Source organism: Winslowiella toletana, from assembly GCF_032164335.1.
Classification (GTDB): Bacteria; Pseudomonadota; Gammaproteobacteria; order Enterobacterales; family Enterobacteriaceae; genus Erwinia; species Erwinia toletana_A.
Window position 1 is genome coordinate 1,667,637 of the sequence record NZ_CP134152.1, and the last position, 56,693, is coordinate 1,724,329.

Below are 56,693 nucleotides of genomic sequence, written 5' to 3' on the forward strand. Positions count from 1 at the left end.
CTTCTCCGGCGCTGTCGCTGCGTCTGATGCTGAATATGGCCTGCACCCTGTTTCGCCTGACCCCGGAAGAGGCGCTGGCGGGCGTCACGCTGCATGGCGCCAAAGCGCTGGGACTGGAGAAAACCCACGGATCGCTGGAGTGCGGTAAAGTCGCTAATTTCGTTCACTGGCCGCTGACGCGTCCGGCAGAACTGGTTTACTGGCTCGGTGGTCAGTTGCCTTGTCAGGTTATTTATCGAGGAGAAGCGCAATGAAAGCCTTTCAGTTCTCAGCCGGGACGCTGCCGCTGCTGATCAGTATTCCTCATGCCGGTACCGCACTGACGCCGGAAGTGAAAGCGGGCCTGAGCGACGCCGCCAGGGGTTTACCTGATACCGACTGGCATCTGGCGCAGCTGTATGATTTTGTTCAGCCGCTGGGTGCCAGCGTGCTGACAGGCAACTATTCGCGCTTTGTTATCGATCTGAATCGACCGGCTGACGATCGGCCGCTGTATGCTACTGCCACTACCGGGCTGTATCCCGAAACGCTGTTTGACGGTACGCCAATCTTTAAGCCGGGCATGACCCCCACTGCGGATCAGCGCCGAGACTATTTAGCCACCCTCTGGCAACCGTACCACGACAAACTTCAGCAGGAGCTGGCGCGGCTTAAGCAGCAGCATGGCTACGCGCTGCTCTTCGATGCCCACTCGATAGCTTCGGTGATCCCGCGACTGTTTGACGGTCGGTTACCGGACCTGAATTTGGGCACCAACAACGGTAACAGCAGCACCCCGGCGATTGATGCGGCGCTGATTCACTGTTTTTCCGCCCAGTCGCGCTTCAGCTGGGTAGACAACGGGCGCTTTAAAGGTGGCTATATCACCCGCGCATATGGCAAACCCGAACAGCAGCAGTTTGCGGTACAGCTGGAGTTGGCGCAGTGTAACTATATGGATGAACAGCCGCCGTTCGCCTGGCGCGGTGAGCGAGCGGCAGCATTACAGCCGCTGTTGCAGCAGCTGATTATGACTCTGCTTGAGCAGGGGGCGATTGCTGCTGATTAGCGTGGGCGGGCATCCGGCCTGACCAGATCAAAGCGCTGATCTTCGCTGATGGCGTAATAGGCCGATGGGCCACCAGCGCGCAGGATCGGCTGCGCTCTGGCGGTCTGATAGATGCCGTTTTCCAGCAGATCGCTGTCGATATGGATCGCCACCACTTCGCCTAAAACCAACCAGCTCGGCAGCTTTTCACCGTCGGCAGCCTGCAGCTGAATACACTGCGTCAGCTTGCATTCAAAGTTGACCGGGCTCTCTGCCACCATGCTGACATTAACCTGCGTGGCCGCCACCGGCGTCAGGCCGGAGAAAGCAAACTCATCTTCCCCCTGCGGCAGTGAGGCGGAGCTTTCATTCATTGCCACCGCCAGTGGCCGTGTCGCCAGATTCCAGACAAATTCACCGGTTTCACTAATATTTTTTACGCTGTCTTTCCAGCCGCTGCTGGCAAAACCAATAATCGGTGGATGGTAATTAAAACAGTTAAAGAAACTGTAGGGTGCCAGATTGCGCTGACCGTCAGTATTAGCGGAGCTGATCCAGCCAATTGGACGTGGTCCGATAATCGCATTCAGCGGATCGTGTGGCAGCCCGTGGCCGAGACGGGGTTGATACGAGTGGCGTTGACGGGACATAGCGTTACCTGTTGTTGTCATGTTTTGCTTATCTTAACGCGTCTGGTGCAGAGAAAAAAACACGGCAATGGTTTACGCTTTTTTGCAAAGCGAGTATCTTACGCGCCCACTATACCCCTGGTATCTGAAGTGGCTGCAACGTCTGTTTAAACGCAGGGTTGCACTTGCCGCGACTCCAGCGACGTTGGGTAACCTTTGAGAGATGCCGATGAAAAAGCCTGCCGAAAAAAACGTTCTTCACCCGCGTAACCGTCACCGTGGACGCTACGACTTTGCTGCACTGAAACAGTGCCACCCGGCGCTGGAACCGTTGGTTCAGGTCAATCAGTATGGCGATGAGTCGGTCGACTTTTCCGACCCCAATGCGGTGAAAGTGCTGAACCAGGCGCTGCTGCATCACTTTTATCAGATAGAACACTGGTCCATTCCTGACGGTTTTCTCTGTCCGCCAGTGCCGGGACGAGCGGACTATCTGCATCATCTCGCCGACTTACTGGCGGAAGATCATCAGCAGGTGGTGCCGCGTAATCTCAATCTGCTGGATATCGGTTGTGGTGCCAACTGCATTTATCCGCTGATTGGCTATCGCGAATATGACTGGCGTTTCACCGGAACCGAAGTCAACGAGCAGGCCATGAAAGCCGCCAACGCGATTATCGATGCCAATCCGGGGCTGAATCGTGGCATTCGCCTGCGTCGCCAGAAGGATGCTGATGCTATTTTTCGCGGCATTATTCATAAAAATGAGATTTTCCACGCCACGATATGTAACCCACCGTTCCACGCTTCAGCCAGCGATGCGCGTCAGGGCAGCCAGCGGAAACTGCGTAATCTGGGGCTGGACCGCAACGCGCCGCTGAATTTCGGTGGTCAGCAGGATGAGCTGTGGTGTGAGGGGGGCGAAAAAGCCTTTATCACTCGTATGATTAACGAAAGCGTCGACTTTTCCCGCCAGTGCGTGTGGTTTACCTCTCTGGTGTCGCGAAAAGAGAACCTGCCTGATTTACGTCGGGCGCTGGAAGATGTTGAAGCGGTGCAGGTCCGGATTATCGATATGGCGCAGGGGCAGAAGCAGAGCCGGTTTATCGCCTGGAGCTTTTTCGATAAACCGGCCCGTAGCCGCATGCTCAGCAAGTAACCCTTATTCGGGAGCGGCTAATGCCTGAGCGCCCGCCGCTCCCTGCACATCATTACCGGTTTGCAGCACCTGCACCGTCTGGCGCGGCGCTTTAATCCCGGCCGCATCGAAATGCTTTTTCACCATATCATCCAGTGCAAAGCGTACCGTCCACTGCTTCAGCGGCTGAGTGGTAAAGGACACGCGTACGGTAAACGACTGATTGGTCAGCCCGACCAGCCCGGCGAACGCCGGTTCGCCAATCACCATGCCACGGATCTCTTTGTTCTCCATCAGCTCTTGCACCGCCTGTTGTAGGGTGGCATTGACTTTCTCACTCTCTTCGTTGCGATCTACATCATAATTGGCGACAAATGAGCCGATACCGCGGACAAAGTTGGCGAAAGTGGTGATCGATGACCACGGAATAATATGATATGCACCGGTATCCTGGCGCACGCCAACGGAGCGAATTGACATGCGTTCGACGCTGCCGGTAATCGGTCCGATAGTCACCAGATCGCCGGTATTCATGCCATTTTCAAACTGAATAAATACCCCGGTAATAATATCCTTCACCAGCGTTTGCGAGCCGAACGATACCGCCAGACCAAGTGCCCCGGCTCCGGCCAACAGAGGCGCAATATTCACGCCAATTTCCGACAGTAAAATCATAATGGTAATGGTGCTGATCACGACCGCCAGCGCATTACGAAACAGCGTCAGTAGGGTGCGGGTTCGCGCACCGGGCATAGGGCGACCATGTGAGTCGGAGGCGAGACGGCTTTCTATCAGGCTGGCTAACAGCGTCCAGCCTACCGCTGAGAACAGCAGAATCACCAGTACGCGGATGATAATGTCCACCGTTTTTTCACCGGCACCCACCGTCAGCCAGTGCCACAGGTCGAACAGATGCCACGCATTAAGCAGCAGTAATCCGACGGCAAATACTGTCAGAATACGCGCCAGCTTCAGCAGCGTTGAGCACCACGCATTAACTCGTTTCTGCAATTCCGGATACTCGCGTTGCAGTTCGGGTGACAGCGTGATGCTTTTGGCAATCCAGCGCGACAGAATGCCGGAAATCAGCGCGCCGATGCCGATAATCGCCAGGCTGCGCACCGACGCCGACATCATAAACTTCAGGCTGTCCCCCGGATTAAACATTGAGAGGAAAAACAGCACGATAAAATAGGCGCTCGCCAGCCAGTGCCAGACCAGTGCAAACGCGCGAATAAACAGCGCGAAAAAGCGCATTGAACGATCGGCCAGCGCCGTCAGTTCATACTGAATATTACGGCGATTATGAAAAATCAGGTACTGTGCCCACAGGGTGATCAGGCTCATCACCACCACGTTAACCAGCGCTCCAATCTGCACATTTATCTGATTACTGACAATCGGCACGATAACCAGTAAGCCGTAGCCAATCAGCCCGCTTAACCAGCTAAGGCGAGTATTCCAGTAGCGGGCGCGGTTATCGGCAATGCGGAACGGGCGCAAATCGGCAATACGTGGGCAGAAGATCAGCCGTAATATCGCCTTAAAGAATTCGATCAGCGCAAAGGCATTCAGAAACAGCCCTTGCTGACGGGCGATGGTGCGGTTGCCGTCATTCAGGTAGTCGCTCATGATCTGGCCGGTAAACAGCGCCAGCGCCAGCAGCGCTAAGTCAATGATAAACGCCGCAAAAATCATCGCAGGCAGATGTAACCAGTTGGAACGATCGCGGTTCTTGAGGCGTCCCCACTTTCCCATGCGGCGATACAGTGGCCGCGCCAGCCAGCAAATCAGCCAGTAAAAGGCAAACAGCGCCACCGCCAGCATCAGAAAGTGGCTGACGGCGTTAAAAAAGGTCTGTTGATTAAAGGCGCGGTGCGGGGCGGAGACGATATTGTGATGCAGTTCGGTAAACTGCGTGGCGAATGCGCCACCGTAGTGGCGGCTGACGTCACTCAGCCCTTGCAGTACGGTCTTCTCTTCCGGTTCTGTGTCGGGCGGTGTCAGAACCGGTTCACTGTGTTCTGCCGGGGTGGCGGCGGCATTGCGCAGCTGTTCAATCAATTCCTGACGCGTCTGATCGTTTTGCAGAATATTAGCCAGTGCGGCGTACGCGGCTTTTTTATCCTCAGCGCCTGGCTCCTCTGCCGTGTTGTTGGTGGCGGATTGCGATTGCTGGGCGGCAACCACGGCGGCAGGCAGGGTAACCGCCAGAGCTGAACCAGAATAACCGCACAGCAGCATGCAAATCAGCAACCACTGGCAGAGGGTTTGTCGCGATTGAACCACAGCCAACATCGTATTCTCCTGTAACGGCGCAATAAGAGCGTTGACCAGCAAGTATAGCGGAGCTGAGGATGGCGAAAGGTAAAGGCGGAGGTTTTGGGAGTAAGCCCAGACAGAAGCAGGGCGACATTGCTGCCGCCCGGAATATCAGGATACGTGCTGTAAGAACTCGCGCAGGCGCGCGCTTGGCGGGTTGGTGATCAGGGTATCCGGGTCACCATCTTCCGCAATGCGGCCTTTGTCGATAAAGATCAGTCGCGATGCCACTTTCTGTGCGAACCCGACCTCATGGGTGACAATAACCATCGTCATCCCTTCTTCAGCCAGATCCTGCATCACTTTCAGGACTTCGTGGCGCAACTCCGGATCAAGCGCTGAAGTTGGCTCATCAAACAGCATCATTTTCGGCTTCACCGCCAGCGCGCGGGCGATGGCCACACGCTGCTGCTGGCCGCCGGACAGCTCGGAAGGGAAATGGTGAGCACGCTCGGCAAGGCCGACCTTGCTTAACAGCTCCTTCGCCAGTTTGTGTGCCGCATCTTTCTTCATACCACGGACGCGAATCGGACCGAAAGCCACATTATCCAGCGCTGACATCTGCGGGAACAGATGGAACTGCTGGAACACCATTCCGGCTTCCTGACGAATCAGGCGCTCATCGACTTTTGGATCGTTCACTTTCAGACCATCAACAATCAGCTCACCGCTGGTGATCTCTTCCAGTTTGTTGATGCAGCGCAGCAGGGTAGATTTACCGGAGCCGCTTGGGCCGATAATCACCACGACTTCACCCTGATTGATCTTCAGATCGATGTTGTGCAGAACCTGAGTCTGACCAAAGTGCTTGGAGACATTTTTAAATTCAATCACAGGATTTTCATCCTTTTTTCAATGCGACGCAGAACGAAACTGAGTGCCAGAGTAATAAACAGATAGATAACCGCGACCGCGCTCCAGATCTCCAGCGCACGGAAGTTACCCGCAATAATTTCCTGCCCCTGACGCGTCAGTTCAGCGACACCGATAACGATAAACAGTGAGGTATCTTTGATGCTGACAATCCACTGGTTGCCTAATGGCGGCAGCATACGACGCAGCGCCAGCGGCATAATGACATAACGCAGCGTTTCACGACGCGACAGGCCAAGTGCCAGTCCGGCTTCGCGGAAGCCATTATGGATTGACAGTACCGCACCACGGGTGATTTCAGCGATATAGGCCCCAGAGTTGATCATGATGGTGACCACTGCGGCGCTAAAGGGATCGATACGCAAATCGGTAAATGCCATCGGCAGGGCGAAGTAAATAAACATCACCTGCACTACAATTGGCGTACCGCGAATCAATTCAATAAATACCAGCGCGATATTACGGGAAAACCAGCCGCCATAGGCGCGGGCAAATCCGGCAATCAGGCCGATAATCAGGCCGCCAACCAGACCGAGGACCGAGATCCACAAGGTCATTTTGGCGCCTTCAAGCAGGATAGGAAGAGCAGGCCAGATGGCGCTCCAGTCGAACTGCATGATGCTTTCTCCCGAACTAAAACAATTTTTGTTGAATGGAAAAACGCAGAGACGCAATGCCGTCACTGACGTAAATGGCGCGGCAAAACTTAATAGCGGCATAAATGCCCGGCAGATTAATATTTTGCATGCAATTTAACGAGCGGCGTTGTTGCCGCACGTTAAGTTGCCGGACGCTAACCGATTATATTATTTTGGTTCGCTGCCGAACCATTTTTTATAGATAGTATTATAAGTGCCGTTATCGCGCAGGGTTTTCAGCGCGCCGTTAACCTTCTCACGCAGTTCGTCGCTGCCTTTCGGGAAAGCAATACCGTACTGCTGTGCTTCAATCGAATCTCCTACCGCTTTGAACTTGCCTTTACCGGCGGTATTGATGAAGTACAGAATATTTGGTGTATCGTGCAGGACGGCATCCGCACGGTTGGTACCCAGTTCCATATAAGCATTGTCGATATTCGGGAACTGACGCAGGGCTTTGGTTTTGATGTTCTGTTTCGCGTAATCGACGGAACCGGTGCCGCTCTTCACCGCCACCACTTTACCGTCCAGATCATCAATGCCTTTCACCTCATTGTTGTTCTCTCTTACCATTACCAGCAGGCCGCTTTTGTAGTAACCGTCAGAGAAATCAATCGCCTTTTTGCGCTCGTCGGTGATGGTGATGCCCGCCAGTGCCAGGTCGATATTGCGTGTTTGCAGGGCAGGGATGATGCCGCTGAAGTCCATAGGCTTCAGGGTGTATTCGACGTTCAGCTGTTTCGCGATGGCGTCCCACAAATCGATATCGAAACCGACATATTTATCGCCTTGTTTAAACTCAAACGGAACGAAGGCGGTATCGGTAGCGACAATCAGTTTCTTTTCAGCCGCTGTGGAAGAAACAGCAAATGCCAGCGCCAGCGCGGCAACGGAAACCTTAAAAATCGACTTCATCATTTTATCCTTATCATTGAATCGGGGGGGCCCCGCTTTTTGATGCCTGCTGCCATATGAAAAATCTATGCCAACTTTTCATTATGATTGAAAACAGTGGCTTAATTCATCGGCCAAACAGGAATTCTTTAGCTTTACGTGCTGCGCACCAAAATGGGGCACCGTCCTGGTGCGCCTTGATCATAACGGTGCAGCAGCACACAGGCAATCAGAGCATTAAATAGGGGGATTAATGAACAGGATAGTTAGAAATATGTTATCGGGCTCATACTTCTGGGTGAATAATTGAAGTTTAGCGCAGCTGACTGTCTTTGCTGCCGCGTCGGTTGTACAGTGCGGCGCTGCTTTTTTCATCATGCTGCTGCTGACAGGTTACGCAATATTGCACGCCGGGCAGGGCGATACGCCGTGCTTCAGGAATCGGTTCATCACACTCCTGACAAAACTCGGCGCTGACGCCATTGTGCAGGTGCTGTCGTGCACGCTGAATCGCGTCATCAATGGTGGAATCAATTTGCTGCTGAACAGCATCATCAGACGCCCATCCGCTTGCCATATTTTTCTCCCCACAATAAAAAAAAGCGCATGACGAGGTCATCCGCTTTCCGGGTCAGATTAAGCCGGCGAACGCGTCGCCGGATAAATCAGTTATTCAATATTAGACTCGATAAACCACAGGAATTTGTCGAGGTCACGCGATGCCGCAGTAAAGATGTCGGCACTGTCTTCATCTGCCACTTCACCAATCGCTTTACGCAGATCGTTGGCTACCACACCGTAACGGTCAGCCAGTGCTTTCAGGTGATCCTGAACGCTGTGAATGTTCAGCGGATAGCTTTTCAGTGGCGTTCTGTCGTTAACAATCTGAGTGGTACCCAGCGCCACGCCGCCCAGCTGAACGACACGTTCTGCAATGGTATCCTGGTGGTCGGTAATTGCGGTGCGGAATCCGTCCAGCATTTCATGCACGCCAATAAAGTTAGCGCCACGCATGTTCCAGTGAGCCTGTTTGGTGATCAGGGACAGGTCAATCAGCTCGGTAACCAGACGATTGAGCACCTCGATTGTGGCTTTTTTGTCATTCTCTGCCACGTCATTACGGGTGTAAATCAGATCGGAAGATTTTGTTTTAACCAGTTTAGCGGTACTCATCATTAATATCCTCTTAATGTCGGTTGTCCTGAATAGTACGGAAATAAGTATAGCACCTGTTTTTTACTCTGCAGGAAAGTTGCTGCCTATTAGTCAGATAGCGACCACCTGTTGAGTAATCGTTGAGTAATAAAGCCGCCGCCACAGCAGTAAAATATAAATGCTAATGGTATTGATAATATTTATTATTAAGTTGTCGGTTTTATCTTGCTGATTTGTTGAGGTTTAATTTATAAATGACGAGAAAAGACCACAAAGTGCGTTATTTAATGCAGAAGAATGACAGAATGTAACTGTAACGATTATTTAACTTTAAATTTAAAATAAATAACACAATCAGCATAACGACTGATTATTCAGCCTCATACTGAGGCTGAACGAGGAATATTCTCAATCCTGAGATCGCGGCATATCCTCTATAGACGTAATCTGGACTTCTTTAGGCCGCATGGTGAGCGTTGCACCGGCGGAAGCCGCGATGATTGCCAGCAGCGCCAGCCATTGCACCAGCGTCAGTCGTTCACCGAGAAACAGCATGCCGGAAAAGGCAGCCATTGCCGGTTCAAGACTCATCATGGTGCCAAAGGTTCTGGCTGGCAAACGCGTTAAGGCGATCATCTCCAGTGAATAGGGCAGTGCGGTCGACAGCACCGCTATCGCCAACGCCAGCGGAATCAGCGACAGTTGCCAGATACCGCTGTCGGCGAAACTCAGCCCGAGCGGCACAAAAATCACTGATGCGATCACCGAGCCCATCGCCACCGTAGCCGGGCCATGTTCCGCCCCAGCCTTCTGACCGGAAAGAATATATAACGCCCAGCAGACGCCGGCACCTACCGCCAGCGCGGCACCCTGTGCATCGACGCTGGAGATATCATGGCCGAGCGGCAGCAAAAACCACAGGCCGACAATCGCCAGCAGCACCCAGATAAAATCCAGCAGCCGACGTGAACCGATCAGGGCAAGAAATAACGGTCCGGTAAATTCCAGCGCCACTGCAATACCCAGCGGCACGGTACGCAGCGACAAATAAAACAGATAGTTCATTCCGCCGAGCGCCAGCCCGTAAATCAGCAAGGGCACGCGCTGTTCACGACTAAAGCGCAACCGCCAGGGCTTAAACACCAGGCATAAAATAATCGTGCCCAGCCCAAGTCGTAATGCGGTAATACCGGGCGCACCGACCTGAGGAAACAGCGTTTTAGCCAGTGAAGCGCCACCCTGAATAGAGGTCATGGCAATAATTAAAACCAATATCGGTAGCCATACCGGCGACTTTGCCGGTGAAAGTGCAGAGGACATGCAGCAAACCTGTCTGGGAAACCCTGAGGTTAAAGATTAATAAGTACGTCAGTGTAATGGAGACTGGGCAGAAAAAAATGCGCTGGCAGCGAAAAAAATGTCGTCGACGAGCGTCAAAAGCGGCAATTTAAGTAAAGAAGTGTCAGGATTAATTAAGAATTATCCCAATGAACCTTTTTTTACAATTGAGAATTAAACCGGTTATACTACCTGAAATGGTATATAAAATAGTAACATACAAAATGTCATTAACTTTCTGTTACACCATACCTGGTGTTAGACAACAATTTGCAGGCAGAGTTTCTTGCTGATTTTTGTTATATTTTAACTGTTGTCAGGAGAGAAGTACTTTCACATTTGAGGTGGTTATGAAAAAAATTGCATGTCTTTCAGCACTGGCTTGTGTACTGGCTGTATCCGCGGGTTCCGCAATGGCGCAGAGCACCATCACTGGTGGTTACGCACAGAGCGACTTCCAGGGTGTTGTTAATAAAGCCAACGGTTTCAACTTGAAGTATCGCTACGAAAACGGCAGCGATCCACTGGGCTGGATCGGTTCTTTCACCTGGACCGAAAAAAACCAGAACGTTGATACCCTGTACGCTAAATCCCAATACTACGGCCTGACTGCAGGTCCAGCTTACCGTCTGAACGACTGGGCAAGCATCTACGGTGTTGTTGGTGTTGGCTACGGTAAAACTAGCGTAACTGGCCCAGATCGCGAAAAAGGCGATGGCAGCGACTACGGTTTCTCCTACGGTGCTGGTCTGCAGTTCAACCCAATGGAAAACGTTGCACTGGATGTTGGTTACGAGCAGAGCCGTATCCGCAGTGTAGACGTTGGTACCTGGATCGTTGGTGCAGGTTACCGCTTCTAAGTTTGCTAATCCAGCCAGAAATATTCTGGCTTGATGATAAAAATCCGCCCTGGTGGCGGATTTTTTTATGGCAAAAATCGCTGAGTCCGGCCTCAGCGGGCAAACGCATCCTGACCAAGATACTGATAATTAACCTTCTTCAGCGCAAAATTAGTGACGTAAACCGGTGGTGCAGCATCTTTCGAAGCAAAACGGTAGCGGGCAATAATCTGTTTGCTGCTGATGCCAGTCCACTGCGAAAACAGCTGTAAAAAATCATTCGCCGAACGCGCTGCCTTGATGATCTGACGCTTAGTATCCTGACCTGAAGTGATAAACATCGGCACCTGGAAGTTTTGCTGATACTTGTCATCATGAGCGAGATACTCGTTTTTACTGCCTTTCTCTTTAAATGCCATGCCGTGATCTGAGAAGTAAAGCATCGAGTAACTCAGCCCGCTGTTATGTAACTGCTGCTGTAGCTGCTGTAAAAAGCGATCGGTCTGGGTGATGCTGTACAGATAGCACGACGTCTCCGTGGAGTGAACAAAGCTGGCAAACTTGCCCCTGGTACGATCGCAGGCCTTGGGGTGTGAACCAATAATATGGTAAATCAGCAAGCGGGGGGCATCGACCGGCTGTGTCAACGCCTGCGGCGTCAGTTTCAGCAAATCGTCATCGTCGGTGGACTTATCTGCTTCGAAATCCCCCTGTTTCAGGAAGTGTACGTGATCGGCACGACGCGCAATACTGGCAATCGGCGTGTCAAATTTGCCAATTTGTCCCTGATTGGAGAACCACCAGGTGTCAAAGCCGGCACGGTTAGCCAGCGTAACGATATTGTCCTGATACAGTGGTTGGCCGTCGACCACCCGGTTAAGCGTTAACCCCAGTGATTTTTGCGTTGAGGAAGCCGCCGCGGTGTAGTTAACAAAAAATTGGCCTTTCGCCTCACTGGCAAACGGGGTGTTATTCCAGCGCCCGCCGAATGCACCGAGCGCATCACGCCGCGCGCTTTCACCAATCACCATCACATACACCTGACGTGAAGGCTTTACGCCGGTCACCGTCCAGCTGTCCTGCAACGACGTCAGCTGATTCATGCGGTCGATCTCATCATCCACCGACATTTTGCTGACCACGCTGTCCTTAACAAAGCGCACCAGCGGATAACCAGCATCGCTGAGGCTGAAAGGATAGTCCGCCAGCTTATTCAGCACCGGTTGCGTCAGCCACGCCACCGCCGCAAATGCCAGGCAGGCTGAATCAGCATGCGACCAGCGGCGTGCCATGGCAGGCTTACGGCGCAGGGCGATAAAGCCGGTCAGCAGAATGGCGCAGGCGATAGCGTAATCCTGCGGTGGAAAGATCTGCATGATTTCGCTGGCTTCCGCGACATTGGTCGAATGTAACGCCAGCAGAGTATTAAAATTGGGCGGGCCGTAAGTCTGACCAAAGGGATAATAGCTACTGGCCACCAGCGTAGTGACGATAATCAGTGCTTTCAACAGGCGCGGCGCACGGCTGTGCAGCAACATCATCAGCGCGCTGAACGCGCAGGTATACAGCAGGCTCAGCGGATAGCCGAACGCCAGATTGATTAACAGTGAGAACAGCAGATACAGCCCAATATACGGGCTGAACAGCTCACGGGAACCGGTCACCGCCGCAGTTTTAATCAGAGTCAGATTCATTATTTATCTTATTGAGACGCAAAAAACGCATCTTCAGTGGGTGTCTGAAGACGTAGTCAGGCCTGGAACGACTCGTTTTGAATGGGATTAGGGACGGGTTTGGCGCGCCGTTTTTGCCAGCACTCTCACGAAAGGCATAGCAAGATAATCCTCGCTTTCAACAAAGGCAACCAGTAGCGAAGAAAGTTTCTGTGAACCGGGAAACAGTTTTTATACGGCAGAAGAGGGAAGAGGTTAAGAAGCCTGGTTGTCAGGCTTCTTGGGCGCGGTCAGCATCTCTAACAGCATCAGGCGCAGAGTAAATGGCGATCGACTAAACAACCGCAGTAATAATGGTGCTTTCATGGTGGTAACCTCCTGTGACGCCCAACCTGGCATCACCTTATTGCTCATTTGCATTGTGCTGACTCATATTCAATGGTTGCTTTATAGACAGGTATAGCACAGGCTATATCCCATAGCCAGTGCTATTTGTCGGAAAATTTGTGCTTCTTTGAGCTTCGTTTACAATGTGGCACCAACAGACCTGCAAGGGTGTTAATAGCGCAGGTTAAAAAGAAGAGGAAGTTGAATGAGTCGTCGCGCCAAACCCGCTGTTGCCAGTCTTAATGGGCCACTGAAAGATATCGAAGAACATGTCGAAGGATTTCGTCAGGTTCGTGAGGCGCATCGCCGCGAGCTGATTGATGACTATGTTGAGTTAATTTCCGATCTGATCCGCGAATTTGGAGAAGCGCGTCAGGTGGATATGGCGGCGCGCCTTGGCGTTTCCCAGCCAACAGTAGCGAAAATGCTGAAGCGTCTGGCGACGGGCGGGCTGGTGGTTCAGGTGCCTTATCGTGGGGTATTTTTGACCGAAGAAGGCGAGAAGCTGGCGGAAGAGAGCCGTGAGCGCCACCATATCGTCGAAACCTTTTTGCTGGCGCTGGGTATCAGCCCCGACACTGCACGCCGGGATGCAGAAGGTATCGAGCATCACGTCAGTGACGAAACGCTGGCAATTTTCCAGCAATTTTACCAGAACCGTGGCTAACTTCCGACCACTCTGACCTGCGAGTCATCATGGCAACACTGCTCAGGCCGTTTTTGCACGATCGCTTTCTTCATCTGTTAGTGGTACTGGGCGTCGTGTTAGCCTGCTTTGCTCCCTTTAGGCCAGCGGAGCTGCTCACGGCGGTCGACTGGAACACCATTATCACCCTGTGCGGTTTGCTGATGCTGACTAAAGGTATCGAACTCAGCGGCTATTTTGACGTGTTGGGCCGCCGTTTGATCCACCGTTTTCAGCACGAGCGCACGCTTGCACTGTTTATGGTCGCCGGTGCTGCGCTACTCTCCACCTTTCTGACCAATGATGTGGCACTGTTTATTCTGGTGCCGCTGACCCTGACGCTGAGAAAGTTTTCCAGCCTGCCGGTTTCGCGGCTGATTATCTTCGAAGCGCTGGCGGTTAACGCCGGTTCGCTGCTGACGCCAATCGGTAATCCGCAAAATATTCTGTTATGGAGCCACGGCCAGCTCGGTTTTGCCGCCTTTATTCTGCAAATGCTGCCGCTGGCGGCGTTGACCCTTGCCAGCCTGTTGCTGGTAACCTGGTTCAGTTTCAGCAAAAAAACGATACAGCGTCATACGCAGGATGAGGCCAGCGGCTGGCAGCGACCCCTGTTACTGATTTCAGTCGTGATGTATGGGGTGTTTATCGCGGCGCTGGAACTGCAACTGGCGCTATGGGCGCTGTTGTTAGTGCTGGTGGTGTTTTTCTGTATTGCCCGTCGGGTACTGCTGTCAATCGACTGGAGTTTACTGGCGGTATTTATCGCCATGTTCATTGACGTATTTTTTCTTACCCGCTTGCCGTTATTACAGGAACCTTTACAGCATATTTCCCAGCTGGGTGACGATGGTCGTTACCTGCTGGCAATTGGCCTGTCACAAATTATCAGTAATGTTCCGGCGACCATTCTGTTGCTGAATACCCTGCCGGCCAGCACGCTGTTTGCCTGGGCGGTGAATATTGGCGGTTTTGGCCTGTTACCCGGCTCGCTGGCGAATCTGATTGCGCTGCGTATGGCGAAAGATCGGCGTATCTGGTGGAATTTTCATCTGTTCTCAATTCCAATGCTGTTATGGACCATGGCGCTGGGCTGGGGGCTATTTTTGCTGATTCACACGCCCTGATTTCGGGCTAATCTGGAATTGTAAGTAAATCCTGGCATTTGTCAGTTTTCTTCCTATTGTTAATAGCAGTTTGGGTCTTCAAGGGTTCGGTTTGAGCCTGCGGTAAACTGTGAGAACTATGACAACTTCAGATAAATCTTCATCAGAACAGCACGCACGCCAGCAGGATGACGCCGATCAATCTGCTTCAGAGACACAAAACAGCGAGGAGCAACCGCGTAAGCGCCCCGGCAAAAAGCCGATCGTTATTCTGCTGATCGTGGTGGGGCTGATGGTGCTGGTGGCGCTGTGGTACTGGATTTCTACCCGCAATATCGAAACCACCGACGATGCCTTTACCGAAGGTAATGCGGTGACCATTGCGCCGAAAGCGGCTGGCTTCGTGGTGAAGCTGTTGGTGAGCGATAATCAGAGGGTGAAGAAGGGTGATTTACTGGTACAAATCGACCCAAGCGATGCCCGCGCCCAGCGTGAACAGGCGAAAGCGCAACTCGGTCTGGCTGTTGCTCAGCTGCATCAGGCGCAAGCCCAGCTGTCGCTATCGCGGGTGCAGTATCCGGCGCAGCGCGACCAGGCATTAGCTGACCAGGCAAAAGCGGAAGCCAGCTTAATCAATGCGCAGGCAGAGTATCGTCGCTTGCGCGGTGTTGACCCACGCGCGACCTCCCAGCGCAATATTGACAGCGCCAGCGTTCAGCTGCGCTCTGCTCAGGCGCAGCTACAGAGTGCCAAAGCGCAGGTGGAAGTTGCCTCGCAGGTACAACTGCAAATTCGTCAGCAGGAGACCAATGTCGAAGCGCGTCAGCAGCAGGTCGGGCAGGCGCAGGCACAGCTGGATACCGCTGAACTCAATCTCTCTTACACCGATGTCCGGGCGCCTTACGATGGCTTTGTCACCAAGCGCAATGTGCAACTGGGCAGCCTGGTGCAGGCCGGCACCTCGATGTTCTCGCTGGTCTCATCCGAAGTGTGGGTGACGGCAAACTTCAAAGAGTCGCAGCTGGAGCGTATGCGTCCGGGCAATAAAGTTGAAATCAGCGTTGATGCCTGGCCGGATATGAAGCTGGAAGGGCACATCGACAGTATTCAGATGGGTTCAGGATCGCGTTTCTCGACTTTCCCGGCCGAGAATGCCACCGGAAACTTTGTCAAAATTGTGCAGCGCGTGCCGGTGAAAATCGTGATTGATAAAGGTCTCGATGTGAACAAACCGCTGCCGCTCGGCCTGTCGGTAGAACCGAAGGTCACGCTGGAATGAGTGATAGCCAGAGCTGGAAACCCACCAGTAATCCCTGGCTGGTGGCGATGACCGTCACGCTGGCGGTGTTTATGGAAATCCTCGATACCACCATTGTTAACGTGGCGCTGCCGCACGTGGCCGGCTCGCTCTCGTCCAGCTACAGCGAATCGACCTGGGTTCTCACCTCCTATCTGGTCGCCAACGGCATTGTGTTGCCGCTCTCGGCATTTCTCAGCCGGGTATTTGGCCGTAAACAGTTCTTTATGATCTGCATTGTGATGTTTACCGTCTGTTCATTCCTGTGCGGAATCGCCACTGAACTGTGGCAAATTATCCTGTTCCGCATTCTGCAGGGCTTTTTCGGCGGCGGTTTACAGCCGGTGCAGCAGTCGGTACTGCTTGATTACTTTAAGCCGGAAGATCGCGGTAAAGCTTTTGGCCTGTCGTCGATTGCGATTATTGTGGCGCCGATTGTCGGCCCGACGCTCGGCGGCTGGATCACCGATAACTACAGCTGGCGCTGGGTCTTTTTAATCAATATTCCGGTCGGCATCCTGACGGTGCTGGCCATTTATCAGCTGCTGGAAGATCCGCCGTGGGAGCGTAAGTGGGCGAAAAGTAAGCTGCGGATTGATTATATCGGCATCAGTCTGATCACTCTCGGCCTCGGCTGCTTACAGGTGATGCTGGATCGCGGTGAAGATGACGACTGGTTCTCTTCCGGCTTTATCCAGCTGTTTGCGGTGCTGACCGCCATCGGCCTGGTTGGCGCGATTTACTGGCTGATGTATGCGAAAAAACCGGTGGTGGATATTCGCTGCCTGAAAGATCGTAACTTTGCGGTTTCCAGCCTGCTGATGGCGGGAATGGCGATGATTCTCTACGGTAGCTCGGTGGTTCTGCCGCAGCTGGCGCAGCAGGATTTGGGCTATACCGCGACCTGGTCCGGGCTGGTGCTGTCGCCGGGCGCCATCCTGGTAGTGATGACCATTCCGTTGGTGTTGAAGCTAATGCCCGTGGTGCAAACGCGCTGGATTATCGCCTTCGGCTTCACTCTGCTCTGCCTGTCGATGTTCTACTCGATGCGGCTGACGCCGGATGTGGATTTCACTACGCTGGCGATGATGCGCAGCGCGCAGTCAATCGGGCTGGGCTTTTTGTTTGTCCCGCTGACCACTATCGCGTTTATCTCGATCCCGCAGCGGCTGAATGCTGATGCGGCGGCGCTGTTTACCATGTTTCGCAATGTCGCCGGCTCAATCGGCATTTCGCTGTCGACGGCGGCAATTACCGAACGCTCACAGGTGCGAACTGCCACGATGGCACACACTATGACGCCGCTGAATGAGCCGTTTAATCTGACCGTCGAGCGCTGGGCGCAGGCGATCCGCGACTTCACCAGCGCAGTCGGCGATCCGGTAACGTTAGCCACCGGCCAGCTGTATCAGGAGATGGTGGCGCAGGCGCGCATTCTGGCTTATATCGATGTATTTATGGGGCTGGGAATTGTCGCGCTGATTATGATTCCATTTTGTTTACTGCTTTCGCCGATTAAGAGCGAAGGTAGCGCAGGAGCACACTGATATGACTCTTATAACGCGCGCGCAGTTGCCGGTGCGTAGCAGCCTGGCGCTTGCTCTGGCACTGGCGCTCTCATCTTGCACCGTCGGGCCAGACTACCAGGCACCGAAAACCGAGACCCGCGCCAGCTATCAGGGAATGAAAGCGGGTGAGGTGTCGTCACCGCTGGCGGCGTCGACCGATCCTGACTGGTGGAAGTCATTTAACGATCCTCAGCTGGATAGTCTGATAGAGCGGGCCATCGCCGGTAATCTTTCGCTGCAACAGGCGGTATTGCGCATTGCCGGTGCGCGTGAGCAGTTGTCACAAGCGCGGGGCGGCTGGTTTCCCAGCGTGAATGCCAAAGCAGGTATGACGCGTCAGCAACTGGGATTGAAAGGCGAGCTGGAGTCGAACGGGGTTTACGATCGGCTGGGTGAGGTCGATCCGCAAGTGCGTACTGCGCTCGACGGACTTAGCCGACCAATCAATATCTACCAGGGCAGTTTCGATGCGGCCTGGGAGCTGGATATGTGGGGCAAGGTTCGCCGCCAGGTTGAGATGGCAGGTGCTCAGCAGCAGGCGTCGGTCGAGAGTCGCAACGATGCGCTGGTCTCGCTGGAAGCGGAAGTGGCGCGGGCTTATATGCAGCTGCGCGGTGCGCAGGCCATCACCAGCACCTTACAAACGCAAATTGATGTGGCGACAGAAACGCTGAAGCTGACGCAAAGTCAGCAGCGCAACGGCCTGGCGCCGCAGATGGACGTCGAGAATGCCCGAGCGCAGCAGAGTTTATTACGCGCTCAGCTGCCACAATACCAGGCACAGGTGCAGCAGGCGATGAACGGTCTGGCAGTATTGCTCGGTAAACCACCCGGCGCACTGGATGCAGAGCTGAACGCCAGCAAGGCGATGCCAAAACTGCCGGCGGCGGTGCCGGTGGGAGTACCATCGCAACTGGCGCGGCGTCGTCCGGATGTGCGTCAGGCGGAGGCCAACCTGCATGCGGCCACCGCTAATATTGGCGTCTCAGTGGCGCAGCTGTTTCCGAGCGTATCGTTGACCGGAGAGCTTGGCGTGCGTAATAGCCACGCCAATTATCTTGATGACTGGAGCAGCCATTTTTACAGCTTCGGCCCGTCGGTTTCGATACCGATTTTTCAGGGAGGACGGCTGGTTTCCAGCGTGAAACTGGCGCGCGCGCAGCAGGCCAGCGCGGCACTGGGTTATCGTCAGGCGGTGCTGACGGCATTACAGGACGTGGAAAATGCGCTGGTCAGTTACCGCACCGATCAGCAACAGGTTGCTGGCCTTGATGAAACGGTAGCGGCGTTACAAAACGCTTTTGATCTGGCAGATGACAGCTATCGTAAAGGGATTTCAACCTTTATCGACGTGCTGGATGTACAACGCCAGCTGTCGCAGGCGAAGCAGCAGGCAGAGCAGGCGCGGGTGCAGACCAGTCTTGATCTGGTCGCGTTGTATAAAGCGCTGGGCGGCGGCTGGGAGCCGTATCAGAACGTGACATTGCCGAAGTATTCGGTATTTGGTCCGATGGAAACCGCAGCGACTCAACCTTAACGCTGAATATTTTCTTCGTTTCTTCCCCAGGGCGGCGATCTGGCCGCCCGATAATCTTCTCTTCACGTTTTTTTTCTTCGTCACTGCCCGTTTTACCGGGATGAAGTGAAATATAAAATTCATATTTTATTTTTAGTGAAATTCGATACGCATATTAAGCAGCAGTCTCTGACACTTAAGACAAGCACCCAAAGGCAATAATGTGCTTTTTATCACAAATTAAGCGCTGCCTTATGACCTGCACCACAAAATTTAATTTTCATCGTTAATTAAAATGAAAATATCAGTCTAAATTAAGGCGCGAACTGAGTGAATATTGCTTCTGTGGATGTTGCTCAGGTTTTCTTTCAACCAGGGGCGAGTTTCAGCATGGTAAAAGAACAATACATTTCACCCAACAAAGCGTCGGGGCCGAACAGCAATACGCGGACCGAGCCTTTTGTTAAGGTGATTGCGGCAGTGGCAACATTAGGTGGATTACTGTTTGGTTACGATACCGGCGTGATTTCCGGCGCGTTGCTGTTTATGGGGGACGAACTGCATCTGACGCCTTTCACAACGGGCCTGGTAACCAGCTCGCTGCTGTTTGGTGCGGCCTTCGGTGCACTGGCTTCAGGCCATTTTGCCGCGGCTGCCGGACGTAAGAAAATTATTCTGATCCTCGCGATCATCTTTGCCATCGGTGGCACCGGTTCTGCGCTGGCCCCTGATGTTAACTGGATGATTTTCTTCCGTCTGGTTCTGGGCGTGGCGGTCGGCGGTGCCGCAGCCACCGTGCCGGTGTATATCGCCGAGATTGCGCCCGCCAACAAGCGCGGTCAGCTGGTTACGCTACAGGAGCTGATGATCGTTTCCGGTCAGATGCTGGCGTATATCTCCAATGCCGGTTTCAATCATATGTGGGGCGGCGAGCACACCTGGCGCTGGATGCTGGCGGTAGCCACCATTCCGGCAGTATTGCTGTGGTTTGGCATGATGTTTATGCCGGATACGCCGCGCTGGTATGCGATGAAGGGGCGTTTAGCCGATGCGCGTCGCGTGCTGGAGCGCACCCGTGCTAAAGAGGACGTTGAGTGGGAGCTGACGGAGATCGAAGAGACGCTGGAAGAGCAGCGCGATTTCGGCAAACCAGGCCTGCGCGATTTGAAAACCCCGTGGTTATTTAAACTGTTCCTGATTGGTATTGGTATCGCGGTGATCCAGCAGCTGACCGGAGTGAATACCATTATGTATTACGCCCCGACGATGTTGACTGCGGTCGGCATGAGCAATGATTCGGCGCTGGTCGCCACCATTGCTAACGGCGTTATTTCGGTATTAATGACCTTTGTCGGCATCTGGCTGCTGGGGAAAATTGGCCGCCGTACCATGGTAAAGATTGGCCAGTTTGGCTGTACCGCCTGCCTGTTCTTTATCGGCGCGGTCAGCTATCTGATGCCGGAAACGATCAATGGTCAGCCGGATGTACTGCGCGGTTATATGGTGCTGCTGGGAATGCTGATGTTTCTCAGCTTCCAGCAAGGTGCGCTGTCGCCGGTAACCTGGCTGCTGCTATCGGAAATCTTTCCGACACGGCTGCGCGGCATCTTTATGGGCGGCGCGGTGTTTGCCATGTGGATCGCCAACTTTATGATTTCACTGGCCTTCCCGATATTGCTGGCGGCAGTCGGCCTGTCCGGCGCGTTCTTTATCTTCGGCCTGATTGGCATTGCCGGGGCGATCTTTGTGATGAAATGCATTCCGGAAACCCGCAACCGCAGCCTCGAGCAGATTGAACACTATCTGCATGACTGGCTAAGTGATGACAAGGAAACCCGACGGACAGCCGCGCCGGTTAAGCAGAAGGCGTAATCGTTATCAAACCGGCGGTATTCGCCGCCCGGTTTTTTATGGCATAATGCGCGTTGAATCACATTCCACTTCTTCAACCGTAAGGCAATCCCTGTGCTAGTTTCCAGCAACGTCACCATGCAGTTTGGCAGTAAGCCGCTGTTCGAAAACATCTCTGTCAAATTTGGCGGCGGTAACCGCTACGGCCTGATTGGCGCTAACGGCAGCGGCAAATCAACCTTTATGAAAATCCTCGGCGGCGATCTGGTCCCGTCCGGCGGTAATGTTTCCCTCGATCCGAATGAGCGTATTGGTAAGCTGCGCCAGGATCAGTTCGCCTTTGAGAAATTCAGCGTGCTCGACACGGTGATCATGGGTCATCATGAACTGTGGGAAGTGAAGGAAGAGCGTGACCGTATTTACGCACTGCCGGAAATGAGTGAAGAAGATGGCTATAAAGTGGCCGATCTGGAAGTGAAATACGGCGAAATGGATGGCTACACCGCAGAAGCGCGCGCCGGAGAACTGTTACTCGGCGTCGGCATTCCGCTGGAGCAGCACTACGGCCCAATGAGCGAAGTGGCTCCCGGCTGGAAACTGCGTGTGCTGTTGGCACAGGCGCTGTTTTCAAACCCGGAAATTCTGCTGCTCGACGAACCGACCAACAACCTGGATATCGATACCATCCGTTGGCTGGAGCAGGTGCTGAATGAACGTAACAGCACCATGATCATTATTTCGCATGACCGTCACTTCCTTAACATGGTCTGCACCCATATGGCTGACCTTGATTACGGCGAGCTGCGCGTTTATCCGGGCAACTACGACGAATATATGACCGCGGCTACCCAGTCGCGTGAGCGCTTGCTGTCGGATAACGCCAAGAAAAAAGCGCAGATTAACGAACTGCAGTCGTTCGTCAGCCGCTTTAGTGCCAACGCCTCAAAATCTCGTCAGGCGACTTCACGTGCTAAACAGATTGATAAAATCAAGCTGGAAGAGGTGAAAGCCTCCAGCCGTCAGAACCCGTTTATGCGTTTCGAGCAGGACAAGAAACTGTTCCGTAATGCGCTGCAACTTGAAAACCTGACCAAAGGTTTTGATAACGGTCCGCTGTTCAAAAATCTCAACCTGCTGGTGGAAGTGGGTGAGAAGGTGGCGATTATCGGTGCCAACGGTATCGGTAAAACTACCCTGCTGAAAACGCTGGTTGGCGATCTGCTGCCGGACAGCGGTGAAGTAAAATGGTCAGAAAACGCCAGCATTGGTTACTACGCGCAGGATCACGCCGCTGACTTTGATAACGATTTGAATGTGTTTGACTGGATGAGCCAGTGGATGCAGGGCAACGATGACGAGCAGGTGGTTCGTGGTATTCTCGGTCGTCTGCTGTTCAGCCAGGATGATATCAAGAAGCCAGCTAAAGTGCTGTCCGGTGGAGAAAAGGGCCGCATGCTGTTTGGTAAGCTGATGATGGAACGTCCAAATATCCTGATTATGGATGAACCCACCAACCACCTGGATATGGAATCTATCGAATCGCTGAACATGGCGCTGGAGATGTACGAAGGCACCTTAATCTTCGTTTCCCATGACCGTGAATTCGTCAGCTCACTGGCCAGCCGCGTGATTGAGATTACCCCGAACAAGGTTATCGACTTTACCGGCAACTACGAAGATTACCTGCGCAGCAAAGGCGTGGATAACTGATTGATAAGGTGGCGATAACGCCACCTTTTTCTTCCAGGGGCGCCGTTCCCGGCTCCTCTTGATTTATCGCCCACAAACCTCACAGCCAGGATCTTTCGCCAGCTTTATTTCGCGGAATTGCAGCGTCATGGCATCATACATCAGCAGTTTACCCGCCACGCTATTGCCATAATCGCTTAACAGACGAATCGCTTCCATCGCCTGCAATCCACCAATCACGCCGACCAGCGGTGCCATTACGCCAGCTTCGACGCAGGTGAGGGCGTTACTGCCAAACAGGCGACTGATGCAGCGGTAGCAAGGCTCGTTTTCCTGCCAGCTGAAGACGCTAATTTGCCCTTCCATTCGGATGGCAGCACCCGATACCAGCGGTATCTTTGCCGCAAAGCAAAGCCGGTTTAACTGCTCGCGCGTTTCCAGATTATCACTACAGTCCAGCACTAAATCGCAGCTATTCAGTAGTTTTTGCAGCGCGTTATCATCCAGATGGGCGTTTATGGCGTTAAGGGTAATTAAGGGGTTAATCGCGGCCAGCCGCTGGCGCGCAGATTCGACTTTTGCCATGCCAACCTGCGCATCGGTATGCAAAATCTGCCGCTGCAAATTAGAGCGCGACACGCTGTCGAAATCCAGCAGCGTCAGCGATCCGACGCCCGCCGACGCCAGATATTGGCTGGCGGCGCAGCCCAGCCCGCCAAGCCCGACAATCAGCACGCTGGCAGCCTTTAACTTCTCCTGACCCTCAAAATCAAATCCGCGCAGCACAATTTGCCGGTTATAGCGCAGCGTTTCGTCATCGGTCAGCGGCGGTAGCATCTCAGCCTCCTAAGAGTGCGTTAAACGGTTCAATTTCTACCCACTCACCGGGCTGCACTGTGTCGCGCTCGCGTTCAAGGACGATAAAGCAGTTAGCCTGGCTGAAGGAGCTGAACACATGCGAACCCTGATGGCCGGTGCTGCGCACTTGCAGGTCGCCCTCGTTGTTACGGCTGAATATCCCACGCTGGAAATCGAGGCGGCCTGGGGATTTCTTCAGGCGTTCAGTGGCGCGCGCGCGCATTTTTGCCGGCAGGCAGTCAGTTTGCTGCCCGGTAAGACGGGCTAACAGCGGCTGTACCAGCTGGTAAAAAGTCACGGCAGCGGATACCGGATTACCGGGCAGTCCGCAGAACCAGCTGTTTTGCAGTCGACCAAAGGCAAAAGGCTTACCGGGTTTCATCGCCAGCTTCCAGAAGCCCACTTCACCCAGTTCATCCAGCATCTGTTTGGTGTAATCCGCTTCACCAACTGAGACACCGCCGCTGCTGATTACCACATCGGCTTGGGCATCGGCCTGATGAAACGCCGCGCGCAGTGCGTCAGGATCATCTTTAATAATCCCGAGATCGATCACTTCGCAACCCAGCGCATCCAGCATCAGGTGCACGGCAAAGCGGTTGGTATCATAGATTTGCCCGGCGGCCAGCGGCGTACCGACCGCTTGTAGCTCGTCTCCGGTGGAGAATACCGCCACCCTCAGTTTACGAAAAACCCTGACCTGACTGATGCCGAGCGAGGCCAGCAGCGGCAGTTCCGCAGCGCCGAGTTTAATTCCGCTTGCCAGCACGCTGGCGCCCTGCTGAATATCTTCACCTGCCAGCCGAATATTCTGGCCCGGTTGCACTGCTGCGAGAAAGCGCACGCCCCGATCGCTGCTTTCGGTCTGCTCCTGCATGACTACCGCGTCGGCACCCGGCGGGATCGGCGCACCGGTCATAATGCGAATACAGCTGCCTGCTGGCCAGTCACCGTGATATGGCGCACCGGCGAACGCTTTTCCCGCCACCGGCAAGGGAATATCGTGATTAACGTCGGCCATGCGTAGCGCATAGCCGTCCATTGCCGAGTTAGCAAAAGGCGGTACATCAATCGGTGAAATCACTGCTTCAGCGGTAATGCGTCCGGCGGCGGCAGTGATGGCGACAGTTTCAACATCGCTTAATGGGGTAATCTGCGCCAGCATTTTGTCGCGCGCTTCTTCAAGGGAGATTAAGCCCGCAGTAAACAGTTCCATGGTATCTCCAGCAATACATCAGATGCCGTCTATTATGGCGTGAAATAACAGCCGGATCATCCTCGCTGTCATCGGGCAGCATCTGCGGTATAGCGATTATGGTTATTAGTTACTACGTTTTGTTATTAGCGGCGAGGAAACATTCCTCTTTACATTGCTTTACAGCCTACCTATAGTCAAAAATCGCTGATTTTTTGATAAACCTCAGCTAACTCAGTGTTTTTCATGCTGATTTAACACACAGGGTATGTGAATTATGACCAGAGCAGTGATCGCCATTCACGGCGGCGCAGGAGCCATTGCGCGTGGAGCAATGAGTGCAGAGAAAGAGCAACAGTATATTCAGGCACTCTCTGATGTGGTCGCCAGCGGTCAGGCGATACTGGCGGCGGGCGGCAGCGCGCTGGATGCGGTCACTGAAGCGGTTCGCCTTCTGGAAGAGTGCCCGCTGTTTAACGCCGGTAAAGGCTCAGTTTTCACCCATCAGGGTACCCATGAGCTGGATGCCTGCGTGATGGATGGTGGTTCACTGAACGTCGGCGCGGTTGCCGGCGTGTCTCATATCCGTAATCCGGTGCTGGCAGCGCGCGCGGTGCTGGAACACAGCCCTCATGTGCTGTATATCGGCAGCGGCGCCGAAAGTTTTGCTGCTCAACACGGGCTGGAAACTGTGGCAGCCGATTACTTCTCAACGCCGGAGCGCTGGCAGCAGTTGCAGCGCGCGCTGGACAGCCAGCAGATGCTGCTGGATCACGACGGCGCGTCGCATACGAACGATGGCGATCCGCTGGATAACGATCGTAAATTCGGCACCGTTGGCGCGGTGGCATGCGATCTGCAGGGTAACCTGGCGGCCGCCACCTCAACCGGCGGCATGACCAACAAGCAGGCCGGTCGGGTCGGTGATACACCGATTGTCGGTGCCGGTTGCTACGCCAATAATGCCAACGTGGCAGTCTCCTGCACCGGTACCGGTGAAGTATTTATGCGCACTTTGGCGGCCTACGATATTGCCGCGCTGGTGGAATACTCCAGCTTGTCGCTTAAACAGGCCAGCGAACGTGTGGTAATGGAAAAAATCCCGCTGCTTGGCGGCAGCGGCGGCATCGTGGCGGTCGATCGTGATGGCAATATCGCGCTGCCGTTTAACAGTGACGGAATGTATCGCGGCTACGGTTATGTCGGCGATGGGGTGGTTGTGGGTATCTGGCGCGAAGAGTAAGGAGCAGGTATGACCGGATCTTCAGCAGATCAGACGCTGTCAGCGGAACAGGTTCTGGCGGTACGCAATCTCAGCGTCAGCTTCACTCATGAAGGCGTCACCACTCCGGCGGTGCGACAGCTGTCGCTGGAGGTCAGGCGTGGTGAAACGTTGGCGATTGTCGGCGAATCAGGCTCCGGCAAGTCGGTGACCTCACTGGCGCTGATGCGCCTGATTGAACAGGGCGGCGGCAAGATGGACAGCGGCGAGATCTGGCTGCGCCGCCGCAATGGCAAGGTGCTGGATCTGGCAACGGCACGTCAGTCGCAGATGCGCACCATTCGCGGTGCCGATATGGCGATGATCTTTCAGGAACCGATGACTTCGCTGAATCCGGTGTTTCCGGTGGGTGAACAAATTGCCGAGTCGATTCGCCTGCATCAGGGGCTGAATCATCGCCAGGCGCTGGCAGAAGCCCAGCGGATGCTGGACTTAGTGCGTATTCCGGAAGCGAAAAACGTGCTGACCCGCTATCCGCATCAGCTTTCCGGCGGCATGCGCCAGCGGGTGATGATCGCTATGGCGTTATGCTGTAAACCGGCACTGCTCATTGCCGATGAGCCGACTACTGCGCTGGATGTCACCATTCAGGCGCAAATTTTGCAGCTGATTCGGGTGCTGCAAAAAGAGATGGAAATGGCGGTGATCTTCATTACCCACGATATGGGCGTGGTGGCAGAAATGGCCGATCGGGTGCAGGTGATGTATCGCGGTGAGGGGGTGGAAACCGCGCCGGTTGAGCAGATTTTCCGTCAGCCGCAGCAGGCGTATACCCGCGCGCTGCTGGCTGCCGTGCCCAAACTCGGCGCGATGGCTGGCCAACCGTTTCCGGCGAAGTTTCCGCTGGTCGGTGGACAACAGCCATCTTCACTGGATGCTCAGGATACCGTACCGGCTGGCGCCGAGCCGATATTGCAGGTGCGCGATCTGATTACCCGTTTTGATATCCGCAGCGGTATTTTTAATCGCGTAACGCGCCGGGTTCATGCGGTAGAAAAGGTCAGCTTTGACCTGAAGCCGGGTGAAACGCTGGCGCTGGTGGGGGAGTCGGGCTGTGGTAAATCGACCACCGGACGTTCGCTGTTACGACTGGTAGAGAGCCAGGGCGGCAGCATTACTTTTGACGGCAAGCGCATCGACCAGCTGAAAAACAGCGAGCTGTCGCACTTGCGACGCGATATTCAGTTTATCTTTCAGGACCCTTACGCTTCGCTCGATCCGCGCCTGACGGTTGGCTTCTCGATTATGGAGCCGCTGCTGGTCCACGGTGTGATGAAAGGACGCGAGGCGGAAGCGCGCGTCGCCTGGTTACTCGAGAAAGTCGGCTTACTGCCGGAGCATGCGCAGCGCTATCCGCACGAGTTTTCCGGCGGGCAGCGGCAGCGTATCTGTATTGCGCGTGCGCTGGCGCTGAATCCAAAAGTGGTGATTGCCGATGAGTCAGTGTCAGCGCTCGACGTGTCGATTCAGGCGCAAATTATCAATCTGATGCTCGATTTGCAGCGTGAGTTCGGCATTGCATTTCTGTTTATTTCTCATGATATGGCGGTGGTGGAGCGAATCAGCCATCGTGTGGCGGTGATGTATCTCGGACAGATTGTCGAGATTGGCCCGCGCCAGGCGGTTTTCGAGCGCCCGCAGCATCCGTATACCCGTAAGCTGATGTCAGCCGTGCCGGTAGCCGATCCCGGCCATCGCCGCCGTGAGCGCGCTTTACTGGTCGATGAAATTCCCAGTCCGATTCGCGCGCTGGGTGATGAACCCGAAGTAGCACCACTGGTGGAAGTTGGCGCAGGGCATTACGTAGCGCGCCATGCAATCAGCGGTGCCTGATGGTGTTTTGTTTCGTATAACTCAAGGGACGACAGGAGAACTTTGTAACATGACGATTTCACACACGCGTAAATGGCTGGTGACTGCGGGATTGATTGGGAGTTTCGCTGCGGTCCCGGCCTGGGCAGCGAAGGATGCGGTGATTGCCGTCGCCTCCAATTTCACCACCCTCGATCCTTACGATGCTAACGACACGCTTTCACAGGCGGTGGCGAAATCCTTTTATCAGGGACTGTTTGGTTTTGATAAAGAGATGAAGCTGACCAACGTGCTGGCCGAAAGCTACGAGGCCAGCCCGGATGGATTAACCTACACCATTAAACTGCGTCCGGGGGTAAAGTTCCAGGATGGCACCGATTTCAATGCCGAAGCGGTTAAGGTCAATCTCGATCGCGCCAGCAATCCGGACAGCCAGCTGAAGCGCTATAACCTGTTTAAAACCATTGCTGCCACCGATGTGGTCGATGCGAATACGGTAAAAATCACTCTGAAGCAGCCGTTCTCAGCCTTTATCAATAACCTGGCGCATCCGGCTGCGGCGATGATTTCACCGGCCGCCCTGAAAAAATATGGCAAGGAGATCGGTTTCCATCCGGTCGGTACCGGTCCGTATCAGTTTGTCACCTGGAATCAGACCGACTTTGTGAAGGTGAAAAAGTGGGATGGCTACTGGAAGAAGGGCTATCCAAAACTCGACAGCATTACCTGGCGGCCGATTGTCGATAACAACACCCGTGCGGCAATGCTGCAAACCGGTGAGGCCAACTTCGCCTTCCCGATTCCCTTTGAGCAGGCTAACGTGCTGAAAGGCAACAGCAAACTGGATTTGGTGACCTCGCCGTCAATCATGCAGCGTTATATCAGTTTTAACGTGACGCAGAAACCGTTCGACAACCCGAAAGTGCGTGAAGCCATTAACTACGCTATTAACCGTCAGGCGTTAGCGAAAGTGGCGTTCAGTGGCTTTGCTACGCCTGCTACCGGCATTGTGCCGCCCGCTATCGACTTTGCCCAGAGTTACCCGGCGATAGCTTATGACCCGGCCAAAGCGCGTGAATTGTTAAAAGAGGCCGGTTTCCCGAACGGTTTCAGCACCACGCTGTGGTCATCGCACAATCACAGCACCGCGCAGAAAGTGCTGCAGTTTACTCAGCAGCAGCTGGCGCAGGTCGGTATTAAGGTCAAAGTGACGGCAATGGATGCGGGTCAACGTGCGGCGGAAGTGGAAAGCAAAGGGCAGAAAGAGAGCGGAGTCCGGATGTTCTATACCGGCTGGTCTGCCTCCACCGGTGAAGCTGACTGGGCGCTGACGCCGCTGTTTGCCACCACGTCCTGGCCGCCAACCATCTTTAACACCGCGTTTTACAGCAATCCGCAGGTGGATAAAGATCTGGCCGATGCACTGAAAACCACCGATCGCGATGAGAAAGCCAAACTGTATAAAGATGCGCAGGATCGCATCTGGAACGATCGTCCGTGGGCTCCGCTGGTGGTTGAGCAGTTAGTTTCGGCGAATACCAAAACGCTGACCGGCTTTTATGTAATGCCGGATACCTCCTTCAACTTCGATGAAGCCGATCTGAAGTAGTGCCGGCCAACGCCAGTCCGTCAGGGCTGGCGTGGTAACGGGCAGGATAATGCATGCTTAATTATTTTATCAAACGCTTACTGGGGCTGATTCCAACGCTGCTGATTGTGGCGGTACTGGTATTCCTGTTTGTTCATATGCTGCCGGGCGATCCGGCGCGGCTGATTGCCGGACCGGAAGCCGACGCCTCGGTGGTCGAGATGGTGCGCCAGCAGCTGGGCCTCGATCAGCCGCTGCCGCAGCAGTTCTGGCAGTTTATTCTTAATGCGTTGCAGGGCGATTTTGGTCAGTCGATGGTATCGAAACGCCCGGTTTCCGAAGAGATTGCTTCACGCTTTATGCCAACGCTGTGGCTGACGCTCTCCAGCATGGTATGGGCGGTCATTTTTGGTATGGCGATTGGCGTGCTCTCTGCCGTATGGCGTAACCGCTGGCCGGATCGTCTCGGTATGACGCTGGCGGTTTCCGGTATTTCCTTTCCCGCTTTCGCCCTCGGGATGCTGCTGATGCAGGTGTTTTCAGTAAAGTTAGGCTGGCTGCCTACCGTCGGTGCCGACAGCTGGAAACACTATATTTTACCTTCGATTACGCTTGGCGCGGCGGTGGCTGCCGTGATGGCCCGTTTTACCCGCGCCTCGTTTGTTGAAGTGATGCAGGAAGACTATATGCGCACCGCGCGTGCCAAAGGGGTACGCGAATCGCTGGTGGTGGTAAAACATGGGCTGCGCAATGCGATGATTCCGGTGGTCACCATGATGGGGCTGCAATTCGGTTTTCTGCTCGGCGGCTCGATCGTGGTTGAAGTGGTATTTAACTGGCCGGGACTCGGGCGGTTATTAGTCGATTCTGTTGAGATGCGCGACTATCCGGTGATTCAGGCCGAGGTATTGCTCTTTTCGCTGGAGTTTATCTTGATCAATTTGATCGTCGATATGCTGTATGCCGCCATCAACCCGGCAATTCGCTACAAATAAGGAGTCGCAATGAAAAACTGGCGACGTGAAGCGGCACTGAGCGCAATGCCAACAGTGAAAGAAAATCGCGTGCGCACGCCGTGGCGGGAGTTCTGGCGACGTTTTCGTCGTCAGCATGTGGCGATGATTGCCGCGCTATTTGTACTGTTACTGCTGATAGTGGCATTTATCGCGCCGTGGATTGCACCCTACGATGCTGAAAACTATTTTGACTACGACCGGCTTAACCAGGGGCCGTCAATGATGCACTTTCTGGGCGTCGATTCGCTCGGGCGGGATATTTTTAGCCGGGTACTGGTCGGTACGCAGATTTCATTAATTGCCGGTTTCTTTTCGGTGGCAATCGGTGCAGCTATCGGTACGGTGCTCGGCCTGCTGGCCGGTTACTATGAGGGCTGGTGGGATCGCCTGATTATGCGCATCTGTGATGTGCTGTTTGCCTTTCCGGGGATTTTGCTGGCAATTGCCGTGGTGGCGATTATGGGCAGCGGCATGTCCAATGTGATTGTGGCGGTAGCGATATTCAGTATTCCTGCCTTTGCCCGACTGGTGCGCGGCAATACGCTGGTGCTCAAACATCTGACGTTTATCGAGTCGGCACGCAGTATTGGTGCATCCGACTTTACTATTATTATGCGTCATATTTTGCCGGGCACGGTCTCATCAATAGTGGTCTATTTCACCATGCGCATCGGCACCTCGATTATTACTGCCGCCAGCCTGTCATTCCTTGGTCTCGGCGCTCAGCCGCCAACGCCAGAGTGGGGCGCAATGCTTAACGAAGCGCGTGCAGATATGGTGATTGCGCCGCACGTGGCGATATTTCCGAGCCTGGCGATATTTCTTACGGTGCTGGCATTTAATTTGCTGGGTGATGGTTTGCGCGATGCGCTCGATCCGAAATTAAAAAACTGATGCAGCATCTTATCGGATATTAAATCGAGTGGCGGCCAGGCAATATCGGCGGGAATTATCCCGCCGATAGCTAACTTAACGCACTTTATTTGACTGAGATAATACGCTGGCCGCCAGACTGCGGGTTAACGCATCGGATTCAGGATTGGTTAATGCGGAAGACGCTTTGCCCTCCATCTCTTTACCGCTCTCTTTATCGGTCCGCGATTGCGCGAGGGCGGAACCCGCCAGGCTTTTTTGTATCGCAGTGGCATCCGGGTTTTTTAGCGTTTGCGCCGCGACGCTGGCAATCCGCCCGGAGGTTTTTTTGGTATTTTTGCTGTCATTCATAATCATTATTTCCCTATTAGTTTATACATCTCCTTGGTTAAGCGCGCCGGATCTGGCTGGCTTAACCCCTAAAGTATAAAATAACAACGCTTAAAAAAGCACCAGTCTTGTCATTTATTTACCGACGTATCATTTTTCAGAAAAACGCCATGGTAATAATCTGTTACGGGTAAGTGCTGATAATATCGATGAAATATAATGTTATGGCTAATTAACATTGCCCACCGGACTTTATCTGCTGCCGTTGAACGAATTTGCTGGCTGGTTAATTATTTGCACTCTATCTATGATGAAGAGGTTATTCATTTAATCACCGCTTCACTTCACAAAGGAACGTCTATGTTCATTCAGCGTAAAATGCTGCTGGCATCAGTGGTAGCTGTTAGTGTTGTGCTTGCTGGCTGTACCTCTAAAGTCGCGGATACCAGACAATTCTCCGGATTTTTACCCGACTATAGTCAATTACGAGCCACGCAGTCGGCATCCGGGCAGGACACCCTGCGCTGGATATCACCGGACTTCAAAGAGAGTGATTATCGCGGCATCGTTTTTACTCCGGTGATTTACTATCCGGCAGCGGCACCGAATGCCCGCGTCAGCCAGGCCACGCTTGATCAAATCAGAAATTATACCGACCAACAACTCAGAGCGGCGGTAGCCAAACGTAAACCGCTGGTAAAAGAGGCCGGGCCAGCCACGCTGATCATGAAAACCGCCATCACTGCGGTAACCGCAGAGAATGAAGGTGTGCAGTTTTACGAAGTGATACCGATTGGTGCAGTGATTGCCGGAACCATGGCAGCAGCAGGGCACCGCACTCAGCAGAGTACGCTGTTTCTTGAAGTCCTGCTGATTGATGCGCAAAGCGGTAAGCCGATGGTTAAAATCGTGCGTAAGGGAATTGGCAAAAATATCGCTAACAGCAATACGCCAATTAACTTTGAAGATTTAAGACAGCCAATTAACAGTATGGTTAATGACACGGTGAACTTTCAGTCAGATCATTAAGTTTTTGTAAAAATGGATGCTTGCAGGTTCCTTCGAGCTAACGTTAAAGCCTCAGTCGCTGTCATTGCGCGTAAGACCGCGCGAACTTCAACATCGGATGGTTACCCGGAGGAACCTATGCCACGCCTGCTGTCGACCCTGATTGTCAGTACCTCACTGCTGTTTTCCGCTTCGCTAATGGCGGCAGAGGTTACCGTAGAACAGCTGCAAGATAAGTTGGATCACCCGTGGGCACTGGCTTTTCTGCCCGGCAAAGCGGATATTTTAATTACTGAGCGTTCCGGTCAGCTGCGTTTGTGGCATCCACAGAACGGCCTGTCTGAACCTATTACGGGAGTGCCGAAGGTCTGGGCGCACCGCCAGGGCGGGCTACTGGATGTGGTGCTGGCTCCTGACTTTGGGCAAAGCCGCCGGGTCTGGCTGAGCTTTACCGAAGCAGGCGTCAATGGCGGTGCCGGTGCCTCGGTAGGTTATGGGATACTGAGCGAAGATAACCGTCAGCTGAAGGACTTTAAGGTGGTGCTGCGCCAGCAGCCTCAGCTCTCCAGCGGAGCCAATCTCGGCACCCGTATGGCGTTTGATCGTGATGGCTATCTGTATATTGTATTTGGCGATAATTTTCACAGCGCCACCGCGCAGGATCTGAGTAAGCTGCAGGGCAAAATGGTCCGGCTGACCGCCGACGGTGAAGTCCCGAAAGATAATCCGTTTGTTGGCCGCGAAAATGCGCGTGCTGAAATCTGGGCCTGGGGTTTGCGCAATCCACAGGGGGTGGCATTTAATCCATGGACGCAGCAGATATGGGAAAGTGAACACGGCGCGCGCGGCGGTGATGAAGTCAATATTATTGAGAAAGGTAAAAACTACGGCTGGCCGCTGGCGACCTGGGGGCTGGACTACAGTGGTGAAAAAGTGCCGGAATCCAAAGGCGGTGAAGTCGAAGGAACGGAACAGCCGATCTTCTGGTGGAAAGTGTCACCTGCTATCAGCGGGATGGCGTTCTATAACAGCGCAAAATTCCCGACGTGGAAAAACTCGCTGTTTATTGGCGCGTTGAAACAGCAAAGCCTGATTCGTCTGACGATCAACGGTGAGAAGGTGACTGAGCAGGAACGTCTGCTGGAGGATCGCCACGAACGTATTCGTGATGTGCGCGTCGGGCCGGACGGCTTCCTTTACGTCCTGACCGATGAAAGCGATGGCAAATTGCTGAAAGTCGGATTGAAATAACTCAGCGAGGTGGCCAGTTGGCCCTGGTCACCTGCCGGATTATTTTACCCAGCGACACACTTCCCAGCCGCGCCCCAGCGCTTCCTGATGCAGCCGGTCATCCGGATTAATCACACAGGCATGGTCTGCCTGTTCCAGCAGCGGGATGTCATTCATTGAGTCGCTGTAGGCCCAGGTGCGATGGAAAGTTTGCCCGGTCTGACGGGATTTCCAGTCGGCCAGTCGGCTGACTTTGCCCTCTTTATAGGTCATAGTGCCGTAAGTCAGACCGCTATACCGGTCATCGACGATTTCAACGCCCACCGCCAGCGCACCATGAGCGCCCAGCTGCTGCGCAATCGGTGCCACCAGGTGCTCGCCGCTGGCAGAAATCACCAGAATGGTATCGCCACGCTGTTGATGCCACGCCAGACGCTCGCGTGCGTCCGGATAGACCCGTGGCAGAATATCGCGCTGAACAAAGCGGCGTATCCAGCCGGATACCGTCAGCGTCGCCATTCCTGACAGCGGGGCGAGGGTGGTATTCATATACTCTTCCATCGACAGCGTGCCCTGATAATACTGGGCCATCAGTTCCTGCTCCTGCTTGAGCACTGTTTCCGGCGCAAAGCCCTGCGATACCAGCCAGCGTAGCCACAGACTGGTACTGTCTTCGCAAATCAGCGTCTCATCAAGGTCGAAAAGGGCTAAATCCATGGTGACTCTCCTCAGGCAACTGATCTCAGGTTAGCGGATTTTTGTGACAGCCTTAACTGATCTGCGAAAAATTCAGAATCACACCCATTTTATCTGGTCGGAAATCAGGCAGAAATTACGCTGTTTCGCAGCAAAGCCCAGATTTATCTAATAAACTCTAAAAAACTTTACGGTCATACTGTTTTTTTCAGTTAGCCGAAAGGTTAGCGTAGTAGGTTAAGTGCTGTTGGATAACATCATGAAACCTTTAAAATTTTAAATGGATACTCTGGTCACGTCATGAACAAAACTCGCCTCTTCGCCAGTGTCCGGGCACTGGCTGCCAGCACTACCCTGATTGTGATAACAACCTCTTTCGCTCGCGCTGAGCAAGCCCCTGCGGCACCGCAGATTGATGCTAAAGCATGGATTTTAATGGATTATGCCAGTGGTAAAGTGCTGGCCGAGTCCGGTGCTGATGAGCGGCTTGATCCCGCCAGCCTGACCAAAATGATGGCCAGTTATGTTATCGGGCAAGCGATCAAAACCGGAAAAATCAGCAACGATGATTTAGTAACCGTCGGTAAAGATGCCTGGGCTACCGGTAACCCTGTTCTGCAAGGCTCCTCACTGATGTTCCTGAAACCAGGCGACCGTATACCGGTATCTGAACTGAACAAAGGTATCGTCATTCAGTCCGGTAATGATGCCAGTATCGCGCTGGCCGATTACGTCGCCGGCAGTCAGGACTCTTTTGTTGGCCTGATGAACAACTATGTTAAAGCACTTGGTCTGCAAAACACCCACTTCAAAACCGTTCACGGCCTCGATTCCGATGGGCAGTATAGTACCGCACGCGATATGGCACTGATTGGCCAGGCGCTGATCCGTGATGTGCCGGAAGAGTACGCGCTGCATAAAGAAAAAGAGTTTACCTTCAACAAAATTCGCCAGCATAACCGTAATCGTCTGCTGTGGAGCAGCAATCTGCAGGTGGATGGAATTAAAACCGGCCACACTTCAGGGGCGGGAAATAACCTGGTGGCTTCAGCCACCGAAGGGGATATGCGGCTGATTTCTGTGGTGCTGGGTGCCGCAACTGACAGTATTCGTTTCCGCGAAAGTGAAAAGTTGCTGACGTGGGGCTTCCGTTTCTGGGAAACCGTGACGCCAATTAAGGCCAACACGGCATTTTCTACCCAGCGGGTATGGTTTGGCGACAGTAAGCAGGTCAAGCTGGGCGTTGAGAAAGATGCCGCACTGACCATCCCGAAAGGGCAGATGAAGAATATGAAGGCCAGCTTTACCCTAACGTCACCGCAGCTACAGGCGCCGTTAAAGAAATATCAGCAGGTAGGAACTATCGACTTCCAGCTTAACGGTAAGACTATTGAGCAGCGTCCGCTGGTAGTACTGGATGAGGTGCAGGAAGGGGGCTTCTTCAGCCGTATCTGGGACTTTGTGATGATGAAGCTGGATGGTTGGTTTGGAAAGTGGTTTTCCTGATTAAAACGGGCGGCTAAGCGCCGCCCGCGAACCTTATCCTACCAGGTTAAACAGAATTCCCGAAATCGCTACCAGGCCGATCAGTACCACAAACACGTTACTGGCCGCGCCGCTGTATTTGCGCATCGCCGGAACCTTGTTGATTGCGTACATCGGCATCAGGAACAGCAATACTGCGATAATCGGACCACCAAGGGTTTCAATCATTCCGAGAATGCTTGGGTTCCAGCTGGCAACAATCCAGGTGGTTACCAGCATAAACAGCGCAGTGAAACGGTTAAGTTTGTTCTCGCTAATCTGCTTGCCGCGACCGCGCAGCGATTTCACCACCAGACCGTTAAAACCTTCACGAGCTCCCAGATAGTGACCAAGGAAGGATTTGGTAATCGCCACGATGGCAATAATCGGTGCCAGCCACGCCATCATTGGCGTATTAAAGTGGTTAGCCAGATACGAAAGAATCGAAATATTCTGCTGTTTTGCTTCTGCCAGGTTTTCCGGTGTCAGGCTGAGTACGCAGCTGAAGACAAAAAACATCACCGTTATCACCATCATCAGATGGCTGAAAGCCAGGATGCGAGAGCATTTAGGCTCGGCCTGATCGCCATACTCTTCACGCTTCGCTACGGCGAAAGCAGAGATAATCGGGGAGTGGTTAAAGGAGAAAACCATCACCGGGATTGCCAGCCATAACGTCATGAGCAGACCGTTGCCACTGCCTGCCAGTGAAACATTGTCGAAAATCGCGCTGCTCCAGTTAGGGATTAACCACACCGCCAACAGCATCAGCACTGCGACAAATGGAAACACCAGCAGACTCATGGTTTTGACAATGATATCTTTACCAAAGCGCACGATGGTCATCAGGCCAATCAACAAAATCAGTGCCAGTAATGCACGCGGCGGTGATTGCAGATGCAGCTGATGGGTAATAAAGCTGTCGACGGTATTGGTGATTGCCACGCTGTAGACCAGCAGGATTGGATAGATGGCAAGGAAGTAGAGCAGGGTGATCAGCTTACCGGCACCGACGCCGAAATGTTCTTCCACCACCTCAGTGATATCTGCGCCAGGCTTGCTGCCAGACAGCACAAAACGACACAGGCCGCGATGCGCGTAGTAGGTCATCGGGAAAGCCAGCACCGCCATAATAATCAGCGGAATAAGCCCGCCAATCCCGGCGTTTATCGGCAGAAACAGTACGCCTGCGCCGATGGCCGTGCCGTATAAACCCAACATCCACATGGTGTCACTTTTACGCCACGCCATCACACTTTGCTGTTTATCATCCGCCAAAATCGCGGTTTGAGACGAGTCCATAATCTTCTCCAGTGCTGTCCACAACAGAAAACAATCAATTATCACCCGACGATCGCGCCTGCTCATGCGCTGTAAAAATAATCGTCAACCACAGCAGTGATTAATCATCGCTATTATTTTATGGCGCACACTCTACCACCGGAATAAGCAGAAGACAGCGTTAGTTTGGCGATATCAGGTGATCAGGATCACAACTGCATTAATATTTTTAGTTAATTAAGCTGTCTTTTGCTGAAGATGTTTATTGCATGTTCTGGTTAACCGAGGATTTACAGTCTTAATAACTATATTCTAACTTTTTCTCAACTATTAAACATTGTCATTGTTGTTGATTTTATGCACAGTGAAAAAATAAAAATGATTTAAATCATGAAGTTGTATCTTTGATAAATAAATATGGCTACATAATGCGCGGGTTGCGCAACAGGATTAATAATCGTCTGACAAACAGCGCTTATTGCGCAATAAATGATGAGGTGGCAGGAAAGGTATTATTTAGCAGGAAAGGCTGAAGGAAAAAGCTAAAAATTCAACAGGCTAAAAATATTAAGACCCGCATCGCTGCGGGCCTTTCAGCATTAATCGCGGACCCAGCCTTTACGTATCGGAAAGGAGAACAGTAAACGATACAACTGACTGAGCACACTCAGCATGCGGTTACCGTAGAACTGCCACGCCAGTTGGGAGAACAGGCAACCGAGCATTCCGACCAGCAAACCGCCAATCATATCCATTGGCCAGTGCACGCCGAGGAACACGCGTGACCAGGCAATTAACACGCCCGCCAACATTAAAATCGCGCCCGACCAGCGGCGATGCCAAAACAGGAAGGAGAGTGCAAAAGTGAAAATGGTGGTGCCATGATCGCTTGGATAGGAGTAATCCGGCGCGTGTTCAAGGAACTGATGGCCGATATTGAGCGTAAAAGGGCGCGGGTGTGGAAACAGTGAGCCCAGACACCAGGAGATCGCCAGCGCATAGATCAGCGCAATACCGGTTTTCAGCACCAGCTCACGTTGCGAGGTAACACGATCTTTTGGTCCCCACAGCCATAATGCGACAATCAGCAGTGGCACAATAGCGATCAGATCTCGTGCTATAAAGGTGGCCAGCGCAAGCAACCACTGCGGCGATTCTGGTGTGGCGTTAATCCAGAGAAACAGCGTCCGGTTTAACTCTTCCATTATCAGTTATCCTCTTCCTGTTAAGCAGATGCCTGACGCATCTAAAAATGAAACGTTGCTCTGCGCATCACCGGAGAAATTCCACTGACCAGCAGCGCAAAAAAAAAGCATTAAAACGAGGGGGATAGCTTAAAATAGCGCTATTAAGTGGTAAATAGAGTTTATCCTAATCGGCGCTGATGTTGTGGTTTGGTTTAACATTAATGTCAGTTTTATGACGGTGACACGCTGAATACTTCGCGGAGCAGCAAGTTTCTCGCCCGGCATCAGTTGGGGTTCTGCAACCATTGCCCATAAAAAAACCCGCTAGTCATTTGACTAACGGGCTCCACAATTTGGGGATTTCAAAGAAAAGCAGTGGCACTAATTAAGACTGTGCGGGTAACAGAAAGTTCTCTGTCATTGATAATTATTTTTTAACCAGGCAGAAGCGGCCAGATAATCACAATAAAGGTTCCGGCCAGCGTCAATAACACATTGGCGATAGCATAGGTGCCGGCGTAGCCCAGAGCCGGAATATTGCTGCGTGCGGTATCGCTGATGATTTCCATCGCTGGCGCGCAGGTACGCGCACCCATTATCGCGCCGAACAGCAGTGCGCGGTTCATTCGTAAAACGTAAGCGCCGAACAGGAAGCAGATCACTACCGGTACTAAACTGACCGCCAGCCCGGAGAACAGCATCTGCAAGCCGGTGATGCCGAAGCCGTGCGCCATGCCGCTGCCAGCACTCAGCCCGACACCAGCCATAAACACCATCAGGCCAAACTCTTTCACCATGGTCAGCGCACCCTGCGGGATATAGCCGAAAGTCGGGTGGTTGGCGCGCAAAAAGCCGAGCATGATACCGGCAAACAGCAGTCCTGCCGCATTCCCAATACCAAAGCTAAAGCTGCTGAACTGGAAAGTGATCATGCCAATCATCAGGCCGATGATAAAGAAGGCGCAGAAGGCCAGCAGATCGGTCAACTGGCTGTGAATCGAGATAAAGCCGATGCGGTCAGCAACGGTTTTAACCCGGCGCGCTTCGCCGCTGACTTGCAGCACATCGCCTTTATTCAGCATGATGCTATCGTCAATCGGCATCTCAATCTGGCTGCGAATCACCCGGTTGAGAAAGCAGCCGTGGTCGGTCAGCTTCAGCTGGCTGAGGCGCTTGTTCACCGCATTGTGATTTTTAACCACAATCTCTTCGGTCACGATGCGCATATCCAGCAGATCGCGGTCGAATACCTCTTTGCCGTTGCGGAAACTGGTGTCGAGGCGCGAATGCGCGTCAGGATAGCCAACCAGAGAAATTTCATCCCCTTGCTGTAACACCGCATCGCCGTCCGGATTCGCCAGAATGCCGTTACGACGAATGCGTTCAATATAGCAACCGGTTTGGCGATAAATCCCCAATTCACGCAGGTTTTTGCCGTCAGCCCAGGCCACCAGTTCTGGCCCGACGCGATAGGCGCGGATCACCGGTAAATAGACTTTACGCTGGCTGTCGGTATCCAGGCCACGTTCACGGGCGATCTGCTGCGCGCTGGTCGGCAGATCCTGGTGCTGTAATTTTGGCAAATAGCGTGCGCCAAATATCAGGCTGACCAGCCCGACCAAATAGGTCAGGGCGTAACCGAGGCTGAGATTATCCTGCATGATGCTGAGCGATTTGCCATCGCTGACAGTCTGGCGCAGCGTATCACCGGCACCCACCAGCACCGGCGTGGAGGTCATTGAGCCTGCCAGCATCCCGGCGGTTAAGCCGATATCCCAGCCCAGCAGTTTACCCAGGCCCAGCGCCATCGCCATTGCACTGATTACCATCACCAGCGCCAGCATCAGATAGTTTTTGCCGTCGCGAAAGAAGATTGAGAAAAAGTTTGGTCCGGCTTCTACGCCGACACAAAAAATAAATAACATAAAGCCAAGGTTTAGCGCTTCGGTATTGATCGCGAAGTGTTGTTGTCCTAACAACAGCGATACCACTAAAACACCAATGGAATTACCCAGTTGTACAGAACCTAAGCGTAATTTACCTAAGCAAAGACCCAAAGCCAGTACGACAAATAATAACAGGATGTAATTCCCGCTTAACAATTCTGCGACGTTTATGTTCACGGCTTAACTTCTTGTTTACCAGTAACTTGTTGATAGGAGAGAATTTATGCGTTAACGTTTATCTACCCGGAACGGGCGCAGGATGCTTAAGCGTCTGGCGTTAAGGGACCTGAAAGGATAAATAAAAGCGCGCTTATTTTAAGCATTTATTTATTTTTCAGCCAGTAAAAAACAGCACACTTTTTTATTTTCTGCTGAATCTCTCCTGAATGAATTAATTTCCGGGATGGAGATCAAGGCGACTCAACCGAGGACAGGCTATGTTGCTGCAAGGCGTCCGTTTATCGGGCGTGATGATGTGTATCATGCTGTATTGCGCGGTGTTTATTATCGCCCGCTATAGCATGGCGATTGAAAGCCCCGGTGAAACGCACGTGCAGCCTGGTTTGTTGCTGTTTATCTTTCCCGGTGTGCTGGCGGGACTGTACTCGAAAGAGGCACCGCTTAGCGTGGCGCTGTGCGGCGCAATTCTCGCAACGCCAATTTGCCTGTTGCTATTGCATTCGCGTTTTGTCGTGCACGCGGGGTTCTGGCAGGAGTTTGCCTGGTATGCCAGCGCACTGTTCTGGTGTGGCTCTGGTACGCTGGTGGTGATGCTGTGGCGAGCGATAGGCGGCTCGCGTCGACGTATTTAATCAACGAAAAAAAACCGGGTGCTGAGACCCGGTTTTTTTATGCGTTACGCGTTATTGCTGGAAAAGACCAAAGTGCTCTTTCGCGTAAGCTTCGAATTCGGTGTAGCCACCAACGTGTTTCTGGTCGAGGAAAATCTGTGGCACGGTTTCGACCGGCTTACCCACCGTTTTCTCCAGATCGGCTTTGGTGATCCCTTCGGCATGAATGTCGATATAACGGAAGTTAAAATCATCACGCTCTTCAGTCAGTTTTTCTGCCAGCTCTTTTGCGCGAACACAGTAAGGGCAGCCTGGACGTCCAAAGATCACTGCAAACATAAGGTAACTCCTCAAAGGTTAGATTCTTTTCTGTGATTGTCATCACATTTTATCGATGTATGGGCCTATGATGCCCGCATCGTTAGCTGAAAGGAAGAAGGAATTGCCTGTTAATCTGATTTGCACAGGCTATGCAGAGTTATAGCAATTAAGCTTTAATAGAGCGGCGGTGCCATCAGCCGCAGCGAATGACAGACAAAGGAGAGGAAATGCGTGCATTTGGAAAGTTACCCAAAACCGTACTGGTAATGGAAGTACTGGGCATTCTGCTGCTGGGGCTGGCGATGATGTCAATTAATCAGTGGCTGTCGCTGCCTGACGGACTTAGCGGCAAAGCGGCGGCGACCATCATGATCTTTGCCGGCATTGCGCTAATGTTGCCTGCGGCCGCTACGCTGATGTGGCGAACCGCGCAGGCGTTGGCACCGCAGCTACTCGGCACGCCAAAGCGTGACAAAAAAACCACCAGACCCGGAGATTCTCATGACGCCGACCATTGATCTATTACGTTCGCATCGCTCGATTCGTGCTTTCAGCGAACAGCCGATGACTGACGCGCAGCGCGAGGCGATTATTGCCGCCGCGCAGTCGGCCTCGACCTCAAGTTTTTTACAGTGTTCCTCAATTATTCGGGTTACCGACAAAGCCCTACGCGATCGGCTGGTTGAGCTAAGCGGCGGGCAGAAGTATGTGGCGCAGGCCGCAGAATTTTGGGTGTTTTGCGGCGACTTCAATCGCCACCTGCAAATTTGCCCGGATGCGCAGCTGGGGCTGGCAGAGCAACTGCTGCTCGGCTGCGTTGATACCGCACTGATGGCGCAAAACGCCATGGTAGCGGCAGAGTCATTAGGGATGGGCGGTGTGTATATTGGTGGCATTCGTAACAATATCGACAGCGTTGGTCAGCTGCTTAAACTGCCAAAGTATGTGTTACCGCTGTTTGGTATGTGTCTCGGCTGGCCGGATCAGCAGCCGGACGTTAAACCGCGAATGCCGGCAAAAATGCTGGTGCATGAAAACAGCTACCAACCGATTGATGCTGCGCAACTGGAAGCGTATGACCAGCAACTGCTGGACTATTATCAGCAGCGCGACAGCCATCAACGCAGTGATACCTGGAGCGCGCATATTCAGCGCACCATTATTAAAGAGAGCCGCCCGTTTATCCTCGATTACCTGCACAAGCAGGGATGGGCAACGCGCTAAATCTGGCTTATGAGGCTTGCCGGTGAAAATTGCTATTTTATCCCGCGATGGTTCTCTCTACTCCTGCAAACGCCTGCTTGAAGCGGCGCAGGCGCGTGGGCACAGCGTCGAGATTATCGATCCGCTTTCATGCTATATGAATATTAATCCGGCCTCGGCGGGGGTGCATTACCGTGGCCGCCCGTTGGGCCATTTTGATGCAGTTATCCCGCGTATTGGCCCGGCGACCACCTTTTACGGCATGGCGGTATTGCGCCAGTTTGAAATGTGCGGCAGTTACCCGCTAAATGAATCGGTAGCGATTACCCGTGCGCGCGACAAGCTGCGCTCGCTGCAACTGCTGGCGCGGCAGGGCATCGATCTGCCAGTGACCGGCATTGCCCATTCTCCCGATGATACTCATGATCTGATCGAGATGGTCGGTGGCGCACCGCTGGTGGTCAAACTGGTTGAAGGCACGCAGGGTATCGGTGTGGTGCTGGCGGAAACTCGTCAGGCAGCGGAAAGTGTGATCGATGCTTTTCGCGGGCTTAACGCCCATATTCTGGTGCAGGAGTATATAAAAGAAGCACAGGGGCGCGATATTCGTTGTCTGGTGATTGGCGATCGAGTGGTCGCTGCAATTGAACGCCAGGCGAAGGAGGGCGACTTCCGTTCCAATCTGCATCGTGGTGGCACGGCGCGACCGGTTGAGATCACCGATCGCGAGCGTGAAATTGCCGTTAAAGCGGTCAGCACGCTGGGGCTGGATGTGGCGGGCGTAGATATTCTGCGCGCTGCTCGTGGGCCGCTGGTGATGGAAGTCAATGCTTCACCCGGCCTCGAAGGGGTAGAAAAAATCACCGGCAATAACATCGCCAGCCTGATGATTGAATGGATTGAACAGCAGGCTCAGCCTGGTTTCAGTCTGAAAACCGGCGGCTGAGTGCCATATTTCTTCCAGGATCGTGGTGTTCACAGCACTTTTTCCGTAAGCTGTGCGCTCTTTAATTGCGGCATGAGGCAGTAGGTTATGGATTCACTCGTCGTTCCAGATATTGACGTGTTACGACGTTGGCTGGATCAGCAAAGTATCACCTGGTTTGAATGCGATGCCTGCCAGGCGCTTCATCTGCCGCATATGCAAAACTTTGACGGCGTTTTCGATGCGAAACTCGATCTGGTCGATGACGTTATTCTGTTTTCGGCACTGGCGGAAGTAAAGCCAACCGCGTTGATTCCACTGGTAGGCGATTTATCGCAGATTAATGCCAGCTCGTTGACGGTAAAAGCCTTCCTGGATATTCAGGATGATAATTTGCCGAAGCTGATTGTCTGTCAGTCAATGACGATTACGGCCGGTCTGACTTACAGTCAGTTTTCGCACTTTATGAAGCAGAGCGAAGAGCAAATTTCGATGGTGATCCTTGAAGCGTTTGCCAACAACTTATTAATAGTTGGTGAGGATGACGATCGCACCGCGACCATTACCCGCCAGTCAATGCTGCACTAAACTCTTATCTGCTGTTCAAATGCCGCTTTTTGCGGCATTTTTCATTTTTGTCCTACCAGTTTTTATTCTGCACTTTGCCCTTTATTGCCAGATATTACGCGTGGCTTATGCCGCATCTGGCATATCACAGAGATGAAACGTGCATAGAAAATCGATAAAAGGCGTTTTTTACCCTGGGGTATGGTCTGTGCCGGAATCGGGGGCTATGCTTGCGTGGCTGCATGTTGCTTGTACCAGCATAGGTTTTTTCTATTAACTGCCCGATGAATATTCATTCATTGTAAGCCTGATTTTTAACACTTTTTACTTTCAGAAAAGCGCCACCGCGATTCGCTTGTTCTGCAGAGTTGTGATGATCCCGGTTCAGGAGGAAGGAAAAGATGTTCAACCAACGCAAAAAATGGTTATCAGCTGTGGTCGCTGGCGTGCTGATGGCGGTCTCCACTGGCACGATGGCAGAACAAAAGACACTGAATGTCTATAACTGGTCTGATTATATTTCCGCAGATACCGTACCGAACTTTGAAAAACAGAGCGGTATCAAAGTGGTGTATGACGTCTTTGACTCCAATGAAGTGCTGGAAGGCTTATTAATGGTCGGCAGCTCCGGCTATGACGTGGTGGTGCCTTCTTCCAGTTTCCTCGCGCGTCAGCTGGAAGCCGGTGTGTTCCAGCCGTTGGATAAGAGTAAGCTGCCGAACTATAAAAACCTCGATCCTGAACTGATGAAGAAATTAGAACAGCACGATCCCGGTAATAAATATGCGATTCCCTATCTGTGGGCGACCACTGGCATTGGCTACAACGTCGAAAAAGTGAAGGCGGCGCTGGGCAAAGATGCGCCGGTCGACAGCTGGGATCTGGTGCTGAAACCTGAAAACCTGGAAAAACTGAAAAGCTGCGGCGTTTCGTTCCTCGATGCACCGGAAGAGATCTTCGCCACCGTACTGAACTATCTCGGCAAAGATCCAAACAGCAGCGATGCGAAAGAGTATTCCGGAGCGGCGACCGATCTGCTGTTAAAACTGCGTCCGAACATTCGTTACTTCCACTCTTCGCAATATATTAACGATCTGGCTAACGGAAATATCTGCGTCGCGGTCGGCTGGGCAGGGGATATTCTGCAAGCGAAACAGCGGGCGAAAGAAGCGAAAAATGGTGTAGATATTGCCTACAGCATTCCAAAAGAGGGCGCGCTGGCGTTCTTCGATATGCTGGCCATTCCGAAAGATGCGAAGAATGTAGATGAAGCCTATCAGTTTATTAATTATCTGATGGAGCCGAAAGTGATTGCAGATATTTCCAATAAAATGTTCTATGCCAGCGGTAATAAAGCTTCCCTGCCACTGGTCGAGGCCGACATTCGTAATAATCCGGGTATTTATCCCACCGAAGCCACCATGGCTAAACTGTTTATTCTGAAAGTGCAGGATCAGAAAATTGACCGCGTGCGCACCCGCGCATGGACTAAAGTAAAAAGTGGTCAGTAACGGATAACCACCCGCGGCCATACAGCTGATGCCAGTTCAGTAGGGGGAGCCGTTTTCGGCTCCCGTTGTGATGGCAGGCAGGTTGCCAACCCCAACTTTTATCAGTTATTTCATCTCATTAAACGGCCAGCCGTGAACATCAGCTTTGCACCGGAGAGAAATGTTAGTGAACGATGTGATCCCTCGTCCGCAAAATAAACCAGCGAAGGCATTAACCCCGCTGCTGGAAATTCGCAACCTGACGAAATCTTTTGACGGGCAGAATGCCGTTGATGATGTCAGCCTGACCATTTATCAAGGCGAAATTTTTGCCCTGCTTGGCCCGTCCGGTTGTGGAAAGTCAACGCTGTTGCGCATGCTGGCGGGCTTTGAAGCGCCCAGCCACGGGCAAATTGTGCTCGATGGGCAGGATCTTTCGCAGGTGCCACCGTATCAGCGCCCGATCAATATGATGTTCCAGTCATATGCGCTGTTTCCACACATGACGGTAGAGCAGAATATCGCCTTTGGCTTAAAACAGGATCGACTGACGAAAGCTGAAATCGCCAGCCGCGTCGAGGAGATGCTGGCGCTGGTGCATTTACAGGAGTTTGCCAGACGTAAGCCGCATCAGCTTTCCGGCGGGCAGCGTCAGCGTGTGGCACTGGCGCGCAGCCTGGCAAAGCGTCCAAAGTTGTTGCTGCTGGATGAACCGATGGGCGCGCTGGATAAGAAGCTGCGCGATCGGATGCAGCTGGAGGTGGTGGATATCCTTGAGCGCGTCGGCGCGACCTGCGTAATGGTCACCCACGATCAGGAAGAGGCAATGACCATGGCCGGACGCATCGCGATTATGAATCGCGGCAAGTTCGAGCAAATTGGCGAGCCGGAAGAGATCTATGAGCATCCAACCAGCCGCTACAGCGCGGAGTTTATCGGCTCGGTAAATGTGTTTGAAGGCATACTGCGTGAACGTCAGCCGGATGGATTAGTCATCGACAGTCCGGGGCTGATTAATCCGTTAAAGGTCGACTCTGACAGTTCGGTAATGGATAACATGCCGGTGTGGATCGCCTTGCGACCGGAGAAAGTGATGCTGTGTGACCAGCCTCCGACAGACGGCTGTAACTTTGCTGTCGGGGTAGTGGAACATATCGCTTATCTCGGCGATCTGTCGATTTATCATGTGCGTCTGCGCGGTGGCCAGATGATCTCTGCGCAGTTACAGAATGCCCATCGCTTCCGTCAGGGAGCGCCGACCTGGGGTGATGAAGTGCATCTTTGCTGGGATACCGACAGCTGCGTTGTGTTGACGGTCTGAGTGAGGGAAACATGAGTCAATTTAACCAACCGCTTGCTAAATCTCCGCCCGCGACGGCGAAACCAGGCGCATCGCTGGCAGCGCGTCTGCTGTTAAAACATGGCCGCAAGTTGGTAATTGCGCTGCCGTGGATCTGGCTGTTTATGCTGTTTTTCCTGCCATTTTTATTTGTGCTGAAAATGAGCTTTGCCGAATCACTGCGCGCCAGCCCGCCTTACACCGAGTTAATCAGCTGGGCTGACGATCAATTCAGTCTGGTTTTAAATTTCAGCAACTATTTACGGCTGTTCAGCGATGATTTTTATATCGGTTCTTACCTGCAATCGCTGAAGCTGGCGGCGATATCCACCGCGATCTGTTTACTGATCGGTTATCCGCTGGCGTGGGCAGTGGCGCAAAGTAAGCCGTCGGTGCGTAATATTCTGCTGTTACTGGTGCTGCTGCCGTCGTGGACCTCTTTTCTGGTCAGGGTGTATGCGCTGATGGGGCTGCTGAACAATAACGGCGTATTAAATAATTTTCTGCTGTGGCTCGGGGTTATCAATCAGCCGCTGGAGATTCTCTACACCAATGTGGCGGTGTATATCGGCATCGTTTACTGCTATTTGCCCTTTATGGTGCTGCCAATTTATGCCGCCCTGACGCGTATTGACTATTCGCTGGTGGAAGCTTCACTCGACCTTGGTGCCGGACCGCTTAAAACTTTCTTCCAGGTGATTGTGCCACTGACCAAAGGCGGCGTGATTGCCGGCTCAATGCTGGTATTTATTCCGGCGGTGGGGGAGTACGTGATTCCGGAATTACTCGGCGGTAAAGATACGGCGATGATTGGCCGCACCATTTTGTCGGAAGTGTTCTCAAACCGTGACTGGCCAATGGCTTCCGCTCTGGCGGTGACCATTCTGCTGATTCTGACGTTGCCGATTATCTGGTTTCATAAGCATCAGAATAAACAATCGGGAGCCAAAGTATGAATTCACTGCCTGCTGTGCGTTCGCCGTGGCGGACGGCGATTCTGCTTACCGGTTTTACCCTGCTGTATGCACCGATGCTGTTGCTGGTGATCTATTCAGTCAACAGTTCGCCGCTGGTCACGGTATGGGACAGTTTTTCGCTGCGCTGGTATGTACAGCTGTTCCACGACAGCAAGATGCTGAACGCCATCGGCCTCAGTCTGAGTATCGCGGTGCTGGCGGCCAGCACGGCAGTGGTGCTGGGCACGCTGGCGGCGGTGGCGCTGGTGCGTTTTGGCCGCTTTCGTGGCTCCACCAACCTGGCATTTATGCTGACCGCGCCGCTGGTCATGCCGGATGTGATAACCGGTCTGGCACTGTTACTGCTGTTTGTCGCGATGGGACACGCTTTTGGCTGGCCTGAACGAGGCATGATCACCATCTGGATGGCGCATGTTACTTTTTGTACCGCTTATGTCGCGGTGGTGATCAGCGCGCGGCTGCGTGAACTGGATCGTTCGATCGAAGAGGCGGCAATGGATCTGGGTGCCACGCCGCTGAAGGTGTTTTTTGTTATTACGCTGCCGATGATTGCTCCGGCGATTATTACCGGCTGGCTGCTGGCTTTTACTCTGTCGCTCGATGACCTGGTGATTGCACGTTTTGTTACCGGTGCCGGAGCCAATACTTTACCGATGGAGATTATGAATTCTGTTCGCCGTGGTATGAATCCGGAAATTAATGCGCTGGCTTCATTGATCCTGCTGGTGGTGGGAATTGCCGGTTTTATCGCCTGGCGCATTATGGCGCATAAAGAAAAACAGCGTATTCGTGATATTCAGAAAGCTGCACGTGGATGAAAGTGAAATAGTTTGCCAATATAATGATCAGTAAGGGAACGAATTTTTCAGCAGCGGCTCACTGAGTCGCTGCTGTGATCATTATTGCGTGTGGCGGGGTCTGCAGGAGAAACCAGATGTCGGATGTGTTCAGAGCGGGAAAAGGCAGCATTGAAACGCACTCTGCGATTCCGGTTCCGGTATTAATTGCCGGCAGCGCGATTATTGCCACACGCTGCCTGAGCGTGCTGCTGCTCGCCAATGAACTGGGCTACGAGGAGCTGGCCAACTTTATTCATCGCAGCGCACAGGCCTGGGATTCGACGCTGATATTTATCGCCAGTCAGTTAATCTTCTTTATTGAGTTACGCTGTGCTATTGCACTGCTGCGCGGCACCAACTGGGGGCGCTGGGGCTATGTCCTGACGCAGATCATTGTGGTGCTGTATATGCTGGTGGCGTCGCTGGGCTGGGTCTATCCGGAGATTTTCAGCATCAGCGGTGAAACCAATGCCGAAATTGTCCATACTCTGATCCTGCAAAAGTTCCCTGATGTCGTGGTGCTGATACTGTTGTTTGTTCCGGCCAGCAGCCGCAAGTTTTTTCACAAGCATTAGGCTCTGGTGCTACAATCCACGCCCGCATTTTTGCGTTAATCATCTAATACAGGCTTTAACATGCATTGCGCGCTTTACCAGGCGGATCGTTGCCGTTCCTGCCAGTGGCTCGAAATACCTTATCCGCAGCAGTTGTCCACCAAACAATCCCAGCTGGAACAACTGCTGTCTGAGCAGGCCGTCGCCGAATGGTGTCAGCCAGTGACCTCAGCGCAACAGGGTTTCCGTAATAAAGCCAAAATGGTGGTCAGCGGCAGCGTGGAGCGTCCGCTGCTTGGCATGCTGCATCGTGACGGTACGCCGGTTGATCTTACCGCCTGTCCGCTGTATCCGCACAGCTTCAGCGAGGTGTTTGCCCAACTTAAGCCGTTTATCGCCCGGGCTGGCCTGACGCCGTATAACGTGGCGCGTAAACGCGGTGAGCTGAAGTACCTGCTGTTAACTGAAAGTAGCCAGCAAGGGGCACTGATGCTGCGTTTTGTGCTGCGCTCACACAGTAAGCTGGCGCAGTTAAAGGCCGCGCTGCCGTGGCTACAACAGCAGTTGCCGCAGCTGAGCGTGATATCCGCCAATATTCAGCCGGTGCATATGGCGATCCTTGAAGGTGATGAAGAGATCCCGCTAAGCGAAAATCAGGCGCTGGCGGAACAGTTTAATCATGTGCCGCTGTATATTCGGCCGCAAAGTTTCTTCCAGACCAATCCGCAGGTCGCTGCCGCGCTGTATGCCACCGCACGCCAGTGGGTCAGTGAACTGGCGGTCAGCCAGATGTGGGATCTGTTCTGTGGCGTTGGTGGGTTCGGTCTGCACTGTGCCACGCCGGAGATGACGCTGACCGGTATTGAAATCAATGCCGAAGCGATCGCCTGTGCAAAGCGCTCGGCGCAGAAGATGGGGCTGGATAAAGTGCAGTTTGCCGCGCTGGATTCAACGCAGTTTGCCACCGCCAATGGCGAAGTACCGGAGCTGGTGCTGGTCAATCCGCCACGCCGCGGCATTGGTGCTGAGCTGTGTGATTATTTAAGCCGGATGGCACCGCAGCATATCCTTTATTCCAGCTGCAACGCCCAGACGATGTCGACGGATATTGCCCGGCTGGCAAACTATCAGATTGAACGGGTGCAGCTGTTTGATATGTTCCCGCATACCGCCCACTCTGAAGTGCTGACGTTATTAAAGCGGGTTTAAGCGCGGACGTTAATTGGCAGGCCAGACAACTTCGCCGCTTACTGCTTCCCAGTGATATGTGCAGAACCTCACCCGAGTAAGCGTTTCGCTTGTCTGACCCACCCGTTCAGTTACTGTGGGAACCAGTGATCGCTGATCTTCTGGTAAGTGCCGTCAGCTTTGATTGCTGCCAGCGCATCATTCAGTTTCGTCAGCAACGCCTGATTATCCGGGCGAACCGCGATACCCAAGCCGGTGCCAAAATATTGTGCATCGGTCACGTGTTCACCAACGGTAGCCAGATTCGGATTACTTTTAAGCCATTCGTTCACGACTGCAGTATCACCAAACACGCCATCCAGACGACCATTTTTCAGGTCAAGAATCGCATTCTGATAGCTGTCGTAAGCCACCGTGGTGACTTCCGGATGCTTTTCCTGCAAGTATTTCTGATGCGTGGTGCCGTTTTCCATACCGATACGTTTGCCTTTCAGTTCGTTCAGGCTGCTGAACTTGCCTTTCTGGGCAATCACCACCGCAGAGTTGGCGTAGTAGGGCTGAGTAAAGGAAACCTGTTTGCTGCGCTCAGGGGTGATATCCATACCAGAGATGACCGCATCGTAACGACGGAATTTCAGCGCCGGGATTAGGCTGTCAAACGGGTTGTTGGTAAAGGTGCAGTCTGCCTGCATCTGCTGGCACAGTGCTTTGGCGAGGTCGATATCAAAACCGACGATTTGATTGTTACTATCCAGAGATTCAAACGGCGGATAGGTGGCAGAAGAGGCAAAACGAATTTTCTCAGCCGCGCTGGCGCTGAAAGCGACGCTGGCAAGCAATGCGGTCAGTAACAGTTTCTTCATCGGTGGTGCTCCTGTTTCTCTTTATCATTATGTTGCCGTGAGGCGAGAAACAAGATGCCATTAAATGAATGACTATGCAATATTTGTGTATAAATAATTAAAAAGGCGAGATGAACTCGCCTTTTTGTTAATTTCTATGCTCAAAAGCCAGTGCGCGCCGTTCGATTAACCGCATCAGTAACGTCAGTAATCCATTGACCACCAGATAGATCAGACCTGCGGCAGCGAATACCGAAATGTCATAAGTGCGGCCATACAGCAGCTGTGCGTGACCCATCACTTCCATCAGCGTGATGGTATAGGCCAGCGACGTGCTTTTAAACACCAGCACCACCTCATTGGAATAAGAGGAGAGGGCGCGTTTAAACGCATAAGGCAACAGAATACGCAGCGTATCTTTGCGATTCATCCCCAGTGCGGCACAGGATTGCCACTGACCGGCCGGAATGGCGCGTACCGCACCATGAAACAGCAGCGTGGTGTAGGCGGCACTGTTTAGCGACAGCGCCAGCAGCGCACACAGCCAGGGCTGCGACAGCACGTGCCATAACCACGGAATATGCTGGATCGACGGAAACTGACCCGGACCGTAGTAGATCAAAAAGATCTGCACCAGCAGCGGCGTACCGGTAAATAGCGTGATATAGCCCTTGACCAGCTGACTCAGCAACGGCACTTTTAGCGCCAGCACCACGGTGAACATCAGGGCCAGCACCAGCGCCAGAATCAGTGAGGCCACGGTTAACGTCAGGCTGGTGTGCAGCCCTTTGAGCAATTCAGGTAAATACTCAAGCATCAGCTATTTCCCTGTTCAAAGCGCGTGGTGCGCAGCTCAATACGTTTCAGCACCCACTGGCTGAACAGCGTGATCAGCAGATAGATAGCGGCGGCAATCATATACCAGGTAAACGGCTCCTGCGTGCGGGTGGCAATGCTTTTGGTTTGCAGCATGATGTCATTGACGCTAATCAGCGACACCAGCGCGGTATCCTTCAGCAACACCAGCCACTGATTGCCCAGCCCCGGCAGCGCATGTCGCCACATCTGCGGCATAATCAGGCGGAAAAAGATCGCTGTTTTGCCCATCCCTAACGCCTGACCTGACTCCCACTGGCCGACCGGTACCGCTTTCAGCGCGCCACGCAGCGTCTGCGAGGCATATGAAGAGTAGAGAATCGACAGCGCAATCACCCCGCACAGAAACGGACTGACGTCGAAGTTTTGAATCTCCATCTGCACTGGCAGCTGGAACAGACCAAAATTAATCACGAAACCATCGGACAGCATCAGCAGCAGCTGCGAGGCGCCGAAGTAGATAAACAGCACCACCAGAATTTCCGGCAGTCCGCGAAACAGCGTCACCAGACCGGTGCCGAGCCAGGCCACAGGACGCCAGCGGGCCGATTCCCAGACGGCAAAGATCATTGCCAGAATCAGCCCGACGATTAGCGCACAAATGGCCAGGCCGACGGTCATCCCGGCGGCGCTGACAAGAGGTGTAAATTCGTTCATCAATTAATTACTGTTGGAACCATTTTTCGTAGATGGTTTTATAGGTGCCATCAGCCTTCACTTTATCCAGTGCGGCGTTGAATTTGCCCTGCAGCTCAGTGTTGTCCTGGCGCAGTGCGATACCGAGGCCAGTACCAAAGTAGGCTTTGTCGGTGACTTTCTCACCCACCGGCGTCAGATTAGCATTCTGCTTCAGCCACTCATTCACTACCGCAGTATCACCAAATACTGCGTTAATACGGCCATTTTTCAGATCGAGGATGGCGTTTTGGTAGCTGTCATACGGCACGGCAGTGACATCAGTTTGCTTATCACTGAGGTATTTCTGATGGGTAGTGCCGTTTTGCACGCCAACACGCTTGCCTTTCAGCGCGGCAAGGTCGGTTACTTTGCCTTTCTGCGCGATAAAGGTTGCTGAGTTATCGTAATAAGCATTAGTGAACAGCACCTGCTTTTCACGCTCAGGGGTAATGTCCATGCCAGCCATGACCGCGTCAAAACGACGGAATTTCAGGCTTGGGATCAGGCTGTCGAAAGCCTGATTGGTGAAAGTACATTTAGCGTCGATCTCTTTACACAGCGCATTAGCCAGATCAACGTCGAAGCCCTGAATTTGATTATTCGAATCAACGAATTCAAACGGAGGGTAAGAGGCTTCGGTGGCGAAGCGAATGGTTTGAGCGGCGGTGGCGCTGAGGCTCATTCCGGCTAACAGTGCGGCAAGTACCATTTTTTTCATCGTTATGTCCTGCTTCAGTGCGAGAGATAGTTAGCAAACGCTTCGGTTTGCGGCTGGGTAAAGCGGCTGGCGTCACCCTGCTCAACGATAAAGCCATTCTCCATATAGACCACCCGGCTGGCAGTCTTACGGGCAACTTCTACTTCGTGGGTGACGATAACCTGAGTAATCCTGGTTTGCGACAGCTCGCGAATAATGCTGACGATCTGTGCGGTAATTTCCGGATCCAGCGCGGCGGTCGGCTCGTCAAACAGCAACACCGCAGGTTCCATCATCAATGCGCGCGCAATGGCGACGCGCTGCTGCTGACCCCCGGAGAGATGCAGCGGAAAGCGGTCGACAAACTTGGTCAGACGCAGACGCTCCAGCAGTTTATCGGCACGCGCACGCGCCTGATCTTTGCTCAGCCCCAGAACGCGGCAGGGCGCTTCGATCAGGTTTTGCATCACGGTTAAATGAGGCCAGAGATTATATTGCTGGAATACCATACCGACGTTTTGACGCAGTTCACGAATTGCGCTGTCGGATGGCGTTTTGCTGAAGTCGAAATTGTTCCCTGCAATGCTCAGGGTGCCGGAACGTGGCATCTCCAGCAAATTCAGCACGCGCAGCAGCGAGCTCTTACCCGCGCCGCTGGGGCCGAGCAGAACCAGAGTTTCACCTTCAGGACATTCCAGTTGAATATCGAACAGTGCCTGGTGAGCACCGTAGTAGCAGTTTATACCGTTTAGTTGAATACTCATGCGCAAATAGTGAATAGCAATTGATGTCGCAAATCTTAACGTCGACAGAATAGTTATGCAATCATCGTGCGTTAAAATTTATTTATGATAAGTCAGGTATTTAAAGCGTAGCACAAGATCTCGCATAGCAAGCGGGGAGCGGTAATACAGTGATATTTTTGTTATGTCACACCGGATAAGCGCACCGCAATGTCGCGGCGCGCTTAACAATGCATTATTTTTCTAACGTCTGGCTCAGGCTACCGCCGCCTGGACGCGGCCAGTTGGCGACATAACGTACATCATCCACTGCCCAGCAGGTGCCCTCACGCACCATCAGCACTTCATCCTGCCACTCCACGGCTTGTTCGCCGTTACGGCTCAGTTTAACCCGCAGCGGAATATTACGCGCATCAGTATTCGGAATGGTTGAAGCATCGGCTACGCTGGCTGAGGTCGGGCCGGACACATGGCTGGAGAACAGATCGCCATGGGTTAACTGCGTCGGTTTATCACGGTCCGCATTGGCTTTCAGCAGCTTCTGGTACAGTGAATCACTGAGATAGGGCCGATATTTTGCCAGCAGCTGGCTGTCCGGTAGCCCCTGAGTCGGTTGCTGAATACGCAGATCATAGAATTTTTGCGCCACGACATCCGGTCCGCCATCCACGCATGGCCCGCTGCGACTGCCAATATCTTTGTAAGCTGGTTCGACCGTGGTACAGGCACTCAGCAATAGTGCGGCCGGGATCAGCGCGGCAAACGCTTTGTTTTTCATTTCTATTTCCTTATTGTTAGCTGGCAAGTCATGATTTTTATCATAAAGTATAGCCATGGTTTTTAACCTCGCGGGCTATCAGGTCGATCAGGAGAGCAGCATGAAACTTTCAACTACCCCGACGCTGGAAGGGCAGACCATTACCGAATATTGCGGCGTGGTAACCGGCGAAGCGATTCTTGGCGCGAATATCTTCCGTGACTTCTTTGCCGGCATCCGCGATGTTGTCGGTGGCCGTTCTGGCGCTTACGAAAAAGAGCTGCGTAAAGCGCGCCTGCTGGCCTTTGAAGAGATGGAAGAGCAGGCGAAAGCGCTGGGCGCGAATGCGATTGTCGGTATCGATATCGATTACGAAACCGTGGGTAAAGACAGCAGTATGCTGATGGTCAGCGTCAGTGGAACCGCAGTAAAAATCCGCTAATGCGTTACTGGATGCTGTTACTGGCGATATTGCTCAGTGCCTGTTCGACTCCCGGCATTGAACAGCGTGACGGCTATCGGGTGGACACGCGCCACAGTGCATACGGTGCGCGTCCACGGATTAAAGTGGTGGTGATTCACTACACCGCCGAGGATTTCCCCACCTCGCTGGCGACGCTGACCGATCGGCAGGTCAGCGTGCATTATCTGATTCCCGATCGCCCACCGCAGAAAAAAGGCGATCCGCTAATTTGGCAGCTGGTGCCGGAAGCGCAGCTGGCCTGGCATGCCGGGCCCAGCTTCTGGCGTGGCGCGACGCGTCTGAACGATACCTCAGTTGGCATTGAGCTGGTTAATCCGGGTTATGTCCGCACCGCCACCGGAGTCGTCTGGACGCCATTTACCCCGGAGCAGATCGCCGTGCTGCAACCTCTGGTCCGCGATATTGTGCAGCGCTATCAGATTAAGCCAGAAAATATTGTCGGCCACAGTGATATCGCGCCGCAGCGTAAGCAAGATCCCGGGCCGTTATTTCCCTGGGCATTACTGGCGCAGCAGGGATTAGGGGCGTGGCCTGATGCAGAGCGGGTGCGCGTCTGGCTGGCGGGCAACGATCCGCAGCAGGCGGTGCCGGTTGAGGAACTGATGGCGCTGCTGGCACGCTATGGTTACGAAGTGACGCAAGGAATGACGCCGTCGCAGCAGCAAAAAGTGATTGCTGCTTTCCAGATGCATTTCCGACCAACAGACTTTCGCGGATTGCCGGATGCCGAAACGGCGGCGATCGCCAGAGCGTTAATCGAGAAATATCAGCCAGAACAATCTCCCCAGGGTTAATTTTTAGAGGCGGCGATTTCGCCGCCGGTTAGCGTGAAAGAAACGCCTGCCAGTGGCTGACCAGCAGTTCCAGCGCGTGACGATCGACATCCAGATGCGTTACCAGACGAGTTACCGCGCCGGTGCTGATAATAATACCGCGCTGGTGCATATACTGTTTTAAAGGTTCAATCTGCT

The 56,693-nt window shown here is 53.1% G+C and carries 56 protein-coding genes (2 of these 56 cut by a window edge); 32 read left to right on the forward strand and 24 right to left on the reverse strand.

Going from position 1 to position 56,693, the window contains the following annotated elements:
- Both hutI and hutG read left to right on the forward strand, forming a co-directional pair.
- Nucleotides 1-254, forward strand: partial view of an imidazolonepropionase gene (gene hutI / locus RIN69_RS07865; RefSeq protein WP_313856649.1) — the 3' portion only. Its footprint begins 964 nt before the window's first position; only the last 254 of its 1,218 coding nucleotides appear in the window; the start codon falls outside the window, past its left edge; it ends in the stop codon at nt 252-254.
- A complete protein-coding gene (hutG, locus tag RIN69_RS07870) occupies nt 251-1,048 on the forward strand; it encodes an N-formylglutamate deformylase (protein WP_313856651.1) in 798 nt (265 codons plus the stop codon). Before hutI ends, hutG begins: the two co-directional genes overlap by 4 nt.
- Here hutG and RIN69_RS07875 read toward each other — a convergent pair.
- Nucleotides 1,045-1,677: a flavin reductase family protein gene (locus tag RIN69_RS07875; RefSeq protein ID WP_313856654.1), complete on the reverse strand. Its 633-nt coding sequence runs from the start codon at nt 1,675-1,677 to the stop codon at nt 1,045-1,047. The genes hutG and RIN69_RS07875 overlap by 4 nt on opposite strands.
- A 208-nt stretch (nt 1,678-1,885) precedes the next feature.
- Here RIN69_RS07875 and rlmF point away from each other — a divergent pair, with 208 nt between their 5' ends.
- Complete coding sequence (rlmF, locus tag RIN69_RS07880; RefSeq protein WP_313856657.1) at nt 1,886-2,815, forward strand: 23S rRNA (adenine(1618)-N(6))-methyltransferase RlmF; 930 nt, start codon at nt 1,886-1,888, stop codon at nt 2,813-2,815.
- A 3-nt stretch (nt 2,816-2,818) separates the two neighbouring features.
- Here rlmF and ybiO read toward each other — a convergent pair whose 3' ends face one another.
- The 7 genes from ybiO to rhtA form a co-directional block, all read right to left on the reverse strand.
- Nucleotides 2,819-5,092 (reverse strand): mechanosensitive channel protein, encoded by a 2,274-nt coding sequence (gene ybiO / locus RIN69_RS07885; protein ID WP_390902502.1) that lies wholly within the window; start codon nt 5,090-5,092, stop codon nt 2,819-2,821.
- Nucleotides 5,093-5,227: 135 nt separating this feature from the next.
- The gene (gene glnQ, locus RIN69_RS07890; RefSeq protein WP_313856659.1) at nt 5,228-5,950 is read right to left on the reverse strand and encodes a glutamine ABC transporter ATP-binding protein GlnQ; all 723 of its coding nucleotides are present in this window, start codon (nt 5,948-5,950) and stop codon (nt 5,228-5,230) included.
- Complete coding sequence (gene glnP / locus RIN69_RS07895; RefSeq protein WP_313856661.1) at nt 5,947-6,606, reverse strand: glutamine ABC transporter permease GlnP; 660 nt, start codon at nt 6,604-6,606, stop codon at nt 5,947-5,949. The genes glnQ and glnP overlap by 4 nt, the downstream gene beginning before the upstream one ends.
- A gap of 189 nt (nt 6,607-6,795) precedes the next feature.
- Nucleotides 6,796-7,542 (reverse strand): glutamine ABC transporter substrate-binding protein GlnH, encoded by a 747-nt coding sequence (gene glnH / locus RIN69_RS07900; protein ID WP_313857647.1) that lies wholly within the window; start codon nt 7,540-7,542, stop codon nt 6,796-6,798.
- 292 nt (nt 7,543-7,834) lie between these two features.
- Entirely contained in the window at nt 7,835-8,098 is a 264-nt protein-coding gene (locus RIN69_RS07905; RefSeq protein WP_313856662.1) for a DksA/TraR family C4-type zinc finger protein, read from the reverse strand.
- Between the two features lie 92 nt (nt 8,099-8,190).
- Nucleotides 8,191-8,694 (reverse strand): DNA starvation/stationary phase protection protein Dps, encoded by a 504-nt coding sequence (dps, locus tag RIN69_RS07910; RefSeq protein WP_313857649.1) that lies wholly within the window; start codon nt 8,692-8,694, stop codon nt 8,191-8,193.
- Nucleotides 8,695-9,084: 390 nt separating this feature from the next.
- The gene (rhtA, locus tag RIN69_RS07915) at nt 9,085-9,996 is read right to left on the reverse strand and encodes a threonine/homoserine exporter RhtA (protein ID WP_313856663.1); all 912 of its coding nucleotides are present in this window, start codon (nt 9,994-9,996) and stop codon (nt 9,085-9,087) included.
- A 368-nt stretch (nt 9,997-10,364) separates the two neighbouring features.
- Here rhtA and ompX point away from each other — a divergent pair, with 368 nt between their 5' ends.
- Complete coding sequence (gene ompX / locus RIN69_RS07920; RefSeq protein ID WP_313856664.1) at nt 10,365-10,874, forward strand: outer membrane protein OmpX; 510 nt, start codon at nt 10,365-10,367, stop codon at nt 10,872-10,874.
- 92 nt (nt 10,875-10,966) lie between these two features.
- Here the strand turns inward: ompX and RIN69_RS07925 are convergent, their stop codons facing one another.
- Nucleotides 10,967-12,547 (reverse strand): phosphoethanolamine transferase, encoded by a 1,581-nt coding sequence (locus RIN69_RS07925; protein WP_313856665.1) that lies wholly within the window; start codon nt 12,545-12,547, stop codon nt 10,967-10,969.
- A 571-nt stretch (nt 12,548-13,118) separates the two neighbouring features.
- Here RIN69_RS07925 and mntR point away from each other — a divergent pair.
- The 7 genes from mntR (at nt 13,119) to RIN69_RS07960 (ending at nt 22,646) form a co-directional block, all read left to right on the forward strand.
- Nucleotides 13,119-13,580 (forward strand): manganese-binding transcriptional regulator MntR, encoded by a 462-nt coding sequence (gene mntR, locus RIN69_RS07930; protein WP_313856667.1) that lies wholly within the window; start codon nt 13,119-13,121, stop codon nt 13,578-13,580.
- A gap of 29 nt (nt 13,581-13,609) precedes the next feature.
- A complete protein-coding gene (locus RIN69_RS07935; protein ID WP_313856669.1) occupies nt 13,610-14,725 on the forward strand; it encodes an SLC13 family permease in 1,116 nt (371 codons plus the stop codon).
- A gap of 118 nt (nt 14,726-14,843) precedes the next feature.
- Nucleotides 14,844-15,983 (forward strand): HlyD family secretion protein, encoded by a 1,140-nt coding sequence (locus RIN69_RS07940; RefSeq protein ID WP_313856670.1) that lies wholly within the window; start codon nt 14,844-14,846, stop codon nt 15,981-15,983.
- The gene (locus tag RIN69_RS07945; RefSeq protein ID WP_313856671.1) at nt 15,980-17,548 is read left to right on the forward strand and encodes a DHA2 family efflux MFS transporter permease subunit; all 1,569 of its coding nucleotides are present in this window, start codon (nt 15,980-15,982) and stop codon (nt 17,546-17,548) included. Before RIN69_RS07940 ends, RIN69_RS07945 begins: the two co-directional genes overlap by 4 nt.
- A gap of 1 nt (nt 17,549) precedes the next feature.
- Nucleotides 17,550-19,106 (forward strand): efflux transporter outer membrane subunit, encoded by a 1,557-nt coding sequence (locus tag RIN69_RS07950; protein ID WP_313856672.1) that lies wholly within the window; start codon nt 17,550-17,552, stop codon nt 19,104-19,106.
- 369 nt (nt 19,107-19,475) lie between these two features.
- Nucleotides 19,476-20,957, forward strand: coding sequence for a sugar porter family MFS transporter (locus RIN69_RS07955; RefSeq protein ID WP_313856674.1), 1,482 nt, complete (start codon nt 19,476-19,478; stop codon nt 20,955-20,957).
- A gap of 93 nt (nt 20,958-21,050) precedes the next feature.
- A complete protein-coding gene (locus RIN69_RS07960; protein ID WP_313856675.1) occupies nt 21,051-22,646 on the forward strand; it encodes an ABC-F family ATPase in 1,596 nt (531 codons plus the stop codon).
- A 63-nt stretch (nt 22,647-22,709) separates the two neighbouring features.
- On the opposite strand, the gene moeB is transcribed toward RIN69_RS07960, so the two are convergent.
- Complete coding sequence (gene moeB, locus RIN69_RS07965; RefSeq protein ID WP_313856676.1) at nt 22,710-23,462, reverse strand: molybdopterin-synthase adenylyltransferase MoeB; 753 nt, start codon at nt 23,460-23,462, stop codon at nt 22,710-22,712.
- Nucleotide 23,463: 1 nt separating this feature from the next.
- The gene (gene moeA / locus RIN69_RS07970; RefSeq protein WP_313856678.1) at nt 23,464-24,699 is read right to left on the reverse strand and encodes a molybdopterin molybdotransferase MoeA; all 1,236 of its coding nucleotides are present in this window, start codon (nt 24,697-24,699) and stop codon (nt 23,464-23,466) included.
- 256 nt (nt 24,700-24,955) lie between these two features.
- Between moeA and RIN69_RS07975 the strand changes: the two genes are divergently transcribed.
- Genes RIN69_RS07975 through gsiD form a run of 5 tightly spaced genes read left to right on the forward strand, consistent with a single transcriptional unit; the run spans nt 24,956 to nt 31,270 of the window.
- Nucleotides 24,956-25,921, forward strand: a complete 966-nt coding sequence (locus tag RIN69_RS07975; protein WP_313856680.1) for an isoaspartyl peptidase/L-asparaginase — start codon at nt 24,956-24,958, stop codon at nt 25,919-25,921.
- Nucleotides 25,922-25,930: 9 nt separating this feature from the next.
- The gene (gene gsiA / locus RIN69_RS07980; RefSeq protein WP_313856683.1) at nt 25,931-27,793 is read left to right on the forward strand and encodes a glutathione ABC transporter ATP-binding protein GsiA; all 1,863 of its coding nucleotides are present in this window, start codon (nt 25,931-25,933) and stop codon (nt 27,791-27,793) included.
- A 49-nt stretch (nt 27,794-27,842) separates the two neighbouring features.
- A complete protein-coding gene (gene gsiB / locus RIN69_RS07985; protein WP_313856684.1) occupies nt 27,843-29,381 on the forward strand; it encodes a glutathione ABC transporter substrate-binding protein GsiB in 1,539 nt (512 codons plus the stop codon).
- Nucleotides 29,382-29,434: 53 nt separating this feature from the next.
- On the forward strand, nt 29,435-30,355 hold the full coding sequence (gene gsiC / locus RIN69_RS07990; RefSeq protein ID WP_313856686.1) for a glutathione ABC transporter permease GsiC: 921 nt from the start codon (nt 29,435-29,437) through the stop codon (nt 30,353-30,355).
- 9 nt (nt 30,356-30,364) lie between these two features.
- Nucleotides 30,365-31,270 (forward strand): glutathione ABC transporter permease GsiD, encoded by a 906-nt coding sequence (gene gsiD / locus RIN69_RS07995; RefSeq protein WP_313856688.1) that lies wholly within the window; start codon nt 30,365-30,367, stop codon nt 31,268-31,270.
- Nucleotides 31,271-31,345: 75 nt separating this feature from the next.
- Here the strand turns inward: gsiD and RIN69_RS08000 are convergent, their stop codons facing one another.
- Entirely contained in the window at nt 31,346-31,606 is a 261-nt protein-coding gene (locus RIN69_RS08000) for a hypothetical protein (RefSeq protein WP_313856689.1), read from the reverse strand.
- 333 nt (nt 31,607-31,939) lie between these two features.
- On the opposite strand from RIN69_RS08000, the gene RIN69_RS08005 reads away from it, so the two are divergent.
- Together RIN69_RS08005 and RIN69_RS08010 are read left to right on the forward strand one after the other, a co-directional pair.
- A complete protein-coding gene (locus tag RIN69_RS08005; protein WP_313856691.1) occupies nt 31,940-32,608 on the forward strand; it encodes a DUF3313 domain-containing protein in 669 nt (222 codons plus the stop codon).
- A 117-nt stretch (nt 32,609-32,725) separates the two neighbouring features.
- On the forward strand, nt 32,726-33,838 hold the full coding sequence (locus RIN69_RS08010; protein ID WP_313856692.1) for a PQQ-dependent sugar dehydrogenase: 1,113 nt from the start codon (nt 32,726-32,728) through the stop codon (nt 33,836-33,838).
- Nucleotides 33,839-33,877: 39 nt separating this feature from the next.
- On the opposite strand, the gene RIN69_RS08015 is transcribed toward RIN69_RS08010, so the two are convergent.
- On the reverse strand, nt 33,878-34,534 hold the full coding sequence (locus tag RIN69_RS08015; RefSeq protein WP_313856693.1) for an HAD family hydrolase: 657 nt from the start codon (nt 34,532-34,534) through the stop codon (nt 33,878-33,880).
- Nucleotides 34,535-34,813: 279 nt separating this feature from the next.
- On the opposite strand from RIN69_RS08015, the gene RIN69_RS08020 reads away from it, so the two are divergent.
- Complete coding sequence (locus RIN69_RS08020) at nt 34,814-36,019, forward strand: serine hydrolase (protein WP_313856695.1); 1,206 nt, start codon at nt 34,814-34,816, stop codon at nt 36,017-36,019.
- Nucleotides 36,020-36,052: 33 nt separating this feature from the next.
- On the opposite strand, the gene RIN69_RS08025 is transcribed toward RIN69_RS08020, so the two are convergent.
- The 3 genes from RIN69_RS08025 to RIN69_RS08035 form a co-directional block, all read right to left on the reverse strand.
- Nucleotides 36,053-37,339, reverse strand: coding sequence for an HAAAP family serine/threonine permease (locus tag RIN69_RS08025; RefSeq protein ID WP_313856696.1), 1,287 nt, complete (start codon nt 37,337-37,339; stop codon nt 36,053-36,055).
- A 578-nt stretch (nt 37,340-37,917) separates the two neighbouring features.
- Nucleotides 37,918-38,523: an undecaprenyl-diphosphate phosphatase gene (gene ybjG, locus RIN69_RS08030; RefSeq protein ID WP_313856698.1), complete on the reverse strand. Its 606-nt coding sequence runs from the start codon at nt 38,521-38,523 to the stop codon at nt 37,918-37,920.
- 416 nt (nt 38,524-38,939) lie between these two features.
- On the reverse strand, nt 38,940-40,628 hold the full coding sequence (locus RIN69_RS08035; protein ID WP_313856699.1) for an aspartate:alanine antiporter: 1,689 nt from the start codon (nt 40,626-40,628) through the stop codon (nt 38,940-38,942).
- A gap of 260 nt (nt 40,629-40,888) precedes the next feature.
- On the opposite strand from RIN69_RS08035, the gene ybjM reads away from it, so the two are divergent.
- Nucleotides 40,889-41,263 carry an inner membrane protein YbjM gene (gene ybjM, locus RIN69_RS08040; RefSeq protein WP_313856700.1) on the forward strand — a complete coding sequence of 125 codons (375 nt, stop codon included), beginning with the start codon at nt 40,889-40,891 and terminating at the stop codon, nt 41,261-41,263.
- 51 nt (nt 41,264-41,314) lie between these two features.
- Here ybjM and RIN69_RS08045 read toward each other — a convergent pair whose 3' ends face one another.
- Nucleotides 41,315-41,581, reverse strand: a complete 267-nt coding sequence (locus tag RIN69_RS08045; protein ID WP_313856702.1) for a GrxA family glutaredoxin — start codon at nt 41,579-41,581, stop codon at nt 41,315-41,317.
- A 209-nt stretch (nt 41,582-41,790) separates the two neighbouring features.
- Here RIN69_RS08045 and RIN69_RS08050 point away from each other — a divergent pair, with 209 nt between their 5' ends.
- From RIN69_RS08050 to rlmC, 10 genes are all read left to right on the forward strand, one after another.
- Nucleotides 41,791-42,081, forward strand: a complete 291-nt coding sequence (locus RIN69_RS08050; RefSeq protein WP_313856703.1) for a YbjC family protein — start codon at nt 41,791-41,793, stop codon at nt 42,079-42,081.
- Nucleotides 42,065-42,787: an oxygen-insensitive NADPH nitroreductase gene (gene nfsA / locus RIN69_RS08055; protein WP_313856704.1), complete on the forward strand. Its 723-nt coding sequence runs from the start codon at nt 42,065-42,067 to the stop codon at nt 42,785-42,787. Before RIN69_RS08050 ends, nfsA begins: the two co-directional genes overlap by 17 nt.
- A 22-nt stretch (nt 42,788-42,809) precedes the next feature.
- Nucleotides 42,810-43,712 carry a 30S ribosomal protein S6--L-glutamate ligase gene (gene rimK / locus RIN69_RS08060; protein WP_313856705.1) on the forward strand — a complete coding sequence of 301 codons (903 nt, stop codon included), beginning with the start codon at nt 42,810-42,812 and terminating at the stop codon, nt 43,710-43,712.
- Between the two features lie 87 nt (nt 43,713-43,799).
- Nucleotides 43,800-44,279 (forward strand): YbjN domain-containing protein, encoded by a 480-nt coding sequence (locus RIN69_RS08065; protein ID WP_313856707.1) that lies wholly within the window; start codon nt 43,800-43,802, stop codon nt 44,277-44,279.
- Nucleotides 44,280-44,659: 380 nt separating this feature from the next.
- Nucleotides 44,660-45,769, forward strand: coding sequence for a spermidine/putrescine ABC transporter substrate-binding protein PotF (potF, locus tag RIN69_RS08070; RefSeq protein WP_313856708.1), 1,110 nt, complete (start codon nt 44,660-44,662; stop codon nt 45,767-45,769).
- 166 nt (nt 45,770-45,935) lie between these two features.
- Entirely contained in the window at nt 45,936-47,069 is a 1,134-nt protein-coding gene (gene potG, locus RIN69_RS08075) for a putrescine ABC transporter ATP-binding subunit PotG (protein WP_313857650.1), read from the forward strand.
- Between the two features lie 11 nt (nt 47,070-47,080).
- Nucleotides 47,081-48,043, forward strand: coding sequence for a putrescine ABC transporter permease PotH (potH, locus tag RIN69_RS08080; protein WP_313856710.1), 963 nt, complete (start codon nt 47,081-47,083; stop codon nt 48,041-48,043).
- Nucleotides 48,040-48,882 (forward strand): putrescine ABC transporter permease PotI, encoded by an 843-nt coding sequence (potI, locus tag RIN69_RS08085; protein ID WP_313856712.1) that lies wholly within the window; start codon nt 48,040-48,042, stop codon nt 48,880-48,882. The genes potH and potI overlap by 4 nt, the downstream gene beginning before the upstream one ends.
- A 116-nt stretch (nt 48,883-48,998) precedes the next feature.
- On the forward strand, nt 48,999-49,478 hold the full coding sequence (locus RIN69_RS08090; RefSeq protein ID WP_313856713.1) for a YbjO family protein: 480 nt from the start codon (nt 48,999-49,001) through the stop codon (nt 49,476-49,478).
- Nucleotides 49,479-49,538: 60 nt separating this feature from the next.
- Entirely contained in the window at nt 49,539-50,666 is a 1,128-nt protein-coding gene (gene rlmC / locus RIN69_RS08095; RefSeq protein WP_313856714.1) for a 23S rRNA (uracil(747)-C(5))-methyltransferase RlmC, read from the forward strand.
- A 110-nt stretch (nt 50,667-50,776) separates the two neighbouring features.
- Here rlmC and RIN69_RS08100 read toward each other — a convergent pair whose 3' ends face one another.
- The 6 genes from RIN69_RS08100 to RIN69_RS08125 all read right to left on the reverse strand — a co-directional run bounded on the left by RIN69_RS08100 (nt 50,777) and on the right by RIN69_RS08125 (nt 55,259).
- Nucleotides 50,777-51,508: an arginine ABC transporter substrate-binding protein gene (locus RIN69_RS08100; protein WP_313856715.1), complete on the reverse strand. Its 732-nt coding sequence runs from the start codon at nt 51,506-51,508 to the stop codon at nt 50,777-50,779.
- Between the two features lie 127 nt (nt 51,509-51,635).
- Nucleotides 51,636-52,304: an arginine ABC transporter permease ArtM gene (artM, locus tag RIN69_RS08105; protein WP_313856716.1), complete on the reverse strand. Its 669-nt coding sequence runs from the start codon at nt 52,302-52,304 to the stop codon at nt 51,636-51,638.
- Nucleotides 52,304-53,020, reverse strand: coding sequence for an arginine ABC transporter permease ArtQ (artQ, locus tag RIN69_RS08110; RefSeq protein ID WP_313856718.1), 717 nt, complete (start codon nt 53,018-53,020; stop codon nt 52,304-52,306). The genes artM and artQ overlap by 1 nt, the downstream gene beginning before the upstream one ends.
- 7 nt (nt 53,021-53,027) lie before the next feature.
- On the reverse strand, nt 53,028-53,759 hold the full coding sequence (gene artJ / locus RIN69_RS08115) for an arginine ABC transporter substrate-binding protein (protein WP_313856719.1): 732 nt from the start codon (nt 53,757-53,759) through the stop codon (nt 53,028-53,030).
- 14 nt (nt 53,760-53,773) lie between these two features.
- Complete coding sequence (artP, locus tag RIN69_RS08120; protein WP_313856720.1) at nt 53,774-54,502, reverse strand: arginine ABC transporter ATP-binding protein ArtP; 729 nt, start codon at nt 54,500-54,502, stop codon at nt 53,774-53,776.
- Nucleotides 54,503-54,716: 214 nt separating this feature from the next.
- Complete coding sequence (locus tag RIN69_RS08125) at nt 54,717-55,259, reverse strand: lipoprotein (protein ID WP_313856723.1); 543 nt, start codon at nt 55,257-55,259, stop codon at nt 54,717-54,719.
- Nucleotides 55,260-55,359: 100 nt separating this feature from the next.
- Between RIN69_RS08125 and RIN69_RS08130 the strand changes: the two genes are divergently transcribed.
- Together RIN69_RS08130 and RIN69_RS08135 are read left to right on the forward strand one after the other, a co-directional pair.
- Nucleotides 55,360-55,680: a heavy metal-binding domain-containing protein gene (locus RIN69_RS08130; RefSeq protein WP_313856724.1), complete on the forward strand. Its 321-nt coding sequence runs from the start codon at nt 55,360-55,362 to the stop codon at nt 55,678-55,680.
- Nucleotides 55,680-56,516 (forward strand): N-acetylmuramoyl-L-alanine amidase, encoded by an 837-nt coding sequence (locus tag RIN69_RS08135; RefSeq protein WP_313856725.1) that lies wholly within the window; start codon nt 55,680-55,682, stop codon nt 56,514-56,516. Before RIN69_RS08130 ends, RIN69_RS08135 begins: the two co-directional genes overlap by 1 nt.
- Nucleotides 56,517-56,544: 28 nt before the next feature.
- Here the strand turns inward: RIN69_RS08135 and ltaE are convergent, their stop codons facing one another.
- A protein-coding gene (gene ltaE / locus RIN69_RS08140; RefSeq protein WP_313856727.1) for a low-specificity L-threonine aldolase crosses the window boundary here: on the reverse strand, nt 56,545-56,693 show its end. Its footprint extends 853 nt past the window's final position; 149 of the gene's 1,002 nt are visible here — the last part of the coding sequence; the start codon falls outside the window, past its right edge; it ends in the stop codon at nt 56,545-56,547.

What these genes read in the sequence shown, in the direction of transcription:
- RIN69_RS08005 (WP_313856691.1), top strand. Translation starts at nt 31,940, where the DNA reads ATGTTCATTCAGCGTAAAATGCTGCTGGCATCAGTGGTAGCTGTTAGT.
- gsiA (WP_313856683.1), top strand. Translation starts at nt 25,931, where the DNA reads ATGACCGGATCTTCAGCAGATCAGACGCTGTCAGCGGAACAGGTTCTG.
- artJ (WP_313856719.1), bottom strand. Translation starts at nt 53,759, where the DNA reads ATGAAAAAAATGGTACTTGCCGCACTGTTAGCCGGAATGAGCCTCAGC.
- artM (WP_313856716.1), bottom strand. Translation starts at nt 52,304, where the DNA reads ATGCTTGAGTATTTACCTGAATTGCTCAAAGGGCTGCACACCAGCCTG.
- RIN69_RS07905 (WP_313856662.1), bottom strand. Translation starts at nt 8,098, where the DNA reads ATGGCAAGCGGATGGGCGTCTGATGATGCTGTTCAGCAGCAAATTGAT.
- rhtA (WP_313856663.1), bottom strand. Translation starts at nt 9,996, where the DNA reads ATGTCCTCTGCACTTTCACCGGCAAAGTCGCCGGTATGGCTACCGATA.
- rlmF (WP_313856657.1), top strand. Translation starts at nt 1,886, where the DNA reads ATGAAAAAGCCTGCCGAAAAAAACGTTCTTCACCCGCGTAACCGTCAC.
- RIN69_RS07945 (WP_313856671.1), top strand. Translation starts at nt 15,980, where the DNA reads ATGAGTGATAGCCAGAGCTGGAAACCCACCAGTAATCCCTGGCTGGTG.
- gsiC (WP_313856686.1), top strand. Translation starts at nt 29,435, where the DNA reads ATGCTTAATTATTTTATCAAACGCTTACTGGGGCTGATTCCAACGCTG.
- ybiO (WP_390902502.1), bottom strand. Translation starts at nt 5,092, where the DNA reads ATGTTGGCTGTGGTTCAATCGCGACAAACCCTCTGCCAGTGGTTGCTG.
- gsiD (WP_313856688.1), top strand. Translation starts at nt 30,365, where the DNA reads ATGAAAAACTGGCGACGTGAAGCGGCACTGAGCGCAATGCCAACAGTG.
- glnP (WP_313856661.1), bottom strand. Translation starts at nt 6,606, where the DNA reads ATGCAGTTCGACTGGAGCGCCATCTGGCCTGCTCTTCCTATCCTGCTT.
- gsiB (WP_313856684.1), top strand. Translation starts at nt 27,843, where the DNA reads ATGACGATTTCACACACGCGTAAATGGCTGGTGACTGCGGGATTGATT.
- RIN69_RS07875 (WP_313856654.1), bottom strand. Translation starts at nt 1,677, where the DNA reads ATGTCCCGTCAACGCCACTCGTATCAACCCCGTCTCGGCCACGGGCTG.
- RIN69_RS08000 (WP_313856689.1), bottom strand. Translation starts at nt 31,606, where the DNA reads ATGATTATGAATGACAGCAAAAATACCAAAAAAACCTCCGGGCGGATT.
- RIN69_RS08010 (WP_313856692.1), top strand. Translation starts at nt 32,726, where the DNA reads ATGCCACGCCTGCTGTCGACCCTGATTGTCAGTACCTCACTGCTGTTT.
- RIN69_RS08050 (WP_313856703.1), top strand. Translation starts at nt 41,791, where the DNA reads ATGCGTGCATTTGGAAAGTTACCCAAAACCGTACTGGTAATGGAAGTA.
- RIN69_RS07975 (WP_313856680.1), top strand. Translation starts at nt 24,956, where the DNA reads ATGACCAGAGCAGTGATCGCCATTCACGGCGGCGCAGGAGCCATTGCG.
- ompX (WP_313856664.1), top strand. Translation starts at nt 10,365, where the DNA reads ATGAAAAAAATTGCATGTCTTTCAGCACTGGCTTGTGTACTGGCTGTA.
- rlmC (WP_313856714.1), top strand. Translation starts at nt 49,539, where the DNA reads ATGCATTGCGCGCTTTACCAGGCGGATCGTTGCCGTTCCTGCCAGTGG.
- RIN69_RS08025 (WP_313856696.1), bottom strand. Translation starts at nt 37,339, where the DNA reads ATGGACTCGTCTCAAACCGCGATTTTGGCGGATGATAAACAGCAAAGT.
- RIN69_RS08135 (WP_313856725.1), top strand. Translation starts at nt 55,680, where the DNA reads ATGCGTTACTGGATGCTGTTACTGGCGATATTGCTCAGTGCCTGTTCG.
- nfsA (WP_313856704.1), top strand. Translation starts at nt 42,065, where the DNA reads ATGACGCCGACCATTGATCTATTACGTTCGCATCGCTCGATTCGTGCT.
- RIN69_RS08065 (WP_313856707.1), top strand. Translation starts at nt 43,800, where the DNA reads ATGGATTCACTCGTCGTTCCAGATATTGACGTGTTACGACGTTGGCTG.
- RIN69_RS07935 (WP_313856669.1), top strand. Translation starts at nt 13,610, where the DNA reads ATGGCAACACTGCTCAGGCCGTTTTTGCACGATCGCTTTCTTCATCTG.
- mntR (WP_313856667.1), top strand. Translation starts at nt 13,119, where the DNA reads ATGAGTCGTCGCGCCAAACCCGCTGTTGCCAGTCTTAATGGGCCACTG.
- RIN69_RS08125 (WP_313856723.1), bottom strand. Translation starts at nt 55,259, where the DNA reads ATGAAAAACAAAGCGTTTGCCGCGCTGATCCCGGCCGCACTATTGCTG.
- glnH (WP_313857647.1), bottom strand. Translation starts at nt 7,542, where the DNA reads ATGAAGTCGATTTTTAAGGTTTCCGTTGCCGCGCTGGCGCTGGCATTT.
- ybjG (WP_313856698.1), bottom strand. Translation starts at nt 38,523, where the DNA reads ATGGAAGAGTTAAACCGGACGCTGTTTCTCTGGATTAACGCCACACCA.
- ybjM (WP_313856700.1), top strand. Translation starts at nt 40,889, where the DNA reads ATGTTGCTGCAAGGCGTCCGTTTATCGGGCGTGATGATGTGTATCATG.
- artQ (WP_313856718.1), bottom strand. Translation starts at nt 53,020, where the DNA reads ATGAACGAATTTACACCTCTTGTCAGCGCCGCCGGGATGACCGTCGGC.
- hutG (WP_313856651.1), top strand. Translation starts at nt 251, where the DNA reads ATGAAAGCCTTTCAGTTCTCAGCCGGGACGCTGCCGCTGCTGATCAGT.
- potF (WP_313856708.1), top strand. Translation starts at nt 44,660, where the DNA reads ATGTTCAACCAACGCAAAAAATGGTTATCAGCTGTGGTCGCTGGCGTG.
- potI (WP_313856712.1), top strand. Translation starts at nt 48,040, where the DNA reads ATGAATTCACTGCCTGCTGTGCGTTCGCCGTGGCGGACGGCGATTCTG.
- RIN69_RS08015 (WP_313856693.1), bottom strand. Translation starts at nt 34,534, where the DNA reads ATGGATTTAGCCCTTTTCGACCTTGATGAGACGCTGATTTGCGAAGAC.
- RIN69_RS08100 (WP_313856715.1), bottom strand. Translation starts at nt 51,508, where the DNA reads ATGAAGAAACTGTTACTGACCGCATTGCTTGCCAGCGTCGCTTTCAGC.
- RIN69_RS07955 (WP_313856674.1), top strand. Translation starts at nt 19,476, where the DNA reads ATGGTAAAAGAACAATACATTTCACCCAACAAAGCGTCGGGGCCGAAC.
- moeA (WP_313856678.1), bottom strand. Translation starts at nt 24,699, where the DNA reads ATGGAACTGTTTACTGCGGGCTTAATCTCCCTTGAAGAAGCGCGCGAC.
- potH (WP_313856710.1), top strand. Translation starts at nt 47,081, where the DNA reads ATGAGTCAATTTAACCAACCGCTTGCTAAATCTCCGCCCGCGACGGCG.
- artP (WP_313856720.1), bottom strand. Translation starts at nt 54,502, where the DNA reads ATGAGTATTCAACTAAACGGTATAAACTGCTACTACGGTGCTCACCAG.
- RIN69_RS08020 (WP_313856695.1), top strand. Translation starts at nt 34,814, where the DNA reads ATGAACAAAACTCGCCTCTTCGCCAGTGTCCGGGCACTGGCTGCCAGC.
- moeB (WP_313856676.1), bottom strand. Translation starts at nt 23,462, where the DNA reads ATGCTACCGCCGCTGACCGATGACGAAACGCTGCGCTATAACCGGCAA.
- RIN69_RS07950 (WP_313856672.1), top strand. Translation starts at nt 17,550, where the DNA reads ATGACTCTTATAACGCGCGCGCAGTTGCCGGTGCGTAGCAGCCTGGCG.
- RIN69_RS08045 (WP_313856702.1), bottom strand. Translation starts at nt 41,581, where the DNA reads ATGTTTGCAGTGATCTTTGGACGTCCAGGCTGCCCTTACTGTGTTCGC.
- RIN69_RS07940 (WP_313856670.1), top strand. Translation starts at nt 14,844, where the DNA reads ATGACAACTTCAGATAAATCTTCATCAGAACAGCACGCACGCCAGCAG.
- RIN69_RS07925 (WP_313856665.1), bottom strand. Translation starts at nt 12,547, where the DNA reads ATGAATCTGACTCTGATTAAAACTGCGGCGGTGACCGGTTCCCGTGAG.
- RIN69_RS08090 (WP_313856713.1), top strand. Translation starts at nt 48,999, where the DNA reads ATGTCGGATGTGTTCAGAGCGGGAAAAGGCAGCATTGAAACGCACTCT.
- RIN69_RS08130 (WP_313856724.1), top strand. Translation starts at nt 55,360, where the DNA reads ATGAAACTTTCAACTACCCCGACGCTGGAAGGGCAGACCATTACCGAA.
- dps (WP_313857649.1), bottom strand. Translation starts at nt 8,694, where the DNA reads ATGAGTACCGCTAAACTGGTTAAAACAAAATCTTCCGATCTGATTTAC.